62 protein-coding genes and 1 pseudogene (1 of these 63 only partly in view) are annotated in these 54,954 nt (G+C 71.5%); 25 read left to right on the plus strand and 38 right to left on the minus strand.

Translation table 11 applies throughout. The features are described from left to right. A partial coding sequence (locus tag WH85_RS52325; RefSeq protein WP_045743659.1) for a hypothetical protein occupies positions 1–194 on the plus strand: 194 nt, incomplete at its 5' end. On the opposite strand, the gene WH85_RS21070 is transcribed toward WH85_RS52325, so the two are convergent. The 4 genes from WH85_RS21070 to WH85_RS21085 are packed head-to-tail and all read right to left on the minus strand — an operon-like array spanning position 191 to position 4,070. Next, the gene (locus WH85_RS21070) at positions 191–1,135 is read right to left on the minus strand and encodes an arsenic resistance protein (RefSeq protein WP_045743660.1); all 945 of its coding nucleotides are present in this window, start codon (positions 1,133–1,135) and stop codon (positions 191–193) included. The genes WH85_RS52325 and WH85_RS21070 overlap by 4 nt on opposite strands. A 16-nt stretch (positions 1,136–1,151) precedes the next feature. Beyond that, entirely contained in the window at positions 1,152–2,384 is a 1,233-nt protein-coding gene (locus tag WH85_RS21075; protein WP_052720596.1) for an ABC transporter substrate-binding protein, read from the minus strand. 1 nt (position 2,385) lies between these two features. Further along, entirely contained in the window at positions 2,386–3,201 is an 816-nt protein-coding gene (locus WH85_RS21080) for a carbohydrate ABC transporter permease (protein ID WP_045743661.1), read from the minus strand. Then, entirely contained in the window at positions 3,201–4,070 is an 870-nt protein-coding gene (locus WH85_RS21085) for a carbohydrate ABC transporter permease (RefSeq protein WP_045743662.1), read from the minus strand. The genes WH85_RS21080 and WH85_RS21085 overlap by 1 nt, the downstream gene beginning before the upstream one ends. Before the next feature lie 132 nt (positions 4,071–4,202). Here WH85_RS21085 and WH85_RS21090 point away from each other — a divergent pair, with 132 nt between their 5' ends. Further along, positions 4,203–4,724, plus strand: coding sequence for a nucleoside deaminase (locus WH85_RS21090; RefSeq protein WP_245674030.1), 522 nt, complete (start codon positions 4,203–4,205; stop codon positions 4,722–4,724). Between the two features lie 18 nt (positions 4,725–4,742). Here the strand turns inward: WH85_RS21090 and WH85_RS21095 are convergent, their stop codons facing one another. From WH85_RS21095 to WH85_RS21115, 5 genes are all read right to left on the minus strand, one after another. Then, on the minus strand, positions 4,743–5,564 hold the full coding sequence (locus tag WH85_RS21095; protein WP_045743663.1) for a rhamnogalacturonan acetylesterase: 822 nt from the start codon (positions 5,562–5,564) through the stop codon (positions 4,743–4,745). Positions 5,565–6,170: 606 nt separating this feature from the next. Beyond that, positions 6,171–7,559, minus strand: coding sequence for an OmpA family protein (locus WH85_RS47180; RefSeq protein WP_157411131.1), 1,389 nt, complete (start codon positions 7,557–7,559; stop codon positions 6,171–6,173). A 173-nt stretch (positions 7,560–7,732) separates the two neighbouring features. Further along, positions 7,733–8,530: a helix-hairpin-helix domain-containing protein gene (locus tag WH85_RS47185; RefSeq protein WP_157411132.1), complete on the minus strand. Its 798-nt coding sequence runs from the start codon at positions 8,528–8,530 to the stop codon at positions 7,733–7,735. A 300-nt stretch (positions 8,531–8,830) separates the two neighbouring features. Further along, on the minus strand, positions 8,831–8,995 hold the full coding sequence (locus WH85_RS52330) for a hypothetical protein (protein WP_157411133.1): 165 nt from the start codon (positions 8,993–8,995) through the stop codon (positions 8,831–8,833). 546 nt (positions 8,996–9,541) lie between these two features. Then, positions 9,542–9,970: a hypothetical protein gene (locus WH85_RS21115; protein ID WP_245674031.1), complete on the minus strand. Its 429-nt coding sequence runs from the start codon at positions 9,968–9,970 to the stop codon at positions 9,542–9,544. Between the two features lie 64 nt (positions 9,971–10,034). On the opposite strand from WH85_RS21115, the gene WH85_RS21120 reads away from it, so the two are divergent. The 6 genes from WH85_RS21120 (at position 10,035) to WH85_RS53035 (ending at position 16,420) form a co-directional block, all read left to right on the plus strand. Continuing rightward, the gene (locus WH85_RS21120; protein ID WP_045743665.1) at positions 10,035–11,459 is read left to right on the plus strand and encodes an RICIN domain-containing protein; all 1,425 of its coding nucleotides are present in this window, start codon (positions 10,035–10,037) and stop codon (positions 11,457–11,459) included. Positions 11,460–11,713: 254 nt separating this feature from the next. Beyond that, complete coding sequence (locus WH85_RS21125; RefSeq protein WP_045743666.1) at positions 11,714–12,334, plus strand: dihydrofolate reductase family protein; 621 nt, start codon at positions 11,714–11,716, stop codon at positions 12,332–12,334. A 196-nt stretch (positions 12,335–12,530) separates the two neighbouring features. Then, a complete protein-coding gene (locus tag WH85_RS21130) occupies positions 12,531–13,250 on the plus strand; it encodes a lysophospholipid acyltransferase family protein (protein WP_245674037.1) in 720 nt (239 codons plus the stop codon). Between the two features lie 325 nt (positions 13,251–13,575). After that, positions 13,576–14,700, plus strand: coding sequence for a sugar ABC transporter substrate-binding protein (locus WH85_RS21135; RefSeq protein WP_045743667.1), 1,125 nt, complete (start codon positions 13,576–13,578; stop codon positions 14,698–14,700). A gap of 131 nt (positions 14,701–14,831) precedes the next feature. Then, the gene (locus WH85_RS21140; protein ID WP_045743668.1) at positions 14,832–15,299 is read left to right on the plus strand and encodes a DIP1984 family protein; all 468 of its coding nucleotides are present in this window, start codon (positions 14,832–14,834) and stop codon (positions 15,297–15,299) included. A 302-nt stretch (positions 15,300–15,601) separates the two neighbouring features. After that, entirely contained in the window at positions 15,602–16,420 is an 819-nt protein-coding gene (locus WH85_RS53035) for a GNAT family N-acetyltransferase (protein ID WP_245674032.1), read from the plus strand. A gap of 24 nt (positions 16,421–16,444) precedes the next feature. On the opposite strand, the gene WH85_RS21155 is transcribed toward WH85_RS53035, so the two are convergent. Further along, positions 16,445–17,287, minus strand: coding sequence for a sigma-70 family RNA polymerase sigma factor (locus WH85_RS21155; RefSeq protein WP_045743750.1), 843 nt, complete (start codon positions 17,285–17,287; stop codon positions 16,445–16,447). Between the two features lie 102 nt (positions 17,288–17,389). Here WH85_RS21155 and WH85_RS21160 point away from each other — a divergent pair, with 102 nt between their 5' ends. Continuing rightward, on the plus strand, positions 17,390–17,845 hold the full coding sequence (locus WH85_RS21160; RefSeq protein ID WP_045743669.1) for a carboxymuconolactone decarboxylase family protein: 456 nt from the start codon (positions 17,390–17,392) through the stop codon (positions 17,843–17,845). On the opposite strand, the gene WH85_RS21165 is transcribed toward WH85_RS21160, so the two are convergent. After that, the gene (locus WH85_RS21165; RefSeq protein ID WP_045743751.1) at positions 17,802–18,704 is read right to left on the minus strand and encodes a LysR family transcriptional regulator; all 903 of its coding nucleotides are present in this window, start codon (positions 18,702–18,704) and stop codon (positions 17,802–17,804) included. The two genes, WH85_RS21160 and WH85_RS21165, sit on opposite strands and share 44 nt — an antisense overlap. Positions 18,705–18,787: 83 nt before the next feature. Between WH85_RS21165 and WH85_RS21170 the strand changes: the two genes are divergently transcribed. Together WH85_RS21170 and WH85_RS21175 are read left to right on the plus strand one after the other, a co-directional pair. Continuing rightward, on the plus strand, positions 18,788–19,999 hold the full coding sequence (locus tag WH85_RS21170) for an MFS transporter (protein ID WP_052720602.1): 1,212 nt from the start codon (positions 18,788–18,790) through the stop codon (positions 19,997–19,999). A gap of 81 nt (positions 20,000–20,080) precedes the next feature. Continuing rightward, on the plus strand, positions 20,081–20,563 hold the full coding sequence (locus WH85_RS21175) for a hypothetical protein (protein WP_157411134.1): 483 nt from the start codon (positions 20,081–20,083) through the stop codon (positions 20,561–20,563). 2 nt (positions 20,564–20,565) lie between these two features. On the opposite strand, the gene WH85_RS21180 is transcribed toward WH85_RS21175, so the two are convergent. Then, positions 20,566–20,988, minus strand: coding sequence for a nuclear transport factor 2 family protein (locus WH85_RS21180; RefSeq protein WP_045743672.1), 423 nt, complete (start codon positions 20,986–20,988; stop codon positions 20,566–20,568). Between the two features lie 73 nt (positions 20,989–21,061). Here WH85_RS21180 and WH85_RS21185 point away from each other — a divergent pair, with 73 nt between their 5' ends. Beyond that, the gene (locus tag WH85_RS21185) at positions 21,062–21,649 is read left to right on the plus strand and encodes a TetR/AcrR family transcriptional regulator (protein ID WP_045743673.1); all 588 of its coding nucleotides are present in this window, start codon (positions 21,062–21,064) and stop codon (positions 21,647–21,649) included. A 126-nt stretch (positions 21,650–21,775) separates the two neighbouring features. On the opposite strand, the gene WH85_RS21190 is transcribed toward WH85_RS21185, so the two are convergent. The 4 genes and pseudogenes from WH85_RS21190 to WH85_RS21200 form a co-directional block, all read right to left on the minus strand. Next, positions 21,776–23,101 carry an FAD-binding oxidoreductase gene (locus tag WH85_RS21190; RefSeq protein ID WP_052720604.1) on the minus strand — a complete coding sequence of 442 codons (1,326 nt, stop codon included), beginning with the start codon at positions 23,099–23,101 and terminating at the stop codon, positions 21,776–21,778. Next, on the minus strand, positions 23,098–23,958 hold the full coding sequence (locus WH85_RS54160; protein ID WP_425394658.1) for a sulfurtransferase: 861 nt from the start codon (positions 23,956–23,958) through the stop codon (positions 23,098–23,100). The genes WH85_RS21190 and WH85_RS54160 overlap by 4 nt, the downstream gene beginning before the upstream one ends. Positions 23,959–24,030: 72 nt before the next feature. Then, positions 24,031–24,924, minus strand: a pseudogene (locus WH85_RS54165) (ketopantoate reductase family protein); the annotation flags it as partial. Beyond that, positions 24,921–25,628, minus strand: coding sequence for an alpha/beta hydrolase (locus WH85_RS21200; protein WP_211275410.1), 708 nt, complete (start codon positions 25,626–25,628; stop codon positions 24,921–24,923). The pseudogene WH85_RS54165 and the gene WH85_RS21200, both read right to left, overlap by 4 nt. Positions 25,629–25,727: 99 nt before the next feature. Here WH85_RS21200 and WH85_RS21205 point away from each other — a divergent pair, with 99 nt between their 5' ends. The 7 genes from WH85_RS21205 to WH85_RS21235 all read left to right on the plus strand — a co-directional run bounded on the left by WH85_RS21205 (position 25,728) and on the right by WH85_RS21235 (position 34,053). Continuing rightward, a complete protein-coding gene (locus tag WH85_RS21205) occupies positions 25,728–26,561 on the plus strand; it encodes a LysR family transcriptional regulator (RefSeq protein ID WP_045743676.1) in 834 nt (277 codons plus the stop codon). 103 nt (positions 26,562–26,664) lie between these two features. Continuing rightward, entirely contained in the window at positions 26,665–27,822 is a 1,158-nt protein-coding gene (locus WH85_RS21210; RefSeq protein WP_045743677.1) for an LLM class flavin-dependent oxidoreductase, read from the plus strand. Further along, positions 27,819–28,970, plus strand: coding sequence for an acyl-CoA dehydrogenase family protein (locus WH85_RS21215; protein ID WP_045743678.1), 1,152 nt, complete (start codon positions 27,819–27,821; stop codon positions 28,968–28,970). Before WH85_RS21210 ends, WH85_RS21215 begins: the two co-directional genes overlap by 4 nt. An 11-nt stretch (positions 28,971–28,981) precedes the next feature. After that, positions 28,982–30,625: an ABC transporter substrate-binding protein gene (locus tag WH85_RS21220; RefSeq protein ID WP_045743679.1), complete on the plus strand. Its 1,644-nt coding sequence runs from the start codon at positions 28,982–28,984 to the stop codon at positions 30,623–30,625. A gap of 4 nt (positions 30,626–30,629) precedes the next feature. After that, positions 30,630–31,583: an ABC transporter permease gene (locus tag WH85_RS21225; protein WP_045743680.1), complete on the plus strand. Its 954-nt coding sequence runs from the start codon at positions 30,630–30,632 to the stop codon at positions 31,581–31,583. Next, positions 31,580–32,461 carry an ABC transporter permease gene (locus tag WH85_RS21230; protein ID WP_083449147.1) on the plus strand — a complete coding sequence of 294 codons (882 nt, stop codon included), beginning with the start codon at positions 31,580–31,582 and terminating at the stop codon, positions 32,459–32,461. The genes WH85_RS21225 and WH85_RS21230 overlap by 4 nt, the downstream gene beginning before the upstream one ends. Then, the gene (locus WH85_RS21235) at positions 32,458–34,053 is read left to right on the plus strand and encodes a dipeptide ABC transporter ATP-binding protein (protein WP_045743681.1); all 1,596 of its coding nucleotides are present in this window, start codon (positions 32,458–32,460) and stop codon (positions 34,051–34,053) included. Before WH85_RS21230 ends, WH85_RS21235 begins: the two co-directional genes overlap by 4 nt. Here the strand turns inward: WH85_RS21235 and WH85_RS21240 are convergent. Genes WH85_RS21240 through WH85_RS21250 form a run of 3 tightly spaced genes read right to left on the minus strand, consistent with a single transcriptional unit; the run spans position 33,980 to position 36,593 of the window. After that, positions 33,980–34,858, minus strand: a complete 879-nt coding sequence (locus WH85_RS21240; protein ID WP_045743682.1) for a DUF998 domain-containing protein — start codon at positions 34,856–34,858, stop codon at positions 33,980–33,982. The two genes, WH85_RS21235 and WH85_RS21240, sit on opposite strands and share 74 nt — an antisense overlap. Beyond that, positions 34,855–36,030 carry a glycosyltransferase gene (locus WH85_RS21245; RefSeq protein WP_045743683.1) on the minus strand — a complete coding sequence of 392 codons (1,176 nt, stop codon included), beginning with the start codon at positions 36,028–36,030 and terminating at the stop codon, positions 34,855–34,857. Before WH85_RS21245 ends, WH85_RS21240 begins: the two co-directional genes overlap by 4 nt. Next, positions 35,946–36,593, minus strand: coding sequence for a DedA family protein (locus tag WH85_RS21250; protein WP_045743684.1), 648 nt, complete (start codon positions 36,591–36,593; stop codon positions 35,946–35,948). Before WH85_RS21250 ends, WH85_RS21245 begins: the two co-directional genes overlap by 85 nt. 111 nt (positions 36,594–36,704) lie before the next feature. Between WH85_RS21250 and WH85_RS21255 the strand changes: the two genes are divergently transcribed. Then, complete coding sequence (locus WH85_RS21255) at positions 36,705–37,928, plus strand: sensor histidine kinase (protein ID WP_157411135.1); 1,224 nt, start codon at positions 36,705–36,707, stop codon at positions 37,926–37,928. Here WH85_RS21255 and WH85_RS21260 read toward each other — a convergent pair. After that, positions 37,893–39,638, minus strand: coding sequence for a hypothetical protein (locus tag WH85_RS21260; RefSeq protein ID WP_045743686.1), 1,746 nt, complete (start codon positions 39,636–39,638; stop codon positions 37,893–37,895). The genes WH85_RS21255 and WH85_RS21260 overlap by 36 nt on opposite strands. A 128-nt stretch (positions 39,639–39,766) precedes the next feature. Between WH85_RS21260 and WH85_RS21265 the strand changes: the two genes are divergently transcribed. Further along, entirely contained in the window at positions 39,767–40,069 is a 303-nt protein-coding gene (locus WH85_RS21265) for a hypothetical protein (RefSeq protein WP_045743687.1), read from the plus strand. Here WH85_RS21265 and WH85_RS21270 read toward each other — a convergent pair. The 6 genes from WH85_RS21270 to WH85_RS21290 form a co-directional block, all read right to left on the minus strand. After that, positions 40,062–40,595 carry a GNAT family N-acetyltransferase gene (locus tag WH85_RS21270; RefSeq protein WP_083449148.1) on the minus strand — a complete coding sequence of 178 codons (534 nt, stop codon included), beginning with the start codon at positions 40,593–40,595 and terminating at the stop codon, positions 40,062–40,064. The genes WH85_RS21265 and WH85_RS21270 overlap by 8 nt on opposite strands. Positions 40,596–40,620: 25 nt before the next feature. Beyond that, a complete protein-coding gene (locus tag WH85_RS50615) occupies positions 40,621–40,767 on the minus strand; it encodes a hypothetical protein (protein WP_157411136.1) in 147 nt (48 codons plus the stop codon). Positions 40,768–40,808: 41 nt separating this feature from the next. Continuing rightward, positions 40,809–41,639, minus strand: coding sequence for a nucleoside-diphosphate kinase (locus WH85_RS21275; RefSeq protein ID WP_045743688.1), 831 nt, complete (start codon positions 41,637–41,639; stop codon positions 40,809–40,811). A gap of 138 nt (positions 41,640–41,777) precedes the next feature. Continuing rightward, a complete protein-coding gene (locus tag WH85_RS21280) occupies positions 41,778–42,413 on the minus strand; it encodes a response regulator transcription factor (protein WP_045743755.1) in 636 nt (211 codons plus the stop codon). Continuing rightward, the gene (locus WH85_RS21285; RefSeq protein ID WP_052720605.1) at positions 42,410–43,522 is read right to left on the minus strand and encodes a sensor histidine kinase; all 1,113 of its coding nucleotides are present in this window, start codon (positions 43,520–43,522) and stop codon (positions 42,410–42,412) included. The genes WH85_RS21280 and WH85_RS21285 overlap by 4 nt, the downstream gene beginning before the upstream one ends. Beyond that, a complete protein-coding gene (locus tag WH85_RS21290) occupies positions 43,519–43,701 on the minus strand; it encodes a hypothetical protein (RefSeq protein ID WP_045743689.1) in 183 nt (60 codons plus the stop codon). Before WH85_RS21290 ends, WH85_RS21285 begins: the two co-directional genes overlap by 4 nt. Before the next feature lie 221 nt (positions 43,702–43,922). Here WH85_RS21290 and WH85_RS21295 point away from each other — a divergent pair, with 221 nt between their 5' ends. Then, positions 43,923–44,486, plus strand: coding sequence for a hypothetical protein (locus tag WH85_RS21295; protein WP_157411138.1), 564 nt, complete (start codon positions 43,923–43,925; stop codon positions 44,484–44,486). Here WH85_RS21295 and WH85_RS21300 read toward each other — a convergent pair. The 6 genes from WH85_RS21300 to WH85_RS21325 form a co-directional block, all read right to left on the minus strand. Continuing rightward, positions 44,461–45,768 carry a PEP/pyruvate-binding domain-containing protein gene (locus WH85_RS21300; protein ID WP_052720607.1) on the minus strand — a complete coding sequence of 436 codons (1,308 nt, stop codon included), beginning with the start codon at positions 45,766–45,768 and terminating at the stop codon, positions 44,461–44,463. The genes WH85_RS21295 and WH85_RS21300 overlap by 26 nt on opposite strands. Then, positions 45,765–46,340, minus strand: a complete 576-nt coding sequence (locus WH85_RS21305) for a hypothetical protein (RefSeq protein ID WP_045743692.1) — start codon at positions 46,338–46,340, stop codon at positions 45,765–45,767. Before WH85_RS21305 ends, WH85_RS21300 begins: the two co-directional genes overlap by 4 nt. Next, the gene (locus WH85_RS53750) at positions 46,340–47,431 is read right to left on the minus strand and encodes a TetR/AcrR family transcriptional regulator (protein ID WP_045743693.1); all 1,092 of its coding nucleotides are present in this window, start codon (positions 47,429–47,431) and stop codon (positions 46,340–46,342) included. The genes WH85_RS21305 and WH85_RS53750 overlap by 1 nt, the downstream gene beginning before the upstream one ends. A 148-nt stretch (positions 47,432–47,579) precedes the next feature. Beyond that, on the minus strand, positions 47,580–47,846 hold the full coding sequence (locus tag WH85_RS21315; RefSeq protein ID WP_045743694.1) for a GlsB/YeaQ/YmgE family stress response membrane protein: 267 nt from the start codon (positions 47,844–47,846) through the stop codon (positions 47,580–47,582). Between the two features lie 155 nt (positions 47,847–48,001). Then, positions 48,002–49,075, minus strand: coding sequence for a hemolysin family protein (locus tag WH85_RS21320; RefSeq protein ID WP_045743695.1), 1,074 nt, complete (start codon positions 49,073–49,075; stop codon positions 48,002–48,004). After that, entirely contained in the window at positions 49,072–50,442 is a 1,371-nt protein-coding gene (locus tag WH85_RS21325) for a hemolysin family protein (RefSeq protein ID WP_045743696.1), read from the minus strand. Before WH85_RS21325 ends, WH85_RS21320 begins: the two co-directional genes overlap by 4 nt. A gap of 146 nt (positions 50,443–50,588) precedes the next feature. On the opposite strand from WH85_RS21325, the gene WH85_RS21330 reads away from it, so the two are divergent. After that, positions 50,589–50,987 (plus strand): helix-turn-helix domain-containing protein, encoded by a 399-nt coding sequence (locus WH85_RS21330; protein ID WP_045743697.1) that lies wholly within the window; start codon positions 50,589–50,591, stop codon positions 50,985–50,987. Here the strand turns inward: WH85_RS21330 and WH85_RS21335 are convergent. Both WH85_RS21335 and WH85_RS21340 read right to left on the minus strand, forming a co-directional pair. Continuing rightward, on the minus strand, positions 50,984–51,961 hold the full coding sequence (locus WH85_RS21335; RefSeq protein ID WP_045743698.1) for a permease prefix domain 1-containing protein: 978 nt from the start codon (positions 51,959–51,961) through the stop codon (positions 50,984–50,986). The two genes, WH85_RS21330 and WH85_RS21335, sit on opposite strands and share 4 nt — an antisense overlap. After that, entirely contained in the window at positions 51,958–52,317 is a 360-nt protein-coding gene (locus tag WH85_RS21340) for a PadR family transcriptional regulator (RefSeq protein ID WP_045743699.1), read from the minus strand. Before WH85_RS21340 ends, WH85_RS21335 begins: the two co-directional genes overlap by 4 nt. A gap of 90 nt (positions 52,318–52,407) precedes the next feature. Between WH85_RS21340 and WH85_RS21345 the strand changes: the two genes are divergently transcribed. Beyond that, positions 52,408–52,710 carry an N-acetyltransferase gene (locus WH85_RS21345; protein WP_045743700.1) on the plus strand — a complete coding sequence of 101 codons (303 nt, stop codon included), beginning with the start codon at positions 52,408–52,410 and terminating at the stop codon, positions 52,708–52,710. A gap of 101 nt (positions 52,711–52,811) precedes the next feature. Next, positions 52,812–52,937, plus strand: a complete 126-nt coding sequence (locus tag WH85_RS53755; protein ID WP_281179072.1) for a hypothetical protein — start codon at positions 52,812–52,814, stop codon at positions 52,935–52,937. Positions 52,938–53,159: 222 nt separating this feature from the next. On the opposite strand, the gene WH85_RS21350 is transcribed toward WH85_RS53755, so the two are convergent. From WH85_RS21350 to WH85_RS21360, 4 genes are all read right to left on the minus strand, one after another. Further along, on the minus strand, positions 53,160–53,540 hold the full coding sequence (locus tag WH85_RS21350) for a GntR family transcriptional regulator (protein WP_045743701.1): 381 nt from the start codon (positions 53,538–53,540) through the stop codon (positions 53,160–53,162). Next, positions 53,537–53,950 (minus strand): hypothetical protein, encoded by a 414-nt coding sequence (locus tag WH85_RS47190; protein ID WP_052720609.1) that lies wholly within the window; start codon positions 53,948–53,950, stop codon positions 53,537–53,539. Before WH85_RS47190 ends, WH85_RS21350 begins: the two co-directional genes overlap by 4 nt. After that, positions 53,951–54,490 carry a hypothetical protein gene (locus tag WH85_RS47195; RefSeq protein WP_052720611.1) on the minus strand — a complete coding sequence of 180 codons (540 nt, stop codon included), beginning with the start codon at positions 54,488–54,490 and terminating at the stop codon, positions 53,951–53,953. A 94-nt stretch (positions 54,491–54,584) separates the two neighbouring features. Next, positions 54,585–54,954, minus strand: partial view of an FAD-dependent monooxygenase gene (locus tag WH85_RS21360; protein ID WP_045743702.1) — the end only. The gene runs 800 nt beyond the window's last position; the window shows 370 of its 1,170 coding nt (coding positions 801–1,170); the start codon falls outside the window, past its right edge; the stop codon is at positions 54,585–54,587.

Here is a 54,954-nt window from a genome sequence, read left to right on the forward strand (position 1 = left end):
ACGCCGTGATGGGTGTGGTGATTTGGGGTGTCGAGCGCGCCCGTATTCGTCACGCCGTGATGGGTGTGGTGATTTGGGGTGTCGAGCGCGCCCGTATTCATCACACCGTCATGGGTGTGGTGACTTCGGGCGTCCAGCGCGCCCGAAATCACCACGCGGATGGGTTTCTCGCCCTGACCACGACACGGGTCTAGGCCGCGACAGGCGTGCTGTCCCCGGTGGTGATCCGGGGGACCAGCCGGATCAGGACCACCATGGCGATCAGCTCCACCAGGGTCTGGGTGACCACCGCCAGCGCCGCGATGCGCAGCTCCGGCGGCAGGGCCAGCGCCAGTGGCAGCACGACGAGCGAGTTGCGGGTCGCGGCCGAGAACATCACCGCCCGGGTGGCCGGGACGTCCAGCCGGGCCACCCGCGCGGCCACCCGGCCGGCCAGGACCGCGGCACCGGTGAACACCGCGTACAACGGCACCACCCGCAGCAGGACGGTGGCCTCGGCGCCGACCGCGGCGATCTGCGAGCCGACCACCACGGCCAGGGTGAGCATCATCAGCGGCACCATCGCGGCGGCCATCGCCTGCTCGACCCGCCGCGCCCGCCGGGCCTGCACGATCGCGGCGGCGGCCAGCGGCAGCACGATCAGGACCAGGAACGCCTCGGTGAACGGTCCCGGCTCGACCGCGGCCAGCGCGTCCTGTCCGGCGAACAGAACCAGGTAGACCGGCAGCAGCAGGGTCTGCGCCGCCATCAGCAGCGGCGTCGCGGCGAGCAGCCGGGCCCGGGCGCCGCCGGCCAGGCCGGTGAACACGATCACGTAGTCGATGCACGGGGTCAGCAGGACCAGCAGCACCCCCAGCATCAGAGCGCGGTCGTCGGCGACGAACCGGGACAGCCCGGCCGCGAGCAGCGGGACGGCCAGGAAGTTCACGCCCAGCACCGTGCCGAGGAACCGCACGTCGCGCACCGACCGGCCGATCTCGGCCAGCGGCACCCCCAGGAACGTGGCGAACAGCAGCAACGCCAGCACCGGGGTGACCGCGTGGCCGAGAGCCGGGGCGGCCTGCGGGACGACGAGACCGGTGACCGCGCCGGCGGCGATGGCGACCAGATAGAGGGGGATCTGTCGCCGTTCCATACCTACTCCTCGATACCTACTCCTCGATGGCGTCGTTGGCGGCCGACTGTGCCCGCCGCAGACCCTCCTCGACGCCCAACTGCCCCAGGAAGACCTGCTCCAGTACGCTACCCGCCGCGGTTGTGCCGGCCCCGGCCCGAGGACCCACCGGAGCGGGGAACGTGGTGCCCCGGGCCGCGTCCAGGAACGGCCGCAGATCGACACCCTGCTTCTTCCAGTACGCGGTGAACGCCGGCTCGGCCGCGGTGACGCCGGGGAACGCGTACCCGCCCTCGGCGATCGGCCGGACGCCTTCCGCGGAGCCCAGCCACCGCAGCACCTGGCCGGTGGCGTCCCGGTTGCGGGTTGCGGCCGACGCCGCCGCGGCGACACCGTGCACCACGCTGACCCGCCCGGCCGGCCCGGCGAGCATCGGCGCGATCCCCCACGGGAACGACGCGCCCTCGTGGATGGCCCGCAGGTGGTAGGGGCCGGACTGGAACAGCGCGAGCCGGCCCTGGGTGAACAGTTGCAGCGTCTTGTCGCCGTTGGTGGTGGTGTCCGCGGCGGGCGGCGCGACGTGCTCCTCGCCGATCAGGTCGACCAGGTACTGGACCGCCTCGACGGTCTTCGGCCGGTCGGCGAAGACGAACGCGTCACCGTCCTGCCAGGCGCCGCCGTTGGAACCGACGAAGTCCCAGAGCACGCCCTGGTTGTCCAGTGAGGCGTTGAAGCCGTACACGTTGCCGGTGGTCAGCGCGCGGGCCGCGGGCAGGAAGGTGTCTCCGGTGCCGGCCGGGTTCCAGGTCAGGTCCGCCGGGTCGACGCCGGCCTTCGTGACCAGGTCCTTGTTGTAGTACAGGGCGATCGTGTCCCACAGTTGCGGGACGCCCCACAGCTTCCCGCCGCGGGTGTACAGGTCGACGACCGAGGGCGTCCAGCCGGCCCGCTGCGGATCCTCGATCGGGAGCAGCGCCCCGTTGTCGGCGTACAGGCCGAAGTTGCTGGTGTTGGTCCAGAGGACGTCCGGGGCGGTTCCCGAACCGATGTCGGTGGCGAGTTTCGTCCAGTAGTCCGCCCACGGCACCACCTCGACGGTCACCGTGATCCCCGGATTCTGCTTCGTGAACGCGGCGAACGACTCCTCGTAGGCCCGGGCGACCTGTTCGTCCCAGAGCCGGAAGGTGACCGTGCCGGTGTCCTTCTCCGGCGTGACCGAACAACCGCCGAGCAGGACCAGCACGGCGAACAGACGCAGCAGGACGCGCATGTCATCTCATCCCGGTGATCGTGATGGACCGGACGATGTGCTTCTGGAACACCAGGAAGAGCACGAGCAGCGGCAGGGTGGCGAGCGTGGTGGCGGCCGTCACCAGCGTCCAGTTCCCGGCGAACTGGCTCTGCAGCGCCGCCACCGCCACGGTCAGCACCCGCCAGCGTTCACCGCTGGTCACCACGAGCGGCCACAGGAAGTCGTTCCAGTGCGTCACCGCCGTGATGATCACCAGGGTGGCGAGGACCGGCCGGCTCAGCGGCAGCACCACGTGCCACAGCACCCGCGGATGCCCGGCGCCGTCGAGGCACGCGGCGTCGACGAGCTCACCCGGGATGCCGCGGAAGAACTGACGGAGCAGGAAGACGGCGTACGGGCTGCCGAACAGTGCCGGGAGGACCAGCCCGGCGAACGTGTCACGGAGGCCGAGTTCGCTGACGATGACGAACCGCGGCACGACCGTCGCCACCACCGGCACCATCAGCGTGGCGAGGTAGAGCCGGAACACCGCGTCGCGCCCGGGGAACTCCAGCCGGGCGAAGGCGTACGCGGCGAGCACCGAGCAGGTCAGCTGGCCGACGACCACCAGGATCACCACCTGCACCGTGATGACCAGCGGCGGGATCAGCGAGTGACCGCCGACGACGAGTTCCGCGTACGCCGCCGTGCTCACCGGCGACGGCGGCGCGAGTGGCGACTCCGCGGCGAACTGGGCCGGCGTCTTCACCGAGGTCTGCACGCTGAGCAGGTACGGGGCGAGCGTCAGCACCGCACCGGCGACGAGCGTCAGATAGGTGATCGTGGTGCGCACCATCAGGCCACCTCATAGGTCGTACGCCGCCGGAAGTACCGCTGCTGTGCCACCGTCACCGTGATCAACAGCAGGAACAGCAGGACCGACATGGCCGCGGCCCGGCCCATCCGGAAACTCGTGAACGCCTCCCGGTAGATCAGCGAGGCGATCACGTCGGTCCGCCCGCCGGGCCCGCCCCGCGTCATCGCATAGACCGTGTCGAACGTCTGGAACGCCGCGATCAGCCCGGTGGTGAGCACGAAGAACGTCGTCGGGCGCAGCAGCGGCAGCGTGACCAGCCGCAGCGTCTGCCAGCTGCCGGCGCCGTCGATCCGGGCGGCCTCCCGGTACTGCCCCGGGATCCCGGCCAGCCCGGCCAGGAAGAACAGCGCCACATAGCCGACGTTGGTCCAGACCGTCACCGCGGCGACGGCGGGCAGTGCCAGGCCGGGGCTGGTCAGCCACTCCACCCGTTGCCCGAGCAGCGCGTCGAGAGCGCCGTCTGACGGGTCGAGGATCCACCGCCACACCACGCCGAGGGCCAGCGGCGCGCTGATCCACGGCACCACGAAGATCGCCCGGAACACCACGCTGCCGGGCAGCCGCCGGTCCAGCAACAGGGCGGTGCACAGCCCGAGACCGGTCTGCGCCGGGACCACGATCACCACGAACAGGGCGGTGACCGCGAGCGACCGGATCAACGCCGGATCGGTGAGCACCACCCGGTAGTTGGCCGTGCCCACCCACCGTGCCGGGCTGACGAGATCCCAGCGGTAGAGGCTCATCACGGCGACCACGACGACGGGCGCGACGAGGAAACCGACGACGCCGACGAGGCTGGGCGCGAGGAACGCGTACCCGACCCAGGGCCGTTTCTCTGCATCACCCATAGGCCTACGAGGCTAAGTGATCGCGACCTCCGCGTCGGTGAACCGCGCGCGTAGGACGGGTTCATGCGGCGCTGATCACCCGGCCGGGTCGCGTGCCCACGACCCGGCCGTCCGCCATGGCACAGTGAAATGATGAGACCCGAGGAGGAAATGGTCGCGCTGGCGCTCGATGTCGCCGAGGACGGGATGCGGGCCGGTGAACTGCCCATCGGGGCGGTGGTCGTGATGGGCGACGAGATCATCGGGCGGGCCTACACCCAGGAACGCACCCTGGGCCGGCGGCTCGTGCACGCCGAACTCCTCGCCATGGAACAGGCCGACCGGCGACTCGGCTGGACCCGCCGCGACGGGCCGGTCACCCTGGCGGTCACCCTCGAACCGTGCCTGATGTGTCTCGGCGCGGCGATGGCCTTCGGGGTGCGGCGGGTGTACTACGGCCTCGAAGCCCCGGACGACGGCGCCGCGGGCGTGCCGGCGGTGTGGCGGCCCGCGAGTCAGGACATGTCCTTCTCCCACCTGCCGACAGTGACCGGCGGCTACCTGCGCAAGGAATGCCGCGACCAGTTCGCCCGATATGCGGCGGCGGCGCCGGACGGCTCGTTCCAGCGGTACGCCGAGCGGATGGCGGCCCTGCCCGACTACCGCATCGACTGAACCGTCGACACGCCGGCCTCAGCTCTCCGCCGGCCTCGTCGGCGGCCACGTCAGGGAATCATCCGGGATGTCGGTCCGGTGCAGCGCCCGCGGATCGCTCAACGGCAACTCCCGGGCCACCAGTCGCGCCACCTCGATCGCGCCGTGCGCGTGGAAGTGCGTGTTGTCGGAGACCCCGTCCGGATAGTTCGGCGACACCCCGGCCGCGAGCCACAGGAAATACTCCTTCGTCGCCTCCGGCCCCAGCTTCGTCCACAATGCGAACGACAACGCGGTCAGATCGATCAGTGGCGTGCCGGTCTCGGCGGCCAGGGCCCGCATCGAATCCGGGTACTCCCCGTGCGACGGATAAGGCGTGCCGTCCGCGGTGAACCGCCGCCGCTCCACCGGCGTGACCAGGATCGGCGTGGCCCGCCTGGCCCGAGCCCCGTCGATGAACAGGCTGAGGTACTCCGGGAAGGTGCCCCACGGTGAGGTGTACCGCGCCGGATCCTCGATCTTCTCGTCGTTGTGACCGAACGAGATCAGCAGCACGTCGTGCGGCCGCAGCGCCGTCAGGATCCGGTCCAGCCGCCCGAGATCCACGAAACTCTTCGAGCTCGCCCCGGACAGCGCCTCGTTCGTCACGCCGATCCCACGCCGCAGGAACACCGGCAGGGCCTGCCCCCAGCCCGCGCGGGGGTGGTCGGCGGTGGCATAGGTGGCGGCTGTGGAATCCCCCGCCACGAACACCGTCGGCCGCCGCTGGGGATGCGCCTGGGCTGGTCCGGTCAGTGCTCCGGTGCCCGCGATCGCACCACCGAGAACGGTTTGCAGCAGCACTCTACGGTTCAGGTCCATGCGCCCATGTAATCAACGATCGTCTATGCATGGCAAGGGTTGAGGCAAGCGCTTTCCCGCTGCAGAACCGCATTATGTGTACGCTGTGGAGTCTGCCCGAATCCGCGGCGCCCGACGGGCTGTGCCGTTCGTGGGAGCAGTCACCTCCCGCGGCTCCGTTCCCCAGCCCCAGGTTCCAGTCTCAGGTCTCGCTCCCTGATTCCCGGTCCGCGGCTGCCCGGCTGCCCGGCTGCATCCCCGGTGATCCGGTGCGCCGGATCCAGACACGTTCCGCGGTCAGGGTGCGAAACCCGTCCGCGTGATGACTTCAAGCGCACAGGGCACCCGAAGTCACCACGCTCGTGCTGGGGTGTGGTGACTTCAGGCGTGCTGGGCGGTCGAATTCACCACGCTCGTGCTGGTGCGTGGTGATTACGGGTGTGCTGGGCGGCTGAAGTCACCACGCGGACCCCGATGACGAAACGTGTCTCGTGTTCCCGGGCGTGATCACTGTTGGTGCCGCTGTTCCGCTCGCGGACCCGGCCGCGGCGCGAACGTCCCGAACGGGGATGCCCGCGCCGCGCCACGGCTCACTCGTCCCGTTCCTCCAGGACGCGATGTCGTTGATCAGCTGGTGGTGACGGTCAATTCGACACGGCGGTTGACGGCCCGGTGAGCAGCGGTGTCGTTGGGGACCTTCGGGTGGGCCTCGCCGTACCCGACGACCGTGAGCCGCTCCCGATCCACCCCGAGTTTGCGCAGGCCGGCCGCCACCGACTCGGCACGCTTCTCACTGAGCGCCTTGTTCATGGCCGCGGCCCCCCGGGAATCGGTATGCCCCCCGATCCGAATCCGCGCGTCCGGATTGGCCTCAAGCAGGTCAGCGAGTTCCCGAAGCCCGTCCCGAGACTCGGGCGTCAACGCCGAACTGTTGGTGCGGAAAGCCGGCGCGGGCACACTGTCGAACTGCGTCTGCAGGTCAGCCACCGTCATGGCGTCGACAACCGTCACCCCGGACTTCGCGGCGGCCTCAGCGAGCGCCGCGTGCGCCGCTGCCGTAGGAGCCACCCCCGCCAGCAACACGACGTTGTTCTCCAGGCGTACCGAAAGCCCGTCGCCGCCATCGGGCAGAGCCCGCAGAATGGCAGGCAGCCGGTCAAGCGCAGATCCGCCGCTGAGGTCCTTCGCCACGGCGACCCGATCGTCGACAGCCCGCGCTCCGAGCGCTGCCGTCACTGCAGCCGCCATTGCCGCCCGATCCGCCGAGGACGGCACGACACCCGTCATGACGGCCCGCCCACCGCGGACCTCGACCACCAGAGACGAAGCGGGCCCTGGCGCAGGCAGTTCCCCAGCAGATTCCCCACCATCCACGTCTTCACCGGCGCCATCGTCCGTACTGTTCCCGGCATCCGTGTTGTTGTCCGTGTTGTTGTCAATGTTCGCGTCGCCGTTTGCACCGTCGTCCGTGCCGTCGTCGGTGTTGTCCTGGCCGGTTCCGACGCGGATATCGACGGTCCGGACTCCGGTCACGTCCTCGACGATCTCCCGCGCCCGCTCGGCGTCCGCAGAGGTTCCCGCGACGACCAGCCCATCCCGTCCCGTGAACGAAACTGTGCTGCCGCTCTGCCCCGCGGTGGCCAGGGCGGCACTTGCTCGGCTGGTCAGGTCATCCTCGATGCGGTGCCGGTTGGGCACCAGCTGAAGTCCGAGGATCAACGCCAACCCGATCACGATGGCCACCAGCGAACCCCAGCGCCGCTTCCCCCGAACCGCCACCCCAGGCCCAGCCGTAGCAGCCTTGCCGGAGTTCTTCGAGGTCAGCCCACCGCCCAGGCTGCCTTCGTAGCCCTTTCCACCAACAAACCGCGTGCTGCTCGTGCCGTTCGTGCTGCTCGTGCTGCTCGTGCCGTTCGTGCCGCTCGTGTTGACTGCGCCAGTCATGTTGACGCTATCGGTCATGTTGACGGCATCGATCGTGTTGACAGAATCAGTCGTGTTGACGCTGTCGCTCACGGAGCTGCCAGCACCCTTTGCGACCTTCGTTGAGTCGACAGGAGCTGACTGATCAACCTCGGGTCCAGCGTTCGCCGAAGAGTCGTGGCTTCCGGAGGCGATGATCGAGCGGGTCGTGATGCGTCGGCGATTGCGTGCACCGACGATGTGGCCTGCACCGCGAATCAGGCCGGTCATCGGACAGTCTCGGTTCCGCGAACAGTGTTGACGCCGTGAGCAACAGCGTCGGCACCAACCGCCGGTGATCCGCTAACGGCCGGTGATCCGCCAACGGCCGGGGACCCGCTACTCGCGTCGGATTCGCCTGCGGCCTCGGAGGCGTGAGGGTCCTCGCCACCGCGAGCCGCCTCGCCACCGCGAACGGTCTCGGTTCTGCGAACGTCCTCGGTCCCATGAACAGGCTCGGCTTTGTGAGTGGTATCCGCGCTGCGGCCGGCTTCAGGGTTGCGGGAGATCCGAGGGTTGCGAGAGATCCGAGGGTTGCGAGAGGTTTCGGGGTCACGGGACTGGCCGGGGGTGGGGGACGGCTTGGGGGCGTGGAGGGCCTCGGTGTCGCGGCCGGCGATCAGGCGGGCTGTCAGTTCGGCGAACGCGTCCTCGTCGCCGTCAGCCAGCAGCTGGGCCTGGCGGCTCCACGTGACCAGGCTCGGGGCGAAAGAGAGACCGGCGGCTTTGATGGCGGCGCGCTTCGTGTCGTCGTCGGTGTCGGCGAGCTTGCTGAACGTGCGGATGCCCGCCACGCGCAGGGCCGCGGCCATCACCGGGCCGATACCTTCGATGCGTTCGAGTTCGTCGTCGTGAACGTGTGGTTCCGGAGCGGGGTCAATGGTTGGCGCCGAAGGTTCCGCGGACTTTTCGGAAATGGGTTCGGAAGGTGCTTTCGCGGGTCGCGTGGAAAGTCTTCCAGCCAATAGTCCGAGAAGAAATGCGAGAACGATGAAGACGATAGACTGGCCGATGAACCAGACCATTGTTACCTCCGGGTGCGGACGCGCTGAAGCGCCGTGAACAGGGTGTATCGCACTTCACGCCCGCATGCAAAGGCGTTCCTGGGTAGGGTGCGATGACGGATTCCCGCGTCCGGGCCCGCTACTGCCCAATGAGGATATACGGTTGATCAACCATTCTCAAAATGCGCACTAATGCGCCGTGAGTGAGTGTTCGGCTACGGATTGGGCGCCGCTTCCGGATGCCGGGAAGGGCTGGAAATAACGCGGCTCACCATTTCCGAATGCACTCGACGGCCGCGCCCGCACTGAGCCGCCGCGACTTCAGCGCGTGGCACTCCCGTCCCCGCGCGACCAGTCCAGGACGGCGACGGAGCCGACGGCAGCGACGGCAGCGACGGCAGCGACGGCAGCGACGGCAGTGCCTGTGGTGTCAGCGGTGGCCACGACGGTGACGACGGCGGTGGTGGTGACGACGGCCACCGTCACGCTGCCGTAGTAGTCCGACCTGTGTCGCTGTCCAACCTGCCCGCCGTCACGCCAGTTGCTGGTGCAGGCAGCCGTAGGTGACGGCTGAGGCGGCCCTGCCGTCGATGACGGTTGAGTTTCGTCTCCTGGGCAGCCGTGGTGGACGGCTCGGTTGGTTCGGCCGTCAGTGGTGGCTCGTTCGGGGGTTGGATTCGACCGTGGTTGACGGCTGGTGACTCCAAGCCGTCGTCGGTGGTTGAGTTTCGCTCGCTGGGCTGCCGTAGCCGACGGCTCGGTCGAGCTGGCCGTTGGTGGTGGTTTGCCGGCGGGTTGTGGCCGACCGTGGTGGACGGCTCGGTCGGGCTGGCCGTTGGTGGTGGCTCGGTCGGGCTGGCCGTTGGTGGTGGCTCGTCGGCGGGTTGTGGCCGACCGTGGTGGACGGCTTGGTCGGGCCGGCCGTCAGGCACGGCTCGTCCGTGGCTCCCGGGCGGCGACCGTGGTCGACGGCTGGTGGCTCTGTGCGCCTGTTCGAGTGCTGTGGGCGTACCCCGGAAGGAGAGTGACCGGTCAGTTGGGGGTGACCAGGCCCTGCAGTCCGACGATGATGGCGATGACGCCGAAGATGCCGAGGGCCAGCCAGCGGCCGGTGGCGTCGGTGCCCGGTTCCGGGGCGATCGGGGTGCGGCCGGTGAGGCGTTCCCAGGCCAGGCAGATGCCGACCGCGATGCCGACGATCTCGAAGTGGAAGACGTTCGGGCCGGAGAACGCGTGCACGATCAGGAAGTAGCCGCCGGCGACCAGGGCGATGACGCCGATGATCCAGCGCCACGGTGCCATCTTCGCGGCGAATCTGCCCAGGTCGTGGCCGACCACCGGCGCGCGGCCGAGCAGTGGGATGGCGAGCAGGAGTCCGCCGAGGATGTTCACCAGGTCCAGCAGCAGGGACATGATCATGGCTGCGGTCCTTCCGGTCGGGGCGACGGGCTTGCTGATCATGAATGGTAGCGCTCCCAAATTGCCTCTGCCGGAAGCGGGGCTGGTTACGTTAACATCGCAATTCATGAATGTTACGAAGGCGTTCACGGCCGTCCTCGTGCTCGCCGCGGCGGTGCTGCTGCCCGCAGCGCCTGCCCAGGCCGCCCCGGTCACCGTCACCAACGGCATCCAGTTCACCGACACCAGCGGCGCCGGCCTGCACGCCCACGGGGGTGGCGTGCTCAAGGTCGGCGACTACTACTACTGGTTCGGCGAGAACCGCAACACCGACAACACGTTCAAAGCGGTCTCCGTCTACCGGTCCACCGACCTGAAGAACTGGGAGTTCCGCAACAACGTGCTCACCCCGTCCGCGGCCACCGAGCTGCAGGGCGCCAACATCGAGCGTCCGAAGGTCATCTACAACGCGTCGACCGGCCGGTTCGTGATGTGGATGCACAAGGAGAACGGCACCGACTACGGCGAGGCGCGCGCCGCGGTGGCGTCGTCGGCGACCGTCGACGGCACCTACACCTACCACGGGAGTTTCCGGCCGTTCGGCAGTTACATGTCGCGCGACATCACGCTCTACAACGACGGCGGAACCGCGTACATGATCTCGGCGGCCGACGAGAACTACGACCTGCACATCTACCGGCTCACCGCGGACTATCTGAACGTCGACACGCTCGTCGGCAATTTCTGGAACGACGCGCACCGCGAGGCCCCGGCGATGTTCAAACGCGGCAGCACGTATTTCCTGCTCACCTCCGGCGCCACCGGGTGGAGCCCGAACCAGGCCAAGTACGCGACCGCCTCGAGCATCAGCGGCCCGTGGACCAGCTGGACGAATGTGGGCGACGGCAGCACCTTCCGGTCACAGCCGACCTACGTGCTGCCCATTCAGGGGACGAGCACGACGAGTTACCTCTACATGGGTGACCGCTGGGCCGGGGCGTGGAGCGGGCCGGTCAACGACTCGCAGTACGTCTGGCTGCCGATCACGTTCCCGAGCAGCACGAGCATGAGTCTGGCGTGGTATCCGACCTTGACGATCGACGCGGCCGCGGGCACCGTCACCGGCAATCCGCCGTCCTATTTTCAGGTCACCAACCGTAACAGCGGCAAGGTCATGGACGTGATCAGCTCCTCCACCGCGGACAGCGCCGAGATCAAGCAGTGGACCTGGAACGGTGGCGTCAACCAGCGCTGGGAATTCCGCGAGGCGGGCGGCGGATACGTCAACGTCGTCAACCAGAACAGCGGGAAATGCCTCGACGTGGCCTCGTCCTCCACCGCCGACGGGGCGAACGTCATCCAGTACACCTGCGGCGCCGGAACCAACCAGCAATGGCAGTGGCAGGCCTACGGCAGCTATTTCCGGCTGGTCGCCCGGCACAGCGGGAAATGCCTCGACGTCGTCTCCTCCGGAACCACCGACGGCACCGACATCCAGCAGTACACCTGCGGCAGCGGCAACAACCAGCAGTGGTCCCGCACGGCGCTCTAGCTTCCTCTCTCCTTTTCTCGTACGCGTGACCGGAGGCACCGGGGCTACCTTCGCGGCCCCGGTGCCTCCCCAGGTCGTAGCGCGGGCGCCGGGGCATGCCCGGGTGGTTGCTCCCGTCCGGTGAGTGGGGGCGCTTCCGGGTAAAAGTGTCGTACCCGCGGTCTAGTGTTCGGGCACCGGTTCGTTGTGGAGCCGGTTCGGGCGCCGGTTCCATGCCGGGGCCGGTCCGGGCACCGTGAGAGAGGAATCCCGCTGTGGCGAAGGTTGTCTCCACCCTGTTCATCTCGGCCGACGGTGTCGCCGAGATCGACCCTGCCTGGCACTTCGTCTACTTCGACGAGAACATGGGCCGGGCCGTCACCGAGGACTACGAGACCGCCGACGTGCTGCTGATCGGCCGCGAGACCTACGGCAGCTTCGCCGGGGCCTGGCCGGAGCGGGAGGCCGCCGGTGGTGAGGACGCGTCGTTCGCCAAGCAGCTCGGCGACATCCGCAAGATCGTGGTCACCCGGCAGTCGCCGGAGTTCACGTGGCGCAACTCCGAGGCGATCACCGGTGAGCTGACCGAGGCGGTCACCGCGCTCAAGGCCGACCCGGCGATCAAGGGCATCCTGGTGCCCGGCTCGATCTCGGTGGTGCAGCAGCTGCTCGCCGCCGGCCTGGTCGACGAGCTGCGCCTGCTGGTGCACCCGGTGGCGGCTCGCAAGGGGCGCAAGCTGTTCGACGAGGGCGACCGGGCCTACCACCTGACGGTGACGGCCACCGAGGTCTTCCCGACCGGCGTGATCCGGGTGATCTATGCGCCGGGTGAGGCGCCGGCCGCGGTCGGCTACGACGAGGTCCGCGACGCCGGCGACGTCCCGAAGGGCGAGTGACCGCTCCCGCCGCTGGGCGGGCGTCAGCCGGCTGGGTGTGTCCGTCGGCGGTGCTGGCGTGTCCGTCGGTGGTGCTGGGCGTGTCCTTCGGCGGTGCTGGGCGTGTCCTTCGGCGGTGCCGGCGGTCGTGTTCCGGGGGTGCGCCGGTGCCTGGCCTGCGGAGACGGTCGGGGCGGGTCCTACGATGGCGGTCGTGATGCTGGTCTTCTCGGCGCTGTACTGGGCGTTCATCGTGGTCACCTGCCCCTTCTTCTTCGTGGGCGCGGTGCTGGTCTGGCTGGTGACGCTGCCGTTCGACCGGCGGAGAGTGGCGCTCCACCTGTATTCGTCGGCGTGGGCGTCGTTCTATGTCCGCGTCAACCCGTTGTGGCGGCTGCGTATCAGCGGGCGGGAGCACCTGCCGTGGCAGGGGGCGGCGGTCCTGGTCGCCAATCACGCCTCGCTCATCGACATCCTCGTGCTGTTCGGGTTGTTCCGGCCGTACAAGTGGGTGTCCAAGCAAGAGATCTTCAAGGTTCCTGTGCTCGGCTGGAACATGCGGCTCAACGATTACGTGCCGTTGGTGCGCGGATCGGGGGAGTCGGTGCGGCGGATGATGGCGCACTGTGACCGGCTGTTGAAGGCCGGATCCCCGGTGATGATCTTTCCGGAGGGCCGTCGGACCGCTGACGGTTCGCTGCAGTCGTTCAAGAACGGGGCGTTCGAACTCGCGGTCCGCAACGGCGTTCCGGTCATTCCGATCGCCGTGCACGGGACCCGGCGCGCCCTGCCGAAACACGGTCTGGTGCTGCGTGAGCAGGTCGACGCCCGGGTGGAGGTGTTGCCCCCGCTGGTTCCCGGCGACTATGCCGGTGACGTGACCGCGCTGCGGGAAGCGGCCCGGGACGTGATCGCTGCGGCGCTCGCCGCGCGCTGAACAACGCGGCGCAAACAGGTCACATCGGACGGTTTTGTCATCGCCGTTGTGTATTAACCTGACGGTCATGTCGACCTGCTGACCGATATCTATCATCGCTCTCCGCGTTCATCGAAAGGCCTCCCAGCTCGCATGTGCATGGAGTGAGCAAAAGCGGCGAGACGGTAACGATGGATCTAGATTTGGCGGTTAGTGGTCAGAAGTAAATAATCTTGGGCGCCGGACCCCCACCCGATGGTGCTCCCGCGGGATGCCGGTCGATGCCCGGCGGACCGCTCAGTGTGGCCACCCAACTCGGGCTCATCCCTGAGAGGACCTCTAACGCATGCGCAAGTCGCTGATATCTCTGGCCGCAATCGGTCTGCTGGCCACGGCCACCATGACGGCCTGTGACAGCGGTTCGGACCCGAGCGACAACGGCGGATCGACCACCACCGGCAGCAGTGGTGGCGGGACGGGCGGTACCAACGGCATCGGCGTGGTGCTTCCCGACACGACCACGGACCGGTGGGCCACCGCCGACGCCAAGTACCTCAAGTCCGCGTTCGACGCCAAGAAGATCCCCAGCCGGATCGTCAACGCCGAGGGCGACCGTGAGCAGTTCAAGCGGCTGGCCGGTGAGCTCCTGGACAGCGGTGTGAAGGTTCTGATCATCGCCAACCTGGACTCGGCCAGCGGCAAGGCGGTCATCGACGACGCCAAGGCGCACAACGTCCCGGTGATCGACTACGACCGTCTGACGCTCAACGGTGGAGCCGACTACTACGTCAGCTTCGACAACGAGCTCGTCGGCAAGCTGCAGGCCCAGCACCTGAAGACGTGCCTGGGCAAGAAGAACGTGGAGAACCCGCTCGTCGCGGAGCTCAACGGTTCGCCGACGGACAACAACGCCACCCTGTTCAAGACCGGCTACGACTCGGTCCTCCAGCCCCTGTACGACAGCGCCACGTTCACCAAGGGGCCGGACCAGTGGGTGCCGGACTGGAAAGAGGACGAGGCACGGGAGATCTTCTCCCAGATGCTCGGGCAGTACCCGAACATCGACGGTGTCCTCTCCGCCAACGACGGCATCGCGAACGCCATCATCGAGGTGCTGAAGGCCAAGAAGCTCAACGGCAAGGTCCCGGTCACCGGGCAGGACGCGAGCCTCGACGCCCTCCAGCACATCCTGATGGGCGACCAGTGCATGACGGTGTTCAAGGAGACGAAGCTGGAGGCCGACGCGGCCGCCGAGCTGGCGATCGGCCTGTACAACGATGTCAAGCCGCAGATCGCCGGCAAGCTGAAGGACCCGGAGTCGGGTGCGTACGTCCCGTTCCGTCAGGTGGAGCCGAAGGCGATCACCATCGACAACATCGGCGACGTCGTCGCCAGCGGTGCGGTCGATGTCGCCGAGCTGTGCGACGGCAGCTACGCCGGCAAGTGCCGTAAGGCCAAGCTGATCGACTGATTCTCCGGTAGTGCAGCGGACGGGCCGGCGTCCGGGGATCAGCCCACTGATCCCCGGACGCCGGCCCGGCGGCGTTCCGGCGCGGCGGGGTGGGCGCGACGAATGCGGATCTTGGGTGGGATAGTGGGGGCATGAAGCTTGCGGAGGCGCTGGCGCTGCGTGCGGACGCGACACGACGGGCGGAACAGCTGCGGTCGCGGGTGACCGCGAACGCGCGGTATCAGGAGGGCGAGCCGCCCGCCGAGGACGCGGCCGCGCTGCTCGCCGAGGCTGACGCGGTGCTCGCCGATTTGGAGACGCTGATCCGGCGGATCAACCGGACCAACGCCGCCACCCGCCTCGAGGACGGCACCACGCTGACCGACGCGCTGGCCCGCCGGGACGTCCTGCGGATGCGGCACGCGACGGTGAGCTCCGCCGCGGACGCCGCAGCGGGGGACGGGCACCGGGCGTACCGGCAGCTGAGGTCCGAGCTCAAGATGATCGCGGCGTTGCCGGTGGCCGAACTGCGGGTCCGCGCCGACGACCTGGCCCGGCAGATCCGCGAGGTGGACACCCTCGTCCAGCGGAGCAACTGGGAGGTCGACCTGCTGGACTGACGAGGCGGAGTAGCGGGTAGTCGCCGTGGGGGCGCGCACCGACCCGAGAGCCGGCGGGCATTTCCGGCTCATGCTGGCGCGCCGGGGGCGGGCGCAGGGGTTCGACTCCCCGTCTGACAACGCATGCCCAGCACACCGCACAGGTGACGGCGCACAGTGCACATCTCACCACCTGGTGTGGACCCACGACGGCGAGGGCGGGCAAGGGGTGTACTCCGCCTCGTTCGTGACATCGACGTGACCAGGTGAACTTTCCGGGGGAGGGGTCGACCCGGGGGTGCATCGTCCCTAACGTTGGCGCGATGACGGCCAGTACGGTCGACGTCAGTGTCGACCCCGACGGCACCCTCGTGATCCACCCGTACGGCACGCTGGACGCGGAGGACGCGCTCGGCCTGAGCCGCACCCTGGTGCGGGCGATCCGGCACACCCGCCCGGCGCGCCTGGTCCTCGACCTTGCCGACGTGCGACGGCTGGACCCGATCAACCTGGGTGCGCTGGCCGCGGCGTGCCGGCTCGGCGACGACCACCAGGTGACCGTCCTGATCGACCATCCGCCGCGTGCCCTGGCCGATCGGCTGACCGCGGCCGGCGTGCCCCGGGAGCGACTCCTGCACGTCGGGTGCCGGGGCCCGGAGCGGATCGGCGATCATTCGACGATGACGACGATCCGGGAACGGTGCGGGGGCGACCTGGACGACTGCGTGGCGGCCCTGCGCGCGGTGCACGAGGCGGACGGGTATCCACTGAACTGGCCCGCCGACCCGCGCGGCTGGCTCACCCCACCGGGGCTGCTGACCGCCTGGGTGGCCGTTGGGGCGGGCGCGACGATCGGCGGGCACGTCGCGGTCGAACGGCGGGACAGCGGTGACATCGAGGTGTGCCGCCTGTTCGTCGTTCCCGCGGCTCGTCGTGGATCGGTCGGGCGGTCGCTGCTGGACCGGGTCAGGGAGTGGGCCGCGGCGCAGGGGCACCCGCTGACCCTCGTCGTCACTGATCAGAAGCGGTCGGCGGCGGTGGCGTTCTATGAGGCGACCGGCTGGCGGTACGAGGGGACCACCGACGCGGACTGGACCGGCCCGCTCGGCGAGCCGGTCCGGTTGCGCCATTACCGGGGCTGAGCGGCGTGGTGCGTACCCCCGCAATCAGAGGGGGGTGACGGTGAGCCCGGCCAGGGCCGCCGGACTGGAGGCCGCAGTGAGCCCGAGGATCTGACCGTTTTTGATCTCCATGGCGACGGCCACGCGCAGTTCGCCGCCGATGAAGACCGCGAAGCCCCAGGCGCCGTCGACGAGGGCCGGCACCGCGGCCTGCGCCTTTCCGGCGAAGTAGCGCGCGACCACCTCGGCACCGCGTCTCTCGCCCTGCGCGTCCAGCCGGGCGGCCTCGCCGGTGGCGCGCAGCACCACGTCCGGGTCGAGAAGCTCCAGCAGAGCACCGAGATCGCCGCCGCGGGAGGCGGACAGGAAGGCGTCGACGACCGCGCGGCCCCGCGGTTCGGTGGCGGCCGGCGCGGCCGCCCGGACCCGGCGCCGGGCGCGGCTGGCGAGCTGGCGGGAGGCCTGCGGGGTACGCCCGACCACCACCGCGATCTCGTCGAAGGACACCGCGAAGAGGTCGTGGAGCACGAAGGCGAGCCGTTCCGCCGGGGCGAGGGTGCCGAGAACGATCAGTAGCGCGGCCTCGACCTCATCGGCAAGGACCGACTCGACCGCGGACGGTGGATCGTTGATCTCGGACAGCGGCTGTTCGCGGCGGGTCGTGCGGGACCGCAGCATGTCCAGGCAGATCCGGCCGCAGACGGTGGTCAGCCAGGCGGGCAGGTTGTCGACCTCGCCGGCCCCGGCCCGGTCCAGGCGCAGCCAGGTCTCCTGCACCGCGTCGTCGGCCTCGGCCGCCGAGCCCAGCGTGCGGTACGCCAGGGCCCGCAGCCGGGGCCGGTTCTCCTCGAACCGGTCGGCCAGCCCGTCGCGCGTCGTGTCGCTCATCGCATCCTCCCGTGTGACCGCGGTCACTTCGGTCACATCCGTGCGGAACCGTTCGTCACCTGTTCGACGAGCACCACCGGACGGATGTGACAGGAGACGACCATGGAAGAACGACTCGGCTTCGACCGGCTTCCCGCGGATCTGACCAAGGCGATCGGCCTGCTCTACAAGTCGGCGCACTCGGCGGGCGTGCCGACGGCCGTCCTCGAGCTGGTGCACCTGCGGGCCAGTCAGATCAACGGGTGCAGCGCCTGCGTGGACTCCGGCGCACGGTCGATGCGCAACAACGGCGAGAGCGACGAACGCCTGTTCGCGGTGGCGGCGTGGCGGGAGACGCCGTACTTCACCGATGCGGAACGGGCCGCGCTGGCGCTCGCCGAGGCGGCCACCCGGCTGGCGGACCGGTCCGACCCGGTCCCGGACGACGTCTGGGCCGCGGCCGCGAAGCACTTCGGCGAGAAGGAGCTGGGGGCGATCGTGCTGTGGATCGCCACCACCAACTTCTTCAACCGGATCAACGCGACCACCCGGCAGATGGCTCCGAAGAACTGGGGCTGATCCGTTCGACGATCGCCAGGAAGCGCGCGGCGGCCGGCCCCAGCGGCCGGTCGGCGCGCCAGGCCAGGCCGACCATCCGTTCCGCGCCCGCCGTGGTCAACGGGATGCCGATCGTGCCGGAGGCGCCGGCGAACGGCTCCGGCACGATCGCCACCCCGAGACCGGCGCCGACCAGGCCCTCGATGGTGGCCAGGTCACCGATCTCGAAGGCGATCCGCGGTGTCACCGCGGCGGCGGCGAACAGGTCGTCGACCAGGGCGCGGAACCCGAAACCGGCCGGGATGGTGACGAAGTCCTCGCCGTCCAGGTCGGCCAGTCCGGCCCGGCGGCGGGCGGCCAGGCGGTGGCCGGGCGGCACGATCAGGACCAGGCTCTGCCGTTGCAGGCCGAGCCAGTCGTACGGGCCGTCCGGCCGGGGTGAGGTCAGCGCGAGTTCGGCGACCCCGGCCGCGACGTCGCGCAGGATCTCGTGAGCCGGTTCCTGGCGCAGTTCGATCCGCATCCGCGGGGCGTGCTGCCGGACGTCGTGCAGCAGCCGCGGCACCAGCGAGGTGGCCATCGAGTCGAGGAAGGCGAGCCGGACCGTCCCGGACTCCGGATCGAGCATCCCGGCCAGGTCACGCCGCAGCCGGTCGTAGCGTCCGGTGATCTCGCGGGCCGCCTCCAGCGCGACGTCGCCGAGCGGATTGGGGTGTACGCCCCGGGCGTCGCGTTCGAACAGGCGCGCGCCGAGTTCGGCCTCGACCCGGGCCAGCAGCCGGGACAGGGTGGGCTGGCTGACACCGAGGGCGGCGGACGCGTCGGTGACGTGGCGGTGCTCACCCAGGGCGAGCAGGCCACGGAGATCGTCGAGCAGCACGACCCGCATCATACGTCCGGCGTATCGGATTCATGAGAGACATGCATTGGACGCATGATCGGAACCGGGCGGACAGTGTGCCGGTGAGCACCTACCGCGCCGGTGAGCCCGGCTACCGCCGGGTGTCCGTGGCGCTGTTCGCCGCCGGCGTCGCCACGTTCGCCCTGCTCTACAGCACCCAGGCGCTGCTGCCGGAGTTGTCCGCGGCGTTCGGCGTCACGCCCGCACAGAGCGCGTGGTCGCTGTCGCTGGCCACCATCGGACTCGGGGTGGCACTGCTGATCACCGGGCCGTTGTCGGAGCGCTTCGGGCGTACCCGTCTGATCCATCTGTCCCTGGGGTTGTCGTCCCTGGTCGGCCTGGCCTGCGCCGTGGCGCCCGGCTGGCACATGCTGCTCGGGCTCCGGCTGCTGCAGGGGATCACGCTCGCCGGGCTGCCGGCCGTGGCCACCGCCTATCTGCGCGAGGAACTGCACGAGTCGACGCACGCGCGGGCGGCCGGGCTCTACATCGGCGGGACGGCGCTCGGCGGGATGACCGGGCGGCTGCTGACCGGAACGGTCGCCGAGGCCTTCCACTGGCGGTGGGCGCTCGCCGCAGTTGCCGGCGTCGGGCTGCTCTGCGCGATCGCCGTAGCCCTGCTGCTCCCGGCCTCGCGGCACTTCGTGCCCCGGCCCGGCCACGCGGTCAGCCGGCGGGCCCTGACCGATCCGGCCCTGCTGCGCCTGTACGCGATCGGCGCCTGCGCGATGGGCGCGTTCGTCGCCGTCTACAACGCGATGGCGTTCCGGCTGACCAGTGAACCGTTCCTGCTCGGGGCGGGCGCGGCCGGCGCGGTGTTCCTGGTCTACCCGATGGGGTCGATCAGCTCGGCACTCTCCGGGCGGCTCGCCGACCGGTACGGGCGCCGCGCCGTGATGCCGGTCGGCGCGGCGGTCTTCGCGGCCGGGCTGTTGCTCACCGTGCCGGACAACCTGCCGCTGACGGTGGTGGGGCTGGCCGTGATGACCGCCGGATTCTTCTGCGTGCACGGGGTGGCCAGCGGCTGGGTGCCGGTCCGCGCCCACGCGGGTGGGGTGCCGGCGGCGCAGGCGGCCTCGCTCTACCTGTTCGCGTACTACGCCGGCTCGTCGGTCTTCGGCAGTCTCGCCGGCACCGCCTGGACCCTCGGGGCGTGGCCCGCGGTGGTGGCGATGAGCGCGGTGTTCGTCGCGATCAGTGGCCTGTTGGCGACCGGTCTGCGCCGGATCCCCGTGCTGGCGGCGGTGCCCGATCCGCAGCCGGCCACCCGGTGAGCAGCGGGGCGTATCCCGTTTGCGTGCCGACGTTCGCCCGGTGGACGCCGGCACTGACGGTTGCCGATACTGTCTCGGCCCATGATCAAGCTTTTGTCGGGGTTGTTCCGGCTGTGGTCGGCCCTCGTCCGGCTCGCTTTCGGTGCGGTGTTCGTCCTGGTCGGTGCCTTCGTGTTCTGGCAGTTCGGGTGGCCGTCGGCGGTCGCGTTCACCCAGCCCGAGGCGGTCGTCACCGTCCTCGGCGACTGCTACGACTCCAGCACCATCGAGGGGGAGATGACCTGCGCCGCCACCTGGACCCTGGACGGCGCCGAGGTGACCGGCACGATCACCGGGACCGGGTTGTCCGACGGCACCAGGATCGCCGGGCGGGTGGACGGCGACGAGGCGCGGGTCGACCCGGCCCCGATGGATCTGCTGTTCGCCGTCGTGCCCCTGCTGTTCGTCTTCTTCGGGCTCAAGGTGATGTTCACCCGGGGCGGCCGGGTCCGGTCCGGAGACGGCGACGACTCCGACTCGGACGGCGGCGACGGCGGCGGTGACGGTGGTGGTGGCGGCGACTAGGTTCAGCTCACCGCGACGGTCAGCACCGCCGGATCCCCGTCGGCCCAGATGCCGCGGATCCGGCGGTTGGTGATCTTCCAGCCGTCGGCGGTGCGGCGCAGCGTGTCGTCGTAGTTGCCGCCCATCAGGAAGTGGCCGCCGGCGCGGACGTGCTGGGCGATGAAGGTCGCGTGAGTGGTCGCCGTGTCGCCGTCCACGGTCACCTCGACGTTGCCGACCAGGTGCTGGGTGGCGTCGAGCGTTCCGAGGAAGCCCCGCGCCGAGGCGAGGATGGCGTCGCGGTCCTCGGCGACGGCATTGGTGTAGTCGCCGCGAGCGTCAGGGGCGTAGCAGTCGGCGAGCAGGTCCCAGTCCCGGCTGTCCATCGCCCGGGCTGCCCGGTAGAGCACCGCGGTGACGTCGGCCTGGTCCGTATTGATCATCATGGCGGCGAGCCTAAAACGGTATCGGCCAGTTCCGCAACTATCCAGTACCGGAACTATCTAGTACTGTTGCCGGGTGACTGTGGGGCGCAAACGCGATGAGACACGGGACGCGGACATCCTGCGTGCTGTCCTCGACGTGCTGGTGGAGACGAGCTACGCCGAGTTGACCATCGAGATGGTGGCGGCCCGGGCCGGTGCCGGGCGAGGGACCATCTACCGGCGATGGGCCGGCAAAGACGAGCTCATCCTCGCCGCCATCGCCTGCACCGACCGCACCGACCTGGAGACCGGCCGGCTCCCCGACACCGGCGCCCTTCGCGGTGACCTGCTGGCCATGCTCGACCCGGACTGGCTCGGCAGCGGTGACCGCCGGATGCGGATCCTCGCCAGTGTGACCGCGATGATGAGCCGCAACCCGGATGTCTCCGCCGCTGTCAGCGCGGCGATCGTCGAACCGTCGGTGGACGCCTACCGGCACCTCATCCAGCGGGCCGTCGACCGCGGCGAGGCGGATCCCGCCGCGGACGTGGCCGCGATGGCCCAGGTGATCCCGGCGATGGCCAGCCATCGGGCGCTGGTCCTGCGGCAGCCGGTGGACCTGGCGTTCTTCACCACGATCATCGACGGGGTGGTGCTGCCGGCGCTCGCCAGGCGGAGCTGACCAGGGTTCACCGGCAGTCGCTCAACCGTGGGCGACGGCTGGGTCAGGGAGGCCGTGGGCGACGGCTCAGCGGGGACGGCCTGGTGGGGACGGGCGGGACGTCCTTTTCGCGTACCCGGAAAGGGGTTAAAGAGCTTTTCCGGGGTTGAGGATGTCGCCGGGATCGAAGAGGGCCTTGATCTGCCGCTGCAGGGCGTGCTGCGGGCCGCCGAGCTCCTTGCCCAGCCACGCCTGCTTCAGGACCCCGATGCCGTGCTCGGCGGTCACCGTGCCGCCCAGGTCCAGCGCCAGCCCGAAGATCTCGTCGGCCGCCCGCTGCGCGGCCTCGGGGACCGGCGCGTCGTGGCGGCCGGCGACGATGATCGGGTGGATGTTGCCGTCGCCCGCGTGGGCCAGGGTGCAGATCGGCACGTCATGGCGGGCGGCGATCTCCTCGATGGCGCGGACCGCGTCGGCCATCCGGGACCGCGGAACGGCGATGTCCTCGATCAGCGGCCGGCCCAGCCTCTCGATCGCGGGCAGCGCCTGACGGCGGGTCTCCAGCAGGGCGGTCGGGTCGGTGGTGCTGCGGATCGAGGTCGACCCGGGGGTCAGGGCGGCGAGCGCGCGGTCGGTCGAGGCGGTGCCGTCGTCGAGCTGGACGATCAGCAGGGCGTCGCCGTCGATCGGATGCCCGTGGGCGGCCAGCGCCCGCAGCGTGGCCCGGTCGAGCAGTTCGGCGAGGACCGGCTGGACGCGGGCCTCGGCGAGGGCGACCGAGGCGGCCACGGCGGTGGCGAAGTCGGGGTAGGCGGCGGCGATCGTGGCGCTCGGCGGCGGCAGCGGGCGCAGGCGCAGGGTGGCCCCGACCACCACGCCGAGGGTGCCCTCGGAGCCGACGAACAGTCCGGTCAGGTCGTACCCGGCGACGCCTTTCAGGGTGGCCCGTCCGGTGCTGATCAGGGTGCCGTCGGCGAGGACCACGTCCAGTCCGAGGACCGAGTCGCGGGTCATGCCGTACTTGGCGCAGCGCAGACCGCCCGCGTTGGTGGCGATGTTGCCGCCGATCGTGGACAGTTCCAGGCTGGCCGGGTCGGGGGCGTAGCGCAGCCCGTGTCCGGCGGCGGCCCGGTCCAGGTCGGCGGTGATCACGCCGGGTTCGACGACGGCCACCCCGTCGGCGGGGCGGATGTCGACGATCCGGTTCATCCCGGACAGGTCCAGCACGATCGTGCCGGACCCCGCGGTGGTCGCCCCGGTCAGGGCGGTTCCGGCGCCGCGGGGCACCACGGGGGTACGCGACGCCGACGCCCCCTGCAGCACCCGTTGCACCTGCTCGACGCTGGTGGGCAGGACCACCGCCGACGGGCTGCCCTCGGGTTCCCAGCCGGACCGGTCCAGTCGCCGGGTCGCGAGGAAGGCCGGGTCGGTGCGGTAGTCGACGTCGAGTCCGGCCAGCCAGTCGACGGTCACGGCTGAGCGCCCGTGGCCACCGGGCGGGACGGGTCGTTGGACCACGCCGACCAGGATCCCGGGTAGAGCGCGGCGTCGATGCCCGCGACGGCGAGCGCGGCGATCTGGTGTGCCGCGGTCACCCCCGATCCGCAGTAGACGCCGACCGCCCCCTGCACCCCGTCGAACCGGTCGCCCAGTTCCTCCGCGGTCTTGAACAGCGGCACCCCGGCCCGCAGGTTCTCCCCGGTGGGCAGGTTCACCGCGCCGGGGATGTGCCCGGCCCGCGGATCGACCGGCTCGACCTCGCCGCGGTAGCGTTCGCCCGCCCGGGCGTCGAGCAGAGTGCCACCGTTGCCGGGCAGGGCCGCGGCCTCGTCGGCGGTCAGGGTCGGCAGGTGACCCGCGACCAGCACCACGTCGCCCGCGGGCCGGTCCGCGGCGATGCCGGTCTCCTCGGTGTGCCGCGCGGCCCGCCAGGCGGCGAGACCGCCGTCCAGGATCCGCACGTCCGGAACCCCGGCCCAGCGCAGCAGCCACCAGGCGCGGGACGCGGCGAGCCCACCGCTGTTGTCGTAGACCACCACGCCGCCCTCGCGGGTGATGCCCCAGCGGTGGGCGGCCTCCTGCAGCCGGGGGAGGGGCGGCAGCGGGTGCCGCCCCGCGGCGGGGTCGTCGGTGTGGGCGGCGAGTTCGGTGTCCAGGTCCACGTAGACCGCGCCGGGAATGTGTCCCTCCCGGTAGTGCAGTTCGCCGTCCGGGTCGCCGAGTGCCCAGCGGACGTCGAGCAGCACCGGCGCCCGTCCGCCGGCGATCCTCTGCTGCAGCGAGGCGACGTCGATGAGGACCGGCGGCCGGGCCGGGGCGAGGCCGGGCAGGGTCTGTGCCAGGTCGGCGTCGTCCAGCGACGCGGCCGGGGTGCCCTCGGCGACGGCCCGGTGCACCCGGGCCTGGATCGCCGCGGTGCGCGGGGTGTCCACCCCGTGCAGGCGGCCGAGCAGCACGATCTCGCCGTCCAGGTAGTCCGACTCGGGCGTGGTGGCGCGGGTCAGGCTCTGCCGGGTGGAGTTGCCCGACCGCACCTGGCCGGGTACTTCGACGACCCGGAAGCCGGCGCGTTCCAGGGGCGCCGGGGTGATGCCGGCGGCCGCGTACACCGCGTCGGCCTCGGCCCGCAGCGCCTTGAGGGCCGCGTCGCGCAGCGCGCTCGGCCGGTAGAGCGCGTCCAGGGTGTTGAACAGGTTGCCGCGCAGTTTGCTCGCCTTGTAGTCGCTGATGTTCTCGACCACGGTCACCGTGAAGCCGCCCTGCCGCAGGCCGGAGGCGACCGTGGCGAGGCCGTCGGTTGCGGGGCCGTCCGGGTAGTGGCCGAGCCACAGCACGGCCGGTACCGGCTCGGCGTGGTTGACCACGACGCCGGGCGTCACGTAACTGGCCGGGACCCAGACCACGGCGCCCACCACCCGGGCGAACGAGCGCAGCGCGATCCGTTCGGTGGCGAGCCCGTTCTGCAGGGTGACCAGCGGAATCGCGGTTGCGGCCGGGCCGTCGGCGCCCGCTACCGGCTGCCACGCCCAATCGCGGATCGCGGCTTCGGCGTCCGGGGTCTTGACGGTCAGCAGCAGCACGTCGTCGGTGGTGAGGGTGACCTCGGCCGGTCCGGCGGCCACCGGCACGGCGACGGTGTGCTCACCGTCCGGCCGGGCGTAGGTGAGGCCGCGGTCGCGGATCGCGGTGAGCTGCGCGCCGCGGGCGATCAGCAGCGTGTCCACGCCGGCGCGGTGCAGTTCGGCGGCGATGGTCGCGCCGACCGCGCCGCCGCCGATGATCACGTAACGGGTCATGGCGAGACCTGCCTCTGGAGTTCCTGAGCGATCACCGGGAGGTCGGCGCCGAGCCGCAGCCGCTCCAGGAACAGCACGACGGTGGCGGCGACCGTGCGGTGGGTGACGTCGTTGAGTATGTCGTGGCGTCCGCCGGCGACGGTCACCACCGTACCCGGGTACTCCGCCCACGCACCGGCGAGTGGGCTGACCGGGTCGGCGTCGCCGTGCAGGCCGAGCGTGGGGATCGTCACTTCACCGATCTCGCCGATGAATTCAGTAGGAATTGGGGCCGCGGAGAGCGCTCCGGGGGTCAGTGCGCCGCCGGACAGCACGCCGCGGTGGGTGGGGCACCCGGTCCGGGCCTCGAGCTCGTCCTCCGGAGTCACCTCCGGGAAGGACCCGGTGGGGACTCCGGCCAGGATCACCGCGTCCAGGCCGTCCGTTGCCGACCCCGCGAGGGTACGCGCGAAAAGCGCCCCCGCATCCGCCCCGACCAGCACTTTCGGACTCGGCAGCGTCTCGTCGCCGAGCAGTTTCGCGACCGCCGCGAAGCTGGCCGCCGGATCGGCCGCGACGTCCGGCAGAACCCGTACCCGGTAGCCGTCCGCCGCGATCCGCCGGCCGAACCGCCGGTAGGCGTCCGTGCTCTCGCCGCGCCCGGCGGCCACCACCACGGTGCCGCGGGGCGCGATGCCCTCGGGTTCGTCGTACGCGTTCGTCATGCCGGTCAGCATCGCGTGATCACCGCGCGGCTGTCCAACACCTAATTCCGATCGGAACTGAATGCAAAGACTTATCAATTCGCTGCTAGCGTCCGCGACATGGGACAGGTGCTCGACATTCTCGCGTTGCGCAGTCTCGTCGCGGTGGCCGACTGCGGCGGTTTCCACCGGGCCGCCGCGACCCTGCGGATCAGCCAGTCCGCGGTGAGCCAGCACGTCCGCCGGCTGGAGAAGGTGATCGGCCGGCCGGTGGTGGAGCGGCAGGGCCGGGGTGCCGCGTTCACCCCGGACGGTCAGGCGCTGCTGACCGAGTCCCGGCGGATCCTTGCCGCGCACGACGACGCACTGCGCCGGCTGGTCGGCCCGGAGCGTCCCACCGTGACGATCGGCACCACCGAGCACGCCGCCGACCTGATCCTGCCGGCGGTGACCGCGGCGCTGCCCGGCCATCAGGTGCGGTTCCGCATCGACCGGACCCGGCGTCTGGACGCGGCGGTGGACCGGGGCGTGCTCGACGTCGCGGTGCACCTGGCCGAGGCGTCGTCGGCCGAGGGCATCCCGGTCGGGACCCTGCCGCTGAGCTGGTACGCCGCCCCGGACTGGCGGCCTCCGGCGGGCCGTTCGTGGCCGCTGGTGGCGATCGAGGAACCGTGCGTGCTGCGCCGCCGGGCCCTGTCCGCGCTGGCCGGACGCGGTCTGGACGCCTACGTGGTGTGCGACAGCGGCTACGTGGCCGGGGTGGTGGACGCGGTGCGCAGCGGTCTCGGGGTGGCCCTGCTGGCCCGGGTGTCGAGCACCCCGGAGGGTCTGGCCGAGCGCTCCGATCTGCCGCCGGTGCCGCCCGCCGCGATGAGCCTGCGGGCCCGCTCCGGTGCCGATCCGGCGTTGGCCGCGGCGGTCGTCGCGGGGTTGCGCTCGGTGCTGGACCGATAAGCGTCCGTGATCGCCATGATCGCGGATCGTCGTTGGACAGCATGGCGCAATCCCTATTAGCTTGGTGGGAGTTCCGGGGATTGTGCCGTAGAGAGGACCCCGCATGAGCACCTTCGACGAGACCATCCCGCCCACCGCGTCACCCGAGGTGGAGTTCATCAGCCTCGCGCACCTCAACCCGTCGACCGAGCTCGCGCCGATCCCGACCCGCGGCATCGACCTGCCCTACTTCCGGCGCTACGTGGCCGCCCTCGAGGACGGCGGCTACGACTACACCCTGCTGCCCTACGGGTCGTCGAGCGCCGACTCGTTCGTCGTGGCCAGTGCGGTCGGCCAGCTCACCGAGCGCATCAAACCGATCGTGGCGCTGCGCCCGAACACGACCCCGCCGACCGTCGCCGCCCAGAAACTGGCCACCCTGGACCAGCTGACCGAGGGCCGCGCGGTCGTCCACCTGATCTCCGGCGGCAGCGACGCCGAACAGGCCCGGCAGGGCGACTACCTACCCAAGGACCGTCGGTACGCCCGTACCAGCGAATACGTCGACCTGCTGCGCCGCTCGTGGACCGAGCCGGCGGCGTTCGGCCACGACGGCGAGTTCTACAAGTTCGACGACTTCGGGCCGGGCTTCGCACCGTACGAGAGCCCGATCCCCATCTCGATCGGCGGCCAGTCCGACGAGGCGTTCGCGGTCGGCGGCGCGAAGGCCGACATCTTCAGCTTCTGGGGCGAGCCCCTCGACGACCTGAGCAGCGAGATCGACCGGGTGCACGCCATCGCCCGCGCCGCCGGCCGGACCACGCTGCCCCGGATCTGGGTGACGTTCCGCCCGATCATCGCGAAGACCGACGCGGAGGCGTGGCAGAAGGCGCACGTCTACGTCGACAGGATCGCGACGTCGTTCGGCAAACAGCCGTACCGCAAGGGCGTACCGCAGAACGTCGGCTCGCAGCGGGCCCTCACCTTCGCCGACCGGGCCGAACGCTACGACCGCGCGCTGTGGACCCGGACCGCCGCCGTCACCAACGCCGCCGGCGCCTCCACCGCCCTGGTCGGCTCACCGGAGACGGTGGCCGCCGCGATCCTGGACTACGTGGACCGGGGCGCGTCGCTGGTCTCCATCCGCGGGTACGACACCCTGGCCGACGCGGTCGACTACGGCGAGCACATCCTGCCGCTGGTCCGCCAGGAGATCGCGCACCGCCGGGCCACCGGCCGGCGCGGCACCCTGCAGGCCGAACACCTGGGCAACTACGCATGAGCCGGTTCCCCGTCCCGGACCTGTCGGCCGGCGCGCTCGCCAAGGTCACCGCGGAGATCGCCGCCACGGCCGGTGACTACGACCGGACCGGCGACCTCCCGATCGCGGGCCTCGCGGTCGCGCACCGCGCCGGTCTGCTGACCGCCACGGTCGGCGCCCGGTACGGCGGACCGGCGGCCGGACCCCGCGACACCGCCCGGATCCTGACCGCGCTCGGCGAGGGTGACGCCTCGGTCGGGCTGCTCGCGGCGAACCTGCTGAACACACACGCCGCCCAGGACACCCGCCCGTCCTGGCCCGCGTTCTCCTACGAGGACCTGCTGCGCCGGTCGCAGGACGGCCCGGCCCTGGCCAACGCGGTCCGCGCCGAACCCGAGCTGGGGGCCCCGGCCCGGGGCGGCCTGCCGAGGACCACCGTCGTCCGGGAGCCCGAAGGCTGGATCCTGAACGGGCACAAGGCGTACGCCACCGGCGGCGCCGGCCTGGCGTACCACGTGGTGTGGGTGCTCGCCGACGACGGCCGGGTCGGTCACGTGGTCGTTCCCGGCGACCTGCCCGGCATCACCTGGCAGCAGACCTGGGACCACCTGGGCCTGCGCGCCTCCAACACGCACGACGTCGTCTACGCCGACGTCCGGTTGCCACCGGAGGCCTTCACCGAGATCCCGCGCGGCGCGGACGGCGTCTACCGGGATCCCGCGGTCGCCACCGGGCCGGGCGGCTTCGGCCACCCGGCGCTCTACATCGGGGTGGCCCGGGCCGCCCGCGCGGCGTTCGTGGACTACGCCCGGACCCGGGTGCCGGCCGCCCTGGGGAAGCCGATCGCCGAGACCGAGCGGATCCAGGCGGTGGCCGGCGAGATCGACCTGCAGATCGTGCAGGCCGAGACGCTGCTGCACGGCGCGCTGCTGCGCCTGGAGGCCGGCGACACCACGCTGCTGCCGGAACTCTCCCTGATCAAGGTGGCCATCGCCCGCGCGGTGATCGCCGCGACCCAGACCGCGGTGGCCGCCCTCGGCAACCCCGGCCTGACCAGGTCCAACCCCCTGGAGCGTCACCTGCGCGACGCGCTGTGCATCCGCGTGCACCCGCCGCAGGAGGACGCCGCACTTCTTGCCGGCGGACGCCGGATCCTCTCCACCTCCTGAAGGAAAAGATCATGAAGCGCTTCAGACCAGCGATCGCGGCACTGGCGGGGCTCCTGGCCCTGTCCGCCTGCGCGGGCGGCACCGGCGACGACGCAGGCTCCGGCACCCCGCAGGACGGCGGCACGCTGAAGCTCTCGTTCTGGCCGGACAACGCCAACTTCTCCTGCATCGACCCGTTCCAGGTCTACTGGATCGAACACCGGTCGATCATCCGTAACTTCGCCGACTCGCTGACCGACCAGGACCCGCAGACCGGCAGGATCGTGCCGTGGCTCGCCGACAAGTGGGAGATCAGCCCGGACGGCCTGGCCTACACCTTCACCCTCAAGGACGGCGTCACCTTCGCCAACGGGGTGAAGCTCGACGCGCAGGCGGTCGCCGACAACGCCGAGGGCTGGATCGAGACGGTCGAGGCCACCAACGGCGCGGCGTACGGCGCCTCGTACATCCAGGGGCTGACCGGCGCCGAGGTGATCGACCCGCGGACCGTGAAACTGACCCTGAGCAAGCCGAACTCGTCGTTCCTGCAGGCCACCTCGACGACCAACCTGGCGATCATCGACCCGGCCGCGTTCGCGCGGACGCCCGCGGACCGGTGCCTCGGCACGGGCGTGGTCGGCTCCGGGCTGTTCCAGCTGGACCACTACACGCCCAAGGTGGAGACCGTCCTGACCAAGCGGGCCGGCTACACCTGGGGGTCGGAACTCGCCGCCAACCGCGGCGAGGCCCGGCTGGACCGGGTCGAGTTCAGCTACGTCGCCGAGGACAGCGTCCGGACGGGCAACCTGGTCAGCGGCGCCATCGACATCGCCTGGCCGCGCAACCCGTTCACCCCGCAGGACGAAACGCTGATCACCCGCTCCGGCGCGACCGTCGAGAAGCGCTCCCTGCCCGGCGTGGCCAGCACCCTGTTCAGCAACACCACCGCCGGCCGGCCGCTCGCCGACCCGCAGATCCGCCGGGCCCTCTCCAAGGCGATCGACACCCGCACGTACGCGACCACGATCTTCGGCGCGGACTATCCCGAGGTGCAGGGGCCGTTCAACGCGACCACCCCGTACTTCAAGTCGGAGGCCGCCAAGGTCGCCCACGACCTGGCCGGCGCCCGGCAGATCCTGGACGCGGCCGGCTGGACCGTCGGACCGGACGGCTACCGGGTCAAGGACGGCAAACAGCTGGTGATCGACTACCCGCTGCCGTCCACCGCCACCGGCCCCGGCCCCGAACTGCTGCAGGCCCAGGTCAAGGAGGCCGGCATCAAACTGGAACTGCGCACCCTCACCACCGCGCAGTCGGCGACCTACCTGGCCGAGGGCTCGTACGACCTGACCGGCACCTACTTCACCCGGGCGGACCCGGGCGCCCTGCAGTTCATCATCAACCCCGACGTGGCCAACTCGAAGGCACTCGCCTCCCGGATCGGCTCGGCCGACGAGATCAACCAGGTCAAGGCGCTGTTCGCCAAGGCCATCGAGACCACCGACGCGGCGCAGACGCAGGCGGCGTACGCCGAACTGCAGGACTACCTGATCGACCAGGCCCTGACCATCCCGCTGTTCGAACGGGTGCAGAAGGCCGGCGTCGCGAGGAACGTCCACGGGTTCGCCTTCACCTCGGAGTCGTTCCTCAAGCTCAACGACGTGTGGAAGTCCTGAACCGATGACCCGGTACGTCGTGGGGCGCGTCCTGCAGGCCGCCGTGGTCCTCTGGGCCGCGTACACGCTCACCTTCGCCATCCTCTACCTGCTGCCCAGCGACCCGATGCAGCTGCAACTGGCCGCCGCGGGCGTCCAGGAGGACAGCCTGACCCCGGAGCAACTGGCCGGGATGAAGGCCGCGTTCGGGCTGGACCGGTCGGTCGGCGCGCAGTACTGGCACCACCTGACCGGTGTGCTCCACGGCGACTTCGGGATCTCGCTGACCACCCGGCAGCCGGTGACCGACCTGATCGGCGCCCGGATCGGCCCGACCCTGCAGCTCAGCGCGGCCGCCGCGGTGACCGCGCTGCTGTTCGGGTCGGTGCTGGCCTACCTGGCCACGTTCGTCCGGCTCGGCCCGCTGCGGGTGCTGCTCACCCGGCTGCCCGCGGTGGGCGCGTCGTTCCCGCAGTTCTTCATCGCGCTGTTCCTGATCCAGTTCTTCTCGTTCCAGCTCGGCTGGTTCCCGGCCACCGGCACCGAGGGGATCGCGGCGCTGGTGATGCCGGTGCTGACCATCGCGGTGCTGGCATCGTCGGTGCTGGCCCAGGTGCTGATCAAGAGCTTCGACGAGACGCTGCGCCAGCCGTACATCGTCACCGCCCGCGCCAAGGGCCTGTCCCGCTCGGCCGTCCACCTCAAGCACGCCCTGCGCAACGCCGCGCTGCCCGCGATGACCCTGCTCGGCGTGATCATCGGGACGGCGGTGACCAGTTCGATCGTCACCGAGACGGTGTTCACCCGGGAAGGCGTGGGACGGCTCGCCCAGGAGGCGGTGCTCTCCCAGGACGTGCCGGTGGTGCTCGCCGTGGTGACCCTCGCCGCGACCGTGTTCGTCCTGGTCAACCTGATCGTCGACCTGCTCTACCCGCTGCTCGACCCGCGGATCACGGCGGGGGAGGGGACGTTGCTGTGACAGCTCAGGTCGTCGAACCGGTGGTGGTGGACGCGCCCACCGAGACGCGTGAGATCTCCGGGTTGCGGGCCACCACCGCCCAGCTGATCCGCCGGCCACTGTTCCTGATCGCGGCCGCCTGGGTGGCGTTCGTGCTGATCTCGGCGTTCCGGCCGGGCTGGTTCACCGGCTACGACCCGTACGCCACCGACCCCGCCGCGGCGATGCTGCCGCCCGGCGCGGACCACCTGTTCGGCACCGACATCTACGGCCGGGACCTGTGGTCGCGGGTCCTGCACGGCTCGGCGCTGACCATCCGGGCCACCCTGATCGCGCTCGGCATCGCCGGGGTCGCCGGCCTCGGGCTGGGCATCGTCTCCGGGTTCTTCGCCGGGATCACCGACTCGATCCTGATGCGGTTCGTCGACGTGCTGCTGGCCATCCCCGGCCTGCTGCTCGCGCTGTCGATCGTCACCGCCCTCGGGTACGGCACGCTCCCGGTCGCGGTGGCCGTCGGTGTCGGCATCGTCCCCGGTTTCGCCCGGACCACCCGTGCCGAGGTGCTGCGGGTCAAGACCCTGCCCTATGTGGAGGCGGCCCGGGCCGGCGGCGCGTCCTGGGCCCGGGTGCTGCTGCGGCACATCCTGCCGAACGCGTGGGGGCCGGTCGCTGTGCTCGCCGTCCTGGACGCCGGCGTGGCGATCATCGCCATCGCGTCGCTGAGCTTCCTCGGGTTCGGCGCGGCCCCGCCGGCCGCCGAGTGGGGCACGCTGATCGCCGACGGCCGCAACTACCTGATCACCTCCTGGTGGCTCAGCCTGCTTCCCGGGGTGTTCGTGGCGCTGCTGGTGCTCAGCCTGAATCACCTCTCCAAGACCTTCCAGGAGCTGTCCCGATGACGCTGGTGTCGATCACCGGACTGGACGTGGGCTATCTGCGGCGCCGGCAGGTGCACCCGGCCGTGACCGGACTTGATCTGAACGTGGCGCCCGGCGAGGTGGTCGCGATCGTCGGTGAGTCCGGCTCCGGCAAGACCACCACCGCCAACGCGCTGATCGGTCTGCTGCCGGCCGGCGGGCGGATCACCGCCGGCTCGGCGATCATCGACGGGGTCGAGACCGCGGGCGCCGGCGAACGGACCCTCCGTAGGCTGCGCGGGTCGGTGGTCGGCCTGATCCCGCAGGATCCGATGGTGGGCCTCAACCCCACGCAGCGGGTGGGCCATCAGGTCGCCGAGGCGGTCACCCTGCGCGGTGTCGCCAAGCCTGCGGCGTACGCGGAAGCGATCACGTTCCTGGAGCAGGCCGGTGTGCCGGACCCCGAGCTGCGGGCCCGGCAGTACCCGCACGAACTGTCCGGTGGTCTGCGGCAGCGCGCCCTGATCGCCATCGCCCTGGCCGGACGCCCGAAACTGATCATTGCGGACGAGCCGACCAGCGCGCTTGACGTGACCGTGCAGAAGCGGATCCTCGACCACCTCGGCGGCCTCGTCCGCGACCGGGGCATCGCGCTGCTGATCATCACGCACGACCTGGCGGTGGCGGCGGACCGCGCGGACCGGGTGGTCGTCATGCGGCACGGCCGCAAGGTGGAGGAGGGCGACCCGCGGGCGATCCTGCGGGACCCGGCTCAGGCGTACACCCGGACGTTGATCGCGGCGGCGCCGCGTCTCGCCCACGGCGGCCGGGTGGTGCCGCGCTTCGACGTCCGTGACCAGCCGCAGCCCGCGCCGATCCTCACCCTGACCGGCGTCGGCAAGACGTTCGGCACGTTCCGGGCCCTCGACGACGTCAGCGTGACCGTGCCGCGCGGGCGCACCCACGCGCTGGTCGGCGAGTCCGGCTGCGGCAAGACGACCACGCTGCGCATCGCGCTCGGGCTGGAGTCGGCGACCAGCGGCTCGGTGGTGCTCGACGGCACCGAGACGGCCGACCTGAGCTGGCGCGCGTTCCGGCCACTGCGCCGCAAGGCCCAGCTGGTGCACCAGGACCCGTTCGCCACCCTCGACCCGAAGTTCACCGTCGGCCAGTCGATCACCGAGCCGCTGCAGTCGTTCCGGGTCGGCACCCGGCGCTCCCGGCAGGCCCGGGCCCGGGAACTGCTCGACCAGGTGGCGCTGCCCGTCTCCTACCTGGACCGGCTGCCCAGTGAACTCTCCGGCGGCCAGCGGCAACGGGTCGCCATCGCCCGCGCGCTCGCCCTGGAACCTGACCTGATCATGCTGGACGAGCCGGTCTCCGCCCTCGACGTGCTGGTCCAGGAACAGATCCTGGGGCTGCTCGCCGACCTGCAACGCGACCTCGGCCTCTCGTACCTGTTCGTCTCGCACGACCTGGCGGTGGTCGCCTCCCTCGCGCACACGGTCAGCGTGATGAACGGCGGGCGGGTGGTCGAGGACGGCCCGGTGGCGACCGTGTTCACCAACCCGGCCAGCGAATACACCCGGGAACTGATCGACGCCATCCCCGGCCGGCGTGCCGATGCCCTCTGACCGCCGCGATCCTTCCGCGGGTACGCACGAGAGTCTGCTCGTGGTGGACGGCCACCGGCGTCTCGTGACCGCCGTGGCGGGACTCTCCTATCGGGAGGACGCCGGAGTCACCTCTGACGCGAAACGGTGAGGGCATGCGCGTACCCCGGGGAAAAGCGACGGCAGAGAGCGGCCTCCCGCAGATCTCGCACCGCAGGGTCCGCCCGGCCGTTTTGACGGTGTACGCGGTCAGCGCCGTCACCAGCAGCACCATCGCCAGCAGCAGACGCTCGGCGAGCCCCGCGTACGGCGGCAGGCCGGTGCCGCCCAGGAACGCGGGGGCGTTCACCGCCCCGAACACGGCGCACGCGGCCATCGTGGTGAACGCCGCCGCCCGCAGCGCCCGGCTGCCCGCCGACTGCGCGACCAGCAGCGCGATGACCGGGGGCAGGACGGCCACCACCGCGGCGCTGCCCCGGTGAACGACCGCGTCGACGGTCACCGGGGCGCCCGGCAGGTTCGTCGGGAAGACGGCCACCCCGACCAGGCCGGCACCCCAGCACGTCAGCAGCCCGGTGAGCCGCGGATCGCGGGGCAGGGACCGCCGGGCGCCGACCGCGATCCAGGCGGCGGACACCGCCAGCGCGCACGCGGAGAACGCCAGCAGCACCGCGCCGGCCGGGGAACCCACCACGTCGCTGAGCATCTGATCCATCGGGTCGACACCCCCGGTGACCAGCATGCCGGCGCCGGCCGCCGCGGACAGGACCAGCCCGGCCAGGGCGTTGCGGTACCAGCGGGCGACGTCGCGGGCGACGACGGTCACCGGACGGTCACGCCGGCGCGCAGGGCGTACAGCTGCTGGAACGCGGCGACGGTCCGGGCCTCGTCGTGCTGCTCGGCGACCTGGCGGGCCCGCTTGCCGAGGGCCTGCGCGCGGGCCTCGTCGGCGAGGACGGTCCGCAGCCGGGCGGCGAGCGCGGCGTGGTCACCGGGCGGGAAGAGGTAGCCGGTCTCGTCGTCGACGACCAGGTGCGGCAGGGCGGCCGCGTCGGCGCCGACCACCGGACGGCCGCTGGCCATCGCCTCCAGGACGACCAGGCTCTGCAGCTCGGCGGTGCCGGCGTTGACGAACACGGTGGTCGCGGCGTACGCGGCGGGCAGCTCGTCGTCCGGCACGAAACCCGTGAAGGTCGTATTTCTCGTGATATTCAGTTTCTCTGCCAGCTCTTCCAGGTGGTGGCGTTCGGCGCCCGCCCCCACCAGCACCAGGTGGGCGTCCACCGCCACCTCGGCGAACGCCCGCAGCACCACGTCCAGGTTCTTCTCCGCGTCCAGCCGCCCGACGTAGGTGACCGTCGGCTTCGCCGGGATGCCGTGCCGCAGCCGGAACTCGCCGGCCGGCGTGGCCGTCCGGAACCGGCGCAGATCGATGCCGCAGGAGATCGGCAGCACCGGGCCGGGCACCCCGGCCAGGGTCGCCAGGGCGGCGGCGTACGGCGTCGGCGCGGTCACCACGTCGGCCTTGGCGAACACCCGGGCGGCGTCACGCCAGGCCCACTCGTGCACCAGCTGCCGCCCGGCGTCCCCGACCGGCAGGTAGTGGGTGAGGTTCTCCGGCATGAAATGGTTCGTCGCGACCACCGGCACACCCCGCTCACACGCCGCGTCCACCAGCGCCCGGCAGACCGGGAAATGGCTCTGCACGTGGACCACGTCCGGCCGGACCTCGTCGAGGATCCGCCCGGCGGCCCGGCGCAACGCCACCGGCAGGCAGAACCGGAAACCCTGATGGCCGGGTACGGGCAGCGACCTGACCCGGTGCTCGGTGATCCCGTCCGCGGTGACCCGCGTGGTGCTGCGGACACCGTCGGCCGGGCAGACCACGTGGACGTCGGCGCCGTCCTCGCGGTTCAGCGCGCCGGCGAGCCGCTGCGCGAAGTAGGAAGCGCCGTTGACGTGCGGGGCGTAGGTGTCGGCGCCGATGAGGATGCGCATGCGTGTCGCCTCTCGTGTCGTTTCTCGCGAAGTCGGATCGTCAGCAGGACCAGCGCGACCGGGACCGCCACCACGGCGGTGACCAGCAGGAACCCGCCGGGCCGGGCGAGCAGGCCGGTCAGGTGCGCGCCGGCCGCGGCACCCAGGCCGACCAGCACCGAGGCCCGCACGGCGGCGGCCGCGGTCACCAGGGCGGCGAACCGTCCGAACCGGACCCCGGCCAGCCCGGCGGCGACGAACGCGGGCAGCGCCACCACGTCGACGAGCTTCGCGGTGATCACCATCCGGGGCAGGGAACGGGCGACCGCCGCCGTGAACCGGTCCCGCCGCGCGTCCGTCATGCCGAGCCGCGCCAGCAGCGGCCGGACCCGCGGATGCCGGCCCCAGCGACCCAGCAGCCACAGCAGGCTGTCCCCGAGCACCTCGGCCGCCACCACGATCAGCCACGCCGGCCAGAACCGGAGCAGACCGGCCCCCACCAGCGAACCGGCGGTCACCGTGGCGACCGGGCCCTCGAGGAGGACCAGAGGGCCGAGCATCGCGTACGCCTGCGTCGGATCCATACCGAGAAGAATCGATCTCGGACACCGCGCGGGTCGTCACCCCGCGGTAGGGGGTCGGGTGCCTCCGGCGGAGGACTCTCCCGTAGGGGTTCCACCGGTACCGTCCTAGCGGTGGGGACGAATGGCGCACGGCCGGTCCGGATGCAGTGGTGGCTGCTGCTCGGACTGAGCGCCGGCCTGCTGCTGGTGGCGACGGCGACGATCACGACATCGGTGTACGAGGTGCCGGTGCTGCTCGCCTACATGGCGGCGAGCGCCCAGTGCGCGGCCCTGCCCCTGGTGCTGCTGCGCCCGCACCCGGCGACGGTGCTGCAGTTCGCCGGGGTGGCGATGTTCTCCTGGTCGGACACCGACACCGACGGCATCTGGCCGCTGCCGGTGCCGGTCCTGGTGGTGCTGGTCCTGCACATCGGGCTCATCGGGGCGCGCTGCCCGTGGAAGGAGGCGGTGGCGACCTGGTGGGCGAGCGCGTTCTTCTGCATCGTGCTGGTGGTCGCCGACCCGCTGGGCCGGGGCCTGGACCACGCCGAAGCGTCGCTGATCATCTACGCGACGAACTCGGTGCTGGTGCTCTTCGGCGCCATCCTGTGGAGCCAGCGGGCCGCCGTGCACCGCGAACTGGTGTCGGCCCGCCGCGACGTGCTGCTGGAACAGACGCAACGGGCGCTGGTCGAGGAACGCGGCCGGATCGCCCGGGAACTGCACGACGTGGTCGCCCACAGCATGTCGGTCATCCACATGCAGGCGACGTCGGCGGCGTACCGCCTGCCCGGCCTCGACCCCGAAGCGCGGGCCGAGTTCTCCCGCATCGCGGCGGACACCCGTACCACCCTGCGCGAGATGCGCCGGCTGCTGGCGGTGCTGCGCGAGGAGACCGCCGGACCGGAACTGCACCCGGTGCCCGACCTGGGTGGGCTGGGCGACCTGGCCGCGTCCGCCCGCCGCGGCGGCATCCCGGTCGACGTGGAGGTGACCGGTGACCTCCCGTCGTCGGCGCTGCCCGACGCGGTCGGCCTGGCGGCGTACCGCATCGTCCAGGAATCGCTGAGCAACGTGGTCCGGCACGCCCCGGGCGCGGCGACACGGGTCAAGGTGGCGGCGTCCGGGACCGAACTGCTGGTCGAGGTCGTCAACGGCCGCCCCACCGGGCCGGCCCGCCCGATCGAGGAACCCCAGCACCCCGGCCACGGGCTGATCGGCATGCGCGAACGGGCCCGGCTGGCCGGCGGCACCATGTGGACCGGCCCGCACTCGCACGGCGGGTACCGGGTGGTGGCCCGGTTCCCGCTGCCCGCCGACTCACCGGCGCAACGACTCCCGGATGTTGACCAGTAACACGATCAGCGCGGCGGCGAAGAACGCGAACGTCACCACGTACCGGCCGTCGACCCAGAGCAGCACCAGCACACCGACCACGGCGGCCGCCGCCACCAGGCGCAGCAGCACGGCCAGGAACTTACCGCGGACCAGGCCCTCCACCACCAGCAGTGCGAGCAGCAGGATGCCGGCGGTGGCCTTCGCGCCGATGCCCTCGAACGGAGACAGCGCCGAACCGGCCGCCCACAGGATCAGCGGCGTGCTCGCCACCGCCCACCAGGACAACGTCCGGGCGCGGACCCCGACCGCCGGCTCCATCGGCACCCGGCGGTGCAGCAGGTGCGCGTGCGGATGCTCGGACAGCGGCAGGTCGGTGACGGTCCGGGCCTGTTCGTCGGCGAGACGGGTCCGTTCCCGGCGCAGGTTCAGCAGCTTGCGCTCGTCGTCGAAGAGCGCCCGCACCTCCGGCGAGCCGGCCGGCAGCCCGGCCGCGCCGACCGCCAGGTCATCGTGCAGCACCCCGATCTCGGCGTCCAGGTCGGCGAGCCGCTTCTCGTTGCGCTGCCGGCGGATCTCCACCAGTTCGCGTTCGGCGTCCGGGTTCGGGGCGACCTTGGCCAGCCCGGCCCAGCCGACCGGGTCGGCCCACGACGGGCGCACTGATCCGTCCCGGTCGTAGCGGGGGCCGGCCGGGCCGCGTTCGCCACCCAGGCGGTCCCGGGTGTCGCGTCCCCACAGGCCGCGGAAACCCCGCACCCACGGGGTGTCGTCGCCGATCACCACCGGCTCCCAGGACTGCTCGTGGCCGGGGCCGATCGCCGGGCCGTCACCGCGGGCGTAGTCGATGTACGGGATGCCGACCTGCGGCTTGTGCTCCGCCGACCAGGGCGCCAGCAGCCGCGCCGACCAGCGCAGCGCGTTCACCACACCGCGCAGCTTCGGCGGCCGTACGGTGATCAGGTAGTCGCCCGGCACGTAGGCGCCGGAGTGCGACCCGGCGCCGACGAACACCACCGGATGCCGCCCGCCGTCCAGGGTCAGGTCCGGGTCGTCCCAGCGCCGCCGCAGGTCGTCGCCGGTCTCGTCGTGCGCCGAATACACCACCCAGCGGGCCGGCGGCACCCCGTCCGGGCCGGTCACACCGGTGCCGTCCAGGTAGATCGTCACCTGCTCCCAGTCGGCCTCGTGCTCGTTGACACCGCCGAACGCCGACCGCCAGTTGTTGAAGCTGTAGAAGAACCAGTACTGGCAGACGATCCACGGGCCGTCACGGACCACCCGGCCGTAGTAGACCGGTTGCTCCGGCCGCAGATGGTCACGTTGCAGCAGGAACGAGCGGGCCGCGCTGCCGCCCGGCAGGCTCCCGCGGAACAACAACGACGCCCGGTTGACGGTGTCCACCAAGCGGGCGATGAGACCGACCGCGGCCAGCCGGCTCGCCCGGCGCAGATGCGGCGGACGCTCCCGCAACGGGATGTGCGCCAGTTTCGTGTCGGTGCCGATCCCGGACAGCGAATGACGCAGACCCTCGTCGGCGGCGGCCACCTCGGCCAGGGTGTCCAGGGTCAGCCCGCCGGCCGGGACCTCCTCCACCGGGCTCTCGCCCGGCTCGATCCGCCACAGGCTGGCCCGGCTGACGTATCTGTCGACCGACACCGGGAAGAAATACTCACCCTCGGTGAACCGGGCCACCGGTTCGTAGGCGCGCAACAGGCGCAGGTCGTCCACTACCGGGTCTTCCCTTCCGGAACAGCATGTCGCCCGCCGAGGCTATCGGCCCCGCGCTCGCGGCCGTCCGGTACCCACCCGGATACGATCTCCGCGGCTTCGCTCGGTGGTTACTGCTTGGAGGACTGATGACGGACCCGGCCCGTGGGCTGCGCTGGTACGCACCGCTCGCCGTGCTGTTCTTCGGCGTGCTGCCGGCGGTGATGGTGAGCCTGCTGGTGCTGCGCGGCAACACCCCGTCGCAGGTCGGCTACCTGCTGATCGTCGGCATCCCGCTGGTGGTGGTGGCGGTGCTCCAGACGATCCGCGGTGTCCTCGAGAAGGACCCGGTCGAGGCGTCGCGCCGGCTGAACCTGGGCATGGCCCTGGTCGCCGGCGCGGACGTCCTGCTGCTCGGCGGGAACGCGCTGATCCGGATGTCGGTCAGCTGAGCCTGCCGTACTGCTCCCTGGTGATGGCGTGCACCGCCACCGGCTGGTTCACCTCCGGTACGACCGTGTCGCGCTCGTGGGTCATGCCGAGTTTCGTCATCACCCGGGCCGACCGGTCGTTGTCGATGTGCCGGATGCTGACGATCCGGTCCAGGCCGGGCTGTTCGAACCCGAAACGCAGCGCGGCGGCGGCCGCCTCGGTGGCGTACCCCTGACCCCACGCGTGCCGTCCCAGCCGCCAGCCGATCTCCATGGCCGGCATGATCTCGGGCAGGAACGTCGGCACGGCCAGACCGGCCCAGCCCAGCAGCTCGCCGTCGCGCTCGATGGCGAAGATGCCGTAACCGTTCTCCGCCCAGCCCGCCTGAAAGCGGCGCAGGCCGGCCTCGGTCTGCTGCCGGTCACGGACCTGCCCGTCCATGATGTACCGCATCACCTCGGGGTCGGCGTTGATCGCGGCGAGCGCGTCCAGGTCGTCGTCGCGCCAGCCGCGCAGGATCAGCCGTTCCGTCGTCAAAGTGATCATCGATGCATTGTCACAGCGACGGTCGTCAGCCCCGGTTGTCGGGGTGCTCCCGCACACCGGCGAACGGTGCCGTCCGCACACCCGTGTTGCCGGAGCCCCGGCGGCGCCGGGCCGCCACGACCACCGCGAGCGCCACCACCGCCGTGCCCAGCCCGGCCAACAATCCGATCATGATGCCACCCCCCGATGTCCGTCGTGAGGTCCGCGAAGGTATCACAGATGGTCGAGATTTCCCTGCTCATGGTCGGGATCGCGGACCCAGGCGGTGGCCGCCGTCCGGTACGGCCCGATCCGCGTGGTGTGGAACCCGTGCGCCGCGAGAGCCCGCACACAGTGCTCCAGCGCCGCCGGGTCGCCGGTGGCCACCGGATGGTCCCCGGTCCGCGACGCGTGCAGCACGTGCAGCAGGGCGTGCGCCAGGTGGATGCCGGGCAGCGCCTGCCGCAGCGCGGTGACCGCCGAATCCAGCGAATGCGCCGGATCCCAGCCCAGGTAGACGGCCGTGCCGGCGACACCCGGGCCGAGCCGGAACGGCGGCGGCGCCTCCGCCTCCCGCAGACTCGGCCACACGTCGTCGACGAACTTCGGCAGATCCACCAGGGCCCGGAAGTCCTCGCCGTGCGGGCGGGGCGCGTTGTTCGGATCCTCCCCGGAGACGAACGGCGACGAACACGCCTCACACCGCCACAACAGGCGGGTCACCTGCCGGGCCAGCTCACCGCGCCGCTCGGCGGCGTGCACCACGTTGGCGAACGGCCCCTCGGCGTGCCGCGACCGGATCGTCCGCTTGACCCGGCGGGCCGCCTCGAAGGCGTCCGGGCCGCGCAGGTGCAGCACCTCGGACGGCTCGTGGGTCAGATAACGGTCCAGCAGCGCCAGGGTCAGCGCGTTGCCGGCATCGGAGTACTCCGACCAGAGGAACCGGATGTCGCCGGCGTTCAGGGTCAGATGGTGACGGCAGGTGATGACGAGTTTCTGCGCGGCGATCGCCCGCTCCACCTCACCGACCAGTCCCAGCTCCAGGCAGTCGGGCTTGAGCAGCACGACCGCACGCTCGGAGGGCTTGGTGCTTCCGGGCAGGAGACGGCTCAGAACGTTGTTGATGCCCGGACTCCTCGCAGTGGTGGCTGGCCACCCCGATCCTAGACGCGGCGCACACCTCCCCGCCCCGGCGTGGCGAATTCAGAGCCGGTGGCGGGTGGCCCAGGCGGCCGCCTCGGTCCGGTTACGAGCACCGATCTTGGCGAAGGCGTTGTTGACGTGTGTCTTGACGGTGGCCTCGGTGACGAACAGGGCGGCGGCGACCTCCGCGTTGGTGCGCCCGCGGGCGATCAGCCCGAGCACCTCGGCCTCCCGCGGGGTGAGACGGCCGGGCGGCGCCGCCGGGCGGGCCATCGCATCGGCCAGCCGCGCCGCGACCAGCGGATCGAACACGGCATGACCGGTCGCGGCGGCGCGCACGGCCGTCTCGATGGCGGCCCGGCCGGCGTCCTTGGTGAGGTAGCCGCGGGCACCGGCAGCCAGGGCACCCGCTATCGAATCGTCGTCGGCATACGTCGTCAGCACCACCACCGCCACGGCAGGGAAGAGATCCCGTATCCGGGAGGTGGCCGCCGTCCCGTCCAGGACCGGCATCCGCAGGTCCATCAGGACCACGTCGGGCTGCTCCGCGGCGATCATCTCCAGGGCCTCGGCGCCGTCCGCCGCCGCCCCGGCCACGGCCAGGCCGGGAATGAGCCCGAGCAGGGCGGTCAGCCCCTCCCGGACGAGGAGCTGGTCGTCGACGACCAGGACCCGCAGCGGCGCCGGGCCGGTCACGCCGGAACCTCCGCCACCACGGTCCACCCATCACCGGCCGGGCCCGCCTCCAACGTGCCGCCGACCAGGGCCAGCCGCTCACGGGCACCGCTCAGGCCGTACCCGAAACGAAGCGGAACCGGATCACGCAGCGGATTGCCCACCGAGAGCCGGGCCTTCGGCCCGCGAAGATCGAGGACGACGGTCACCGGAGCGCCGGGCGCATGCCGGCCGGCATTGGTCAGGGCCTCCCTTGCGGTACGCAACAACGACACCTCCGCCCCGGACGAGAGCCGGCGCGGCGCACCCTCGACACGCAGGGTGACCGCGGCGGCGTGGTCCGTCCGGTGCGCCTCGACCAGATCGGCGAGGGCCCGCGCCAGTGGCGGCACGTCGTCCCGCAGCGCGGCCACCGCCGACCGGGCTTCCACCAGGCCGTCCCCGGCAAGAATACGGGCCCGGCGGATCCGGGCCGCCGCCCCGGCCACGTCGTTCCGCTCGGTCAGCTCGGCCTCGGCCACCTCCAACTGGACGCCGAGCGCACCGAGCGAATGCGCCAGCACATCGTGCAACTCCCGGGCGATCCGGGCCCGCTCGTCGAGGGCCGCGGCCCTCGCCTGTGCCTCCCGCGACCGTAACGCCTCGTCGGCGCGCATCCGATGCTCCCGCCGGTGCAGATTGAACAGCACCAGGACGACGATCAGCGCCGCCTGCCCGGCGATCTCGCCGGCACCACGGCCGGCGAGGCCCAGACCGGCCAGCAACACGGCCAGGACGGTCACCGCCAAGGCGACGACCGGCCACCACGGGGTACGCGGCAACAGCACGAAGGTGAACAGGGTCGTGTAGAGGAACAGCAGCGCCGCGGTCTCGTCCGGCACGGCGCCCACCGTGGCGCTGACGAGGGCCGCGGCGGCCAGCCCGGCCCGGGCGGCCCGCGGCCACCGCCGGTCGGCCACCAGGAACAGCACCCAGCCGGCCAGGGCCGCCCCGAGCACCGGGCGGACACCGGCCGGGGCCAGGACGGCCAGCGCCCACACCAGCAGGCCACTGACCACGACCCGGACGAGCCGGCCGGTCTCCGGGTCGTCGCGCCACACCATCTCCGCCAGCCGCCGGACCGGCCTCAACCGCGGTCCCGCACCAGGGTCAGAATCAGGTCGAGCACGAACAGACGATAGGCGACGAAGACCAGCCCGGCCACGACCAGAATCCCGGCGACGGCGGCGAACGCCCGCCCCCGGCCCTTCCCGTCGCGTTCCTCCAGAGCCCGGCTGACAACGGCACCGATGACACGAGTGATGTCCATGCCAGGCACGCTAGGGACCGCCCCCGGGGGAACGGCTCCCTCGAAGGGTGGAGATCCGGGTGGAGACACCCACCAGTCCCGTCGGCGGCCCGGCCGGCCGCGATCGGGACCGCACCGCGCACCACCAACCCTGGTGGACCCCCACCACGCGGGGACCCGGTGTACGCCCGCCCGAGCGGCCGTAGAAGGCTGTAGCGACACCGACCACAGGGAAAGACGCGGTGATCATGGCCGAGGGACAGAGGCCGGCGTCGGTACGCCACTACTGCCGGGGGAATCCGCGGTCCGGGATCAGGCCGCACGTGCTGGTCCGCCATCGCGGCGGGCTCCTGCTGATGGAGGCACGCCGCCACCCGGTCGGCCCGCCCCGGCGCGGGATGGTCCACCGGTCGATGCTGACCGTCCTCATCCTGATCACCGGGGTCAGCGCCGTGCTCGCCGGCCTCGACATGATCGAGCCGGCGCCGGACGGGCCCTGCCCGGCCCGGACGTCGCAGGCCCTCACCGACAGCCACGGGACGCTGCGGATCCGCACCGAGAACGCGCACGGCACCACCCTGGTCCACCTGTGTGCGGAGAGCGGCGAGGGCGCGGTCACCGGCTGGTCGGCCCGGGCCCGCGTGGGTGGCGTCGACCGCGACGTCGAGGTGGAACCCGTCGGCGACGGGCTGGCGCTGACCGCGGTGGCGACGCCCGAGCGGGACGGGACGACCCGGCTGACGGTGTCGGTGCGGCTGGCGTCCGGTGCCACCTCGGTGTTCACGACCGAGGTGGCGCCCTCCTGACCCGATCCCACTCCAGCAGCCGGGTCAGGTGCGGGTCTTCGGCCGTGGTGGCCTCGGCGTGCCCCAGGACGACCTCACCGCCGGTGCCGTCCACCGTGATCACGGTGCCCTCCGGCAGGACCCGCTCGCCGACCCGGATGCGGCCCGCGGCCTCGTCGACGGTCACCGCGCCCGCACCGACGACCGCGGGACGGCCCATCGACCGGGCCACCACGGCGGCGTGGCAGGCCGGGCCGCCGAGGACGGTGAGCACACCCGCGGCGGCGGCCAGGCCGTGCATGTCCAGCGGGGACGTGTGCGGGCGTACCAGGATCACCGGCCCGTCGGCGGCCATCACGGCGGCCCGGTCCGCGGTCACCGCGATCCGGCCGCTCGCCACGCCGGGACTCGCCCCCTGCCCCCGGGTGAGCACGGCGGTGCCGGTCAGGCGGGGGACCCGGGCGGCGCGTACGGCAGCCGGGGTGATCCGGTCAAGGGCGGTGTCCCGGTCGATGAGCTGCTCCTCGGCCAGGTCCACGGCGACCCGGACCGCGGCCCGGCCGGTGTAGCCGCCGGGACGCACCTGCAGCAGCCACAGCCGGCCGGACTCGACGGTGAACTCCACCTGGCAGGCGTCCCGGTAGTGCCGCTCCAGGCGGTCCAGGGCTGCGGCCAGCGCCTCCGCCGCGCCCGGGATCCGCTCGGCGAGCGCGGCCAGCGGCAGCGTGCCGGCCCGGCCGGAGACCACGGCGTCGCCGGACCGGCCGAACACCACCTCCCCGAACGGCTGCGGGGCACCGGAGCGGGGATCCCGGCTGAACGCGACCCCGGCGGCACTGTGCCGGTCGCGATGACCGCTGACCATGGCCTGGACGATCACGGCGGTGCCCCCGTCGTGGGGAATGCCGTGGATCTCCCGGTAGGTGGTGGCCCGCGGGGAGTGCCACGACCCGAACACGGTCCGGACCGCGTCCACCAGCACGGATGTGCGGTCCACGTCGAGGACGGTGGTCATCATGCCGGGCATCGACACGGCAGCCCCGGACCGCACCGACACCAGCAGCGGCCGCTCCGCGTCACCGAGGACCCGCCCGGTGGCCGACTCCAGCCCCCGCAGCGCGTCGCCGAAACCCGCCGGAAGCCGGCCGTCGCGCAGAGACTCACGGCAGGCGTCGGTTCCGAGAACGAATCCCGGGGGTACGGGCAGCGCAAGGCGCATCATGACCGCCAGCCCGTGCGCCTTGGCCCCGATGACCGCCGGCGGCTCCCGGAGATCCGGTGACAGCGGGCGCACCGGAGTCACCGCGGAATCCCCAGCGTGCACAGCAGATCCTCGTGCCACTGGAACCACACACTGTGATACGAGGTCATGCTGTCGGTCAGATGCTCCACCTCGCCGCCCTGGGCACGGGCGAGCGCGTCGCCGAGGCGTACCCGGTAAGTGGCGAAACGCGGCAGCGCCGCACTCAGGTCGCGGCAGACCGCGGCCGCCCGTCGGTCCAGATCGGCGAATCTGCCGATCACCCGCGCGTCATAGCCGGCATCACCGGCTGCGCCCGGACGCAGATGCCACGCCGAGCACAGATCGAGAAGCTCCGGGTTGAGCACCAGGAAACGCTGGTAGCCCGCGGTCAGCGCCGCCCGCGCCCCGGCCGCCTCCACCTCGGCGTGGACCCGGCGGGCGTCCTCCCGCTTCCCGGCGCCGGTCAACCCCCAACCGCCGAAACCACCCGGGGTACGCGTGACGAGCCCCGCCACCGCCAGATCGATGAGCTGTGACTCCACCTCGGCCTCAGGAGCCCCGCAGGCGCCGGCGATCCGCGGCGGCTCGGCGAACCCCATGCACCGCAGCGCGTGCAGCACCGGCACGCTCATCAGCGGCTCCCGGTGCGCAGCTGGGCGGTGGCCGCGGCGTGAGCGGCGCCCCGGCCCTCCGCCCGGGCGACGACCGCGCCGTCCCGGATCAGGATCGCCGCCTCGGTCTGGTCCGAGACGGACGCCCGGCCCACGCCGGCCGCGGTGCTGAGCTCCCGGTCGTCGTCGAGCACCACCCGGACCGAGGGGAGACGCACCGGCTCGAACACCCGGGCCAGGCAGGCACCCATGTCGGCGAGGCGCAACCGGACGAGCGCGCCGACATCCGGGTCGGTGACGGTCACCGCGATGGTGAGCGCGTCGTGGGGGCGCGCCGACCGGACCGCCTCCACCACCGAACCCAGCCGCGCCGAGCCCAGGACGACGACCACACCGTCCCCGCCGAACCCGGCCGGCTGCCCGGTCACCACGTCGACCAGCGGGCCGGGTGGCGACCACGGGTCGTCACAGGCCAGGGCCGGTGCGACGAAGCCCAGGTAGGGCGGATTCCACTCCTCGACCAGGTCGGCGGTGGCCAGCCGGCCGCACGCGTTCGCCACCTCGAGCGGGTCACCGAACCCGGGCGCGACGGCGGCCAGATCACCGGCGCCGTGCAGCAGGGTGAGGATCAGCTCGGCCAGCCGCAGACGGTGGCCGGCGCCGGGACCGCGGGTCTCCAGCGCCTGGGCGAGCAGCACACTCTCGACCCGGAGCAGCCCGCCGAGGGTGGTCCGGCCGGCGTCGTCGTCGAACAGCCCGGCCGGTGACCAGGACCGCAGACGCCCGGCGGCGGTGCTGTCACCGGCGAGCGGGAGCCGCTCGAGCCAGACGGCGGCGAACGCCTTCGCGGCCGGTTCGAGGGTCTCCGGTGTGGTCTTGGGGACCGGGGTGCCGGCGGCGGCACGATGCACGGAGTCGAGCAGGACGGCGAGGTAGAGGGCGCGTTTCCCGGGGAAGTTCGAGTAGACGGCGCCGCGGGTCAGCTCCGCCCGGTCGGCGATCCGGTCCACCGTGGTGTCGGCGTAGCCGCGCTCGGTGAACTCGGTGGCGGCAGCGGTCAGGATGGCGGCGCGGGTGCGCGCCTGTAGCCGGGCCCGTGTCAGACGAGCCATCGTGTCTCCAGCACGGTGCGACGATACGCCGACCATCCCGATGATCGCATCATCCAGATGACGAGAACATCTGGATTCTCCGATCATGCAGAACGGGCCGCGCCCGCCGTGACGGGCACGGCGGGCGCGGAAAGCAGAGGAGGGGCGTTTACGGGCGACGGCCCCGAACGCCGGCGACCAGGGCCACACCCACAGCGGCGAGACCGATCTGCAGGAAGATCTCGATCCAGTCGATGCCGGGGGTCTCGGCGACGCCCAGGGCAGCGGCCAGGAACGTACCGATCAGGGCGGCGACCACACCGATCAGCAGGGTCAGCCAGATCGGGATGTTCTGCTTACCGGGCACGACGAGGCGGCCGAGCGCGCCCACGATCAGACCGATGATGACGGCAGCGAAGAAGCCGGTGATCTCCATGTCAGCTCCTTGGTGACTAGGGGGTGACAGAGGGATTCCCGAAGATCACCGTCCGCCAAACGTGACGAGGGCCATGCCGATGATCTTCAGCGGGGCGGGAAACGGGCGGAACACAGCGGGCCGCCGGAATCCGGCGGCCCGCTGTGGCGAACGGATCACCTGGTGGCGGTGCGGCCCGCCTTACGAGCCGCCTCGATCACCGGGTCGGTCTCGTCGTCGAACTGGCCGATCACCTGCTCGAGCAGGTCCTCGAGGGTGACCAGGCCGATCACACGGTCGTCGTCCGCGACCAGGGCCAGGTGCCCCCGCCGCTGCCGCATCGCCGCGATCGCGTCCAGCACGCTCGTCTCCGACGACAGCGGCAACGGCGCCGTCATCAGGCTCTGCGCCGTCTCCGACCGGCCCTGACTGGTCGCCTTCGCCGCGTCCCGCAGGTGCACCACCCCGGCGATCGTCTGGTCCGGACCGGTCACCGCCAGGCGGGACCGGCCCGTCGCGGTGCTCCGCAGCTCGATCGCGCGGGCGTCGGCGTCGGCCGGCACCGTCACGATGTCCGCGGTCGGGACCATCACCTCACGGACCGTCGTCGACTGGACCTTCAGCATCGCGGTGAGCAGTTCGTGCTCGGCGTCCGCGATCGTGCCGTGTTCCTTCGACGTCTCCAGGAGCATCCGGAGCTGTTCGGCGTTGTGCACCTGGGCCAGCTCGTCCTGCGGGGTCACCTTGACCAGCCGCAGGCAGGCGTTGGCCAGGCCGTTGAGCGCCGCCAGCAGCGGCCGCAGCACCGTGGTGAACCCGACGAACGGGATCGCCAGCAGCTGCGCGGAGGTCTCCGGGTGGGAGATGGCCCACGACTTCGGGGCCATCTCGCCGACCACCACGTGCAGGAAGCCGACCAGGACGACCGCGATGACGAACGCCACCACGTACGCCGCCTGGTCCGGCAGGCCCAGCGCGGTGAACACCGGCTCCAGCAGGTGCGCCACCGTCGGCTTGGCCAGCGCGCCCAGGATCAGCGTGCACAGGGTGATGCCGAGTTGCGCACCGGCCAGCATCATCGACAGCTGCCGGGTGCCGGCGAGTGCCGCGCGGGCGCCCCGGGATCCTTCGGCGGCCGCGTTCTCCAGGCGATGCCGTTTCGCGGCGACCAGGGCGAACTCGGCGGCCACGAAGAACCCGTTGACGGCCAGCAGCAGCACGGAGATCAGTAGTGACCAGGTGGTGCTCATGCCGGAACCTGCCCGTCGGACTCGCTGTGCTCGTGGACCACGGTGAGCGCGATCCGGTCGGGGACGTGGCGGTGCACGGCGACCACGGTCAGCCGGGCGACGCCCTGCGGCAGCGGGCTGCCGTCCTCGTCGATCTGCGGCGGGAGCTCCACCTCGATCTCCTCGTGCGCGGCGGGCAGGTGACCCAGCCGGGCGAGGATGAGACCGGAGACCGTGTCGTACATGTCGTCGTCGGGAAGCCGGATGCCGGTCGCCTCGGCGATCTCGTCGACGCGGGCCCGGCCGGGGACCAGCCAGGTGCCGTCGCCGGCCTTCTCGATGACCGGTTCGGGCAGGTCGTCCTCGTCGCGGATCTCGCCGACGAGTTCCTCGGCCACGTCCTCGAGCGTGATGATGCCGGCGAAGCCGCCGTACTCGTCGACGACGATCGCGGTCTGCCGGTGCTGCGCCTTGAGCAGGTTGAGCACCTCGGGCAGCCGCGCCGACTCGGGGATCACCACCGGCGTGGTGGCCAGGCCGCGGACCGGGGTGCCGGCGCGCTCCTCGGCGGCGATCGCGGCCACGTCGGCGATCGAGATCATGCCGATCACGTCGTCGACGTCGTCACCGATCACCGGGAACCGGGAATGCCCGGTGTCCAGCAGCTCGACGACCCGCGACGCCGGCTCGTCGGCGCCGATGGTGGTCACGTCGACCCGCGGGCGCATCGACTCGGCCGCGGTGCGGGTCCGGAAGTCGAGGCCGTGGTCGAGCAGCCGGGCGGAGTGCTCGTCGAGAGCACCGTGGCTGCTCGCGTCGGCGATGATCCGGTCGAGGTCTTCGGAGGTGGCGCCCTGGGGCAGCTCCTCCACCGGCTCGATGCCGAGGGCGCGCAGCAGCCGGGTGGCGGTGGCGTCGAAGACCCGGATCAGCGGACCGACCACGGTCAGGTAGATCAGGGTGGACCGGGACAGGGCCTTGGCCAGGGTCTCGGGTTTGGCGATCGCCAGGTTCTTCGGCGCCAGCTCGCCCAGCACCATCTGGACGACGGTGGCGAACAGCAGCGCGAAGACGGTGGAGATCGAGGTGGTCACGGCCTCGGAGAGACCGGTCATGCCGAGCAGCTCCGCCGTCCCCTCGCCGAGGAAGGGCTCCGAGACGTAACCGGCCAGCAGGGCGGTCACCGTGATGCCGACCTGTGACCCGGAGAGGACGAAGGACAGTTTCTGTGTGACCGTGAGTGCGCGCTGGGCGGCGACGTCACCGTTGTCCGCCATCACCCGCAGACGTTCCCGGTCGACCGCCACGTAGGCGAACTCTTGGGCCACGAAATAGCCGGTTGCCGCCGTGAGGAGGACAATCGTGAGAATACCGATCGCGATCAACACAGGGCGGCACCGCTCTCGCAGCGGTGGACAAAGCGCCGGGTCACTCCCGGCCGGGTACTACAACCCGCATCCGTACCATCAGACACGCACCGCAAACTAGCACGCGCGACTGTATGGTCGCTGGGAGACGACCAGCTGGGGGCCACATGCACGAACTGCTGCGCATCGGCGAGCTCGCCGCTCACGCGGGCGTCAGTACCCGGACCGTCGACTATTACACCCAGCTCGGCCTGCTGCGGACCGAACAACGGACCGGCGGCGGTTTCCGCCTCTACGACCCGGCGGCGGTCGACACCATCACCACGATCAAACAGCTGGAGACGCACGGTCTGAGCCTGCAGGACATCGCCGGTGCCCTGAACGGGCCCTCGGCGGTCCCGGCCGATCTGCCGGCCAGCCTCGATCACCTGGTCGCCGGGGTGGCGGCGCTGCAGGCCCAGGCGGTGAACACGCCGCAGGCGCAGGCACTGCTGACCTTGATCAGCGCCCGCGCCCACGCCCTCATCGACCTCGCCCTGACGATCGTCGACTCCCCGATCGTCTAGATCATCGGGGCGGTTCCGGGGACCTGTCCCGGCCGCCCCCGCCGGGCCCGCTCGGCGCGCAGGGCGACGTCGATCACGCCCCAGACGGTGCCGATCACGGTCGCCGCGAGGGTGCCGAACGTCAGCCAGCGGTCCGGGTCGACGTCGCCCCAGTGCAGCCCGGCCAGAAACTGCGGGTTGAAGAACCGGTCGGTGGTGACCAGCCACACCAGCGGGGCCGCGAACAGCACCCCGATCGCGGCGTTCACCGCGGTCACCGTGTGGTTCCAGGCCTGACCGCGGAACAGCCAGATCCCGTATCCGACCTCCAGGATCATGACCCCGATGAAGTACGGCCACCAGAACGTCCAGTTCGCCGGGTCCAGCACCGGGACATCGGTGAAGGTGAACTGCTGAAGCACCAGGCCGACGATCACCAGCACCGGCCAGAGCAGGGTGCCGACCAACTCCACGGCGGTGATCCGGCCGGGCTCGTACTTCGGCAGGTCGGCCGGGGTCCACGGGCGTCTGCCGAGGACCGGGCCGGCCGCCGAACCGGTGCGTTCCAGCAGCCAGATGACACCGGTGGTCCAGAACACCATGTGGGCGGCCACGGTCAGCGCGGACCCGATCGCCGAACCGAGCACCGACCCGAAGGTCGCACCCTCCTCCAGCACGCCCACCACCACGATCACGGTGACGACGATCGGCAGGACGGTCAGCAGCAGGGTCCTGGTCAGGCGCGTCCAGGTGGGATAGAACTCCGGCCCGATCAGATACTGCGGGCGTTCCGCGTACCCATCGGCGAGTCGGTCGGGATCGCCCAGCTCGAGCAACGTCTGTTCGGTGGCGGCGTCCGACGCGTCGCCGGCCCCGACCCGCGCCTCGACCGCGTCGTCGATGGAGGCGCGCAGCTCGCGCTCGATGTCGGTGCGCTGCTGCTCGGGGACCCGGCGCAGCACGGTGTAGACGTAGCGGTCGATGAGGGTGGTCACTGGTCGCTCCCTGTGGTCGTGCCGGTGGGGGTGTCGAGGCCGGCGACCGCATGATCCAGTCGCGACCACTCGTCGCGCAGCGCGCCGGCGATGGCGTCGCCCTGCTCGGTGGTGCGGTAGAACTTGCGCGGCCGGGCCTCGTCGGTGTTCCACGAACTGGTCAGCAGCCCTTGTGTCTCCAGCCGCCGCAGCAGGGGGTAGAGGGTGTTCGCCTCCACCTCGAAACCGGCCGCGCTCAGCGTTTCGAGCAGCGAGTATCCGTATCCCGGGGTGCGCAGGACGGTGAGACTCGCGACGACGACCGTGCCGCGGCGCAGCTCCTGCAGGTGACTGGAGAGCGTCGCATCCATTGTCATGCCAGAAACGATAGTGTGCGTGACACAGTATTGCAAGCGGCACTTCATTGCGCGCTGCTGATTGTGAGTGGGGTGTGATGGGATGACCAGGTGGAACTCACCGTCACGGAAGCGCCCGAGCGCGAGAGATTCGAGGCACGCGACAGCGCGGGCGAGGTCGTGGGCGTGCTCACCTACCAGCTGACCGGCCCGATCGTCGTCTTCACGCACACGTCGCCGTCCCCCGGAGCCGACGCCGCCGCGGTCACCGCCGCCCTGGCCCGCGCCGCCATGGAGGACGCCAAGGCGAAAGGCCGCACGGTCGTGCCGATGTGCCCGCTGTTCAGCGCCTGGCTCGACAAGAACCCGGCGTTCGAAAAACTGGTCGCCCGTTCCACCCGCCGCGTGCGCTGAGCGTCCCTCTCACGCCCTTTCTGGGGTACGCATAAAGCGCCGTCCCGTGGCCCTCCGCCAGTTCGGTCCTTCCGTCCCCGGGCTCGGCCTAGCCTGGCGAGGTGACCCCGGATCCGCCGCCCGAGAACCCCGGTGACCAGGCCTCGCCGTGGCCCGCGGCCGGGGCGTTCATGGTCACGCTCGCCCTGGGGACGGCCGCCAACGGAATCTCCGCCGACGCGCCCTGACCGCCGTGCTCTCGCTGCCCGGTGACCGTTGCGCTCCTGTCGTCCGGTGACTGCTGTGCTCTCCGACGCTCGCGGTGGTCGTGGTGTTCCTGCGATCCGGTCGACGTCGGTTTTTGTTGCTCAGTGCCGTAGTCCCGCGGCGGGGGTGGTGATGCCATGGGACATGCCGTGCATCCGGTCGGCCAGGAAGCCGCCGGTGGGCTCGGGTGTACTCGCCGCAGGCTACCGTTCCAGCGAACGGGCCGCCGCGGTGAGGATCTCGTCGTCGGTTGCGCCCAGCAGGCGGGCCTCCTGGGTGAACCGTGCGGCTAGGTCCTCGAGTCGGCGGCCCCGGTCCGATGGGGGAACCGCGGGCGCGCGGGCCACCGTGGTGCCGCCGCCCCGGCGGGACACGACCAGACCGGCGGCCTCGAGTTCCCGGTAGGTGCGTGCCACCGTCCCCACGGCCAGCCCCAGGTCGGCGGCGAGTTGGCGCAGCGGCGGCAACCGGTCGCCCTCGGCCAGCACACCACTCTGGATCAGGGTGGCGATCTGGCGGCGCAGCTGCTCGTACGGCGGTGTGGGATCGCTGGTCACCACGGCCAGCGCGGGCGCGGGGCTCATGCGGCCGGTCCCCCGACGGGAGCCGTGGCGGGCCGGTCCGCGGCGGGCAGGAATACTGCGGCGGCGCACCAGCCGAGCAAGGCCAGTGAGGCCAGGGCCAGGAGGGACAGCGCCGGTGCGGCCACCGTGGACCAGCCGGGTGACAGGCACGGGATGCCGGCGAGTGCTCCGGCGGCGGCCACGCTGACCCCGGTCAGGGGGAGGGCGATCAGGATGCCGGCGGTGGCGACGATCGCGCGGCCGGCCCGGTGCCGGATCCGGTCGTCGAGGTCGCGCAGCCCGGGGGCGACGCCCGCCCGGGGGCGCAGCGTGACCTTGCGGAGGGCGACGGCGGCGCCGGCCAGGCCGAGGACGACGAGGATCGCCAGGGGAGCGGTGTAGTGCGACCCGGGCCACGGTCCGCGGCTCACTCACGAGTCCGGTGTGCACTGCAGGGTCAGGGTGCGGCCGGCGCGCCCGAGGTCGTCGGGGCTGCCGGCGGCGGTGACCGCGGCGACGAGCAGGACCAGGACGGCGCCGGCGACGGTGACGACGGTGGTGAGCGCCCGTGGCAGGTAGTCGCGGATCCGGCGGACCTCCAGCGTCGCGGTTCGCGTCTCGCCGGCCGGCGGCAGGATGCTGAACTCGCCGGCCAGCACCCCGGCCAGCACGAAACAGGCGAACACCGGCGCCGCCAGCAGCAACCCGCGACCCAGGCCGTCCATGGCGACGGTCGCCCCGGCCGCGGCGGCACCGGCGAGGAACCCGGCCCAGCGCCAGGCGGCGGTGACCCGCCGGACCTGTCCCAGCACCGCGGCGCTGCCCGTGCCGAGGTCACCGATCCCGGGGCTGCCTGCCCCGGCGGCGATCGGGGAGCGGCGGCGCGAACGGCCCACGAACGTCACGGCCAGGGCGGCCGCGGCGCCGAGGGCGGCCACGAGCAACGCGCTCAGCAGTATCAGGCCGGACATGGGGTGCCTCCGTTTGTATCAGCGATGCGATACAAGGACTATGCGACCGCCCCGGAACTTGTGTCAAATGAGTGATACAACTTGTGCCGTCGTGTCACCGGATGGGCAGTTCGGCGGCGTCGTACCCGTAGAGCCAGGCCTGCTCCTGCAAGCGGCGCTCGGCGGCCAGGGTGTCGTCGCGTTCCCGCCGTCCGGCGCCGTCGTCCACGTGGAAGGTGGTGGCGTTGCCACGGGACAGCCCGTGCACCCGGTCGACCCGTTCGCGCCGCAGCTGCTCGTACCGCTGAAGGGCTTCGGGAATGGAAAGATCCGTTTCGGTCAGGCAGCGAGCCAGGATGATGGCGTCCTCGATCGCCTGGTTGGCGCCCTGTGCGACGAACGGCAGCATCGGATGAGCGGCGTCGCCGACCAGCGTGACGTGCCGGCCGCTCCAGTGCGGGACCGGGTCGCGGTCGTGCAGCGCC

Source organism: Actinoplanes rectilineatus (assembly GCF_000962825.1).
GTDB classification, from domain to species: Bacteria; Actinomycetota; Actinomycetes; order Mycobacteriales; family Micromonosporaceae; genus Actinoplanes; species Actinoplanes rectilineatus.

Bases quoted from the DNA above. Each gene is read 5' to 3' on its own strand.
- WH85_RS21070 (WP_045743660.1), bottom strand. From the start codon at position 1,135: ATGGAACGGCGACAGATCCCCCTCTATCTGGTCGCCATCGCCGCCGGC.
- WH85_RS21075 (WP_052720596.1), bottom strand. From the start codon at position 2,384: ATGCGCGTCCTGCTGCGTCTGTTCGCCGTGCTGGTCCTGCTCGGCGGT.
- WH85_RS21080 (WP_045743661.1), bottom strand. From the start codon at position 3,201: ATGGTGCGCACCACGATCACCTATCTGACGCTCGTCGCCGGTGCGGTG.
- WH85_RS21085 (WP_045743662.1), bottom strand. From the start codon at position 4,070: ATGGGTGATGCAGAGAAACGGCCCTGGGTCGGGTACGCGTTCCTCGCG.
- WH85_RS21090 (WP_245674030.1), top strand. From the start codon at position 4,203: ATGAGACCCGAGGAGGAAATGGTCGCGCTGGCGCTCGATGTCGCCGAG.
- WH85_RS21095 (WP_045743663.1), bottom strand. From the start codon at position 5,564: ATGGACCTGAACCGTAGAGTGCTGCTGCAAACCGTTCTCGGTGGTGCG.
- WH85_RS47185 (WP_157411132.1), bottom strand. From the start codon at position 8,530: ATGGTCTGGTTCATCGGCCAGTCTATCGTCTTCATCGTTCTCGCATTT.
- WH85_RS21115 (WP_245674031.1), bottom strand. From the start codon at position 9,970: ATGATCAGCAAGCCCGTCGCCCCGACCGGAAGGACCGCAGCCATGATC.
- WH85_RS21120 (WP_045743665.1), top strand. From the start codon at position 10,035: ATGAATGTTACGAAGGCGTTCACGGCCGTCCTCGTGCTCGCCGCGGCG.
- WH85_RS21130 (WP_245674037.1), top strand. From the start codon at position 12,531: ATGCTGGTCTTCTCGGCGCTGTACTGGGCGTTCATCGTGGTCACCTGC.
- WH85_RS21135 (WP_045743667.1), top strand. From the start codon at position 13,576: ATGCGCAAGTCGCTGATATCTCTGGCCGCAATCGGTCTGCTGGCCACG.
- WH85_RS21140 (WP_045743668.1), top strand. From the start codon at position 14,832: ATGAAGCTTGCGGAGGCGCTGGCGCTGCGTGCGGACGCGACACGACGG.
- WH85_RS53035 (WP_245674032.1), top strand. From the start codon at position 15,602: ATGACGGCCAGTACGGTCGACGTCAGTGTCGACCCCGACGGCACCCTC.
- WH85_RS21155 (WP_045743750.1), bottom strand. From the start codon at position 17,287: ATGAGCGACACGACGCGCGACGGGCTGGCCGACCGGTTCGAGGAGAAC.
- WH85_RS21160 (WP_045743669.1), top strand. From the start codon at position 17,390: ATGGAAGAACGACTCGGCTTCGACCGGCTTCCCGCGGATCTGACCAAG.
- WH85_RS21175 (WP_157411134.1), top strand. From the start codon at position 20,081: ATGATCAAGCTTTTGTCGGGGTTGTTCCGGCTGTGGTCGGCCCTCGTC.
- WH85_RS21180 (WP_045743672.1), bottom strand. From the start codon at position 20,988: ATGATGATCAATACGGACCAGGCCGACGTCACCGCGGTGCTCTACCGG.
- WH85_RS21200 (WP_211275410.1), bottom strand. From the start codon at position 25,628: ATGACGAACGCGTACGACGAACCCGAGGGCATCGCGCCCCGCGGCACC.
- WH85_RS21205 (WP_045743676.1), top strand. From the start codon at position 25,728: ATGGGACAGGTGCTCGACATTCTCGCGTTGCGCAGTCTCGTCGCGGTG.
- WH85_RS21210 (WP_045743677.1), top strand. From the start codon at position 26,665: ATGAGCACCTTCGACGAGACCATCCCGCCCACCGCGTCACCCGAGGTG.
- WH85_RS21215 (WP_045743678.1), top strand. From the start codon at position 27,819: ATGAGCCGGTTCCCCGTCCCGGACCTGTCGGCCGGCGCGCTCGCCAAG.
- WH85_RS21220 (WP_045743679.1), top strand. From the start codon at position 28,982: ATGAAGCGCTTCAGACCAGCGATCGCGGCACTGGCGGGGCTCCTGGCC.
- WH85_RS21225 (WP_045743680.1), top strand. From the start codon at position 30,630: ATGACCCGGTACGTCGTGGGGCGCGTCCTGCAGGCCGCCGTGGTCCTC.
- WH85_RS21235 (WP_045743681.1), top strand. From the start codon at position 32,458: ATGACGCTGGTGTCGATCACCGGACTGGACGTGGGCTATCTGCGGCGC.
- WH85_RS21245 (WP_045743683.1), bottom strand. From the start codon at position 36,030: ATGCGCATCCTCATCGGCGCCGACACCTACGCCCCGCACGTCAACGGC.
- WH85_RS21250 (WP_045743684.1), bottom strand. From the start codon at position 36,593: ATGGATCCGACGCAGGCGTACGCGATGCTCGGCCCTCTGGTCCTCCTC.
- WH85_RS21265 (WP_045743687.1), top strand. From the start codon at position 39,767: ATGACGGACCCGGCCCGTGGGCTGCGCTGGTACGCACCGCTCGCCGTG.
- WH85_RS21270 (WP_083449148.1), bottom strand. From the start codon at position 40,595: ATGATCACTTTGACGACGGAACGGCTGATCCTGCGCGGCTGGCGCGAC.
- WH85_RS50615 (WP_157411136.1), bottom strand. From the start codon at position 40,767: ATGATCGGATTGTTGGCCGGGCTGGGCACGGCGGTGGTGGCGCTCGCG.
- WH85_RS21290 (WP_045743689.1), bottom strand. From the start codon at position 43,701: ATGGACATCACTCGTGTCATCGGTGCCGTTGTCAGCCGGGCTCTGGAG.
- WH85_RS21305 (WP_045743692.1), bottom strand. From the start codon at position 46,340: ATGAGCGTGCCGGTGCTGCACGCGCTGCGGTGCATGGGGTTCGCCGAG.
- WH85_RS53750 (WP_045743693.1), bottom strand. From the start codon at position 47,431: ATGGCTCGTCTGACACGGGCCCGGCTACAGGCGCGCACCCGCGCCGCC.
- WH85_RS21315 (WP_045743694.1), bottom strand. From the start codon at position 47,846: ATGGAGATCACCGGCTTCTTCGCTGCCGTCATCATCGGTCTGATCGTG.
- WH85_RS21320 (WP_045743695.1), bottom strand. From the start codon at position 49,075: ATGAGCACCACCTGGTCACTACTGATCTCCGTGCTGCTGCTGGCCGTC.
- WH85_RS21330 (WP_045743697.1), top strand. From the start codon at position 50,589: ATGCACGAACTGCTGCGCATCGGCGAGCTCGCCGCTCACGCGGGCGTC.
- WH85_RS21340 (WP_045743699.1), bottom strand. From the start codon at position 52,317: ATGACAATGGATGCGACGCTCTCCAGTCACCTGCAGGAGCTGCGCCGC.
- WH85_RS21350 (WP_045743701.1), bottom strand. From the start codon at position 53,540: ATGAGCCCCGCGCCCGCGCTGGCCGTGGTGACCAGCGATCCCACACCG.
- WH85_RS47195 (WP_052720611.1), bottom strand. From the start codon at position 54,490: ATGTCCGGCCTGATACTGCTGAGCGCGTTGCTCGTGGCCGCCCTCGGC.